Genomic DNA, 55,671 nt, shown 5'->3' with positions numbered 1-55,671 from the left:
TATTCCGTAGGGGCCAAGGCCCGCTTCGGTGTGCCGGAGGAACTCCTCGCCAAGACGGTCTCCGCCGAGACGGCCAAGGCCATGGCGGAGGCTGCCCGGGCGCTTTTCGGGTCCACCTATGCCCTTTCCACCACCGGGGTGGCGGGGCCGGACCCCTTGGAGGAAGAGCCCGTGGGCACGGTCTACGTGGCCCTGGCGGGCCCTAAGGGAACAGAAGCGCGCCGGTACCGCTTCCCCGGGGACCGGGAGGCCATCAGGCTCCGGAGCGTGTACGCCGCCTTGGCCCTCCTTCTGACATGAGGCTCTTCTACGCCGTTTTTCTTCCGGAGCCGGTGCGGCAGGCCTTGGTGGAGGCCCAGGGCCAGGTGGCCCGGTACAAGGGCTGGAAGGAGGTAGCCCCCCACCAGCTCCACCTCACCCTCCTTTTCCTGGGGGAGAGGCCTGCGGAGGACTTGGAGGGCCTTTTGGCCCTGGGGCACCGCCTGGGGCGGCGTTTTCCTCCCTTTGTCGCCCGCATCCGGGGCACCGGCTACTTCCCCAACGAGGGTACCCCTCGGGTCTGGTTTGCCAAGGCGGAGGGGGAGGGCTTCCTTCCCTTGGCGGAGGGGCTGAGGCAGGGGGTGGTGGAGCTCTTGGGGGAGGAGGCCTTGCGGCCGGCGGGGGACAGGCCCTTCAAACCCCACATCACCCTGGCGCGGCGCAAGGCCCCCGCGCCCCGGGTACCCCCCGTGGTCTTCGGCCTGGAGTGGCCCGTCACCGAGTTTGCCCTGGTGCGCTCGGAGCTCAGGCCCAAGGGGCCTGTGTACACCATTTTGGAGAAGTTCCCGCTGAGAGGTGAGCATGGACGAGAACAAGAGGAAAGCGCTGGAGAACACGCTGAAGACCATTGAGAAGGAGTTTGGCAAGGGCGCGGTGATGCGCCTGGGGGAGATGCCCAAGCTCCAGGTGGACGTGATTCCCACGGGCTCCTTGGGCCTGGACCTGGCCCTGGGCATCGGGGGCATTCCCCGGGGGCGGGTGGTGGAGATCTACGGCCCCGAGTCCGGGGGCAAGACCACCCTGGCCCTGACCATCATCGCCCAGGCCCAGAAGCAGGGGGGGGTGGCCGCCTTCGTGGACGCGGAGCACGCCCTGGACCCCCTCTACGCCCAGAAGCTCGGGGTGCAGGTGGAGGACCTCCTGGTCTCCCAGCCGGATACCGGGGAACAGGCCCTGGAGATCGTGGAGCTCCTGGCCCGCTCGGGGGCGGTGGACGTGATCGTGGTGGACTCCGTGGCCGCCCTGGTGCCCAAGGCGGAAATTGAGGGGGAGATGGGGGACCAGCACGTGGGCCTCCAGGCCCGCCTCATGAGCCAGGCCCTGCGCAAGCTCACCGCGGTCCTCTCCAAGAGCAACACCGCCGCCATCTTCATCAACCAGGTGCGGGAAAAGGTGGGGGTGATGTACGGGAACCCCGAGACCACTCCCGGCGGCCGGGCCCTGAAGTTCTACTCCAGCGTGCGCCTGGACGTGCGCAAAAGCGGCCAGCCCATCAAGGTGGGCAACGAGGCGGTGGGCATCAAGGTCAAGGTGAAGGTGGTGAAGAACAAGCTGGCCCCGCCCTTCCGCGAGGCGGAGCTGGAGATCTACTTCGGCCGGGGCCTGGACCCGGTGATGGACCTGGTGAACGTGGCCGTGGCCGCAGGGGTCATAGACAAGGCGGGGAGCTGGTTCTCCTACGGGGAGGAGCGCCTCGGCCAGGGCAAGGAGAAGGCGGCGGAGTACCTCCGGGAAAGGCCCGAGCTTTTGCAAGAGATCCGGGCCAAGGTGCTGGAGCGGGCCGGGGAAGTGGTGTTGGCCGCCAGCGAGGAAGAGGGGGAGTAGATGACGCTTTTGGACCTGGTGCTTTTGCTCCTGGTCCTCCTCTTGGCTTCGGCCCTCTTCCTGAGGCGCAAAGGGGATGGGCAGGAGGCCAGGGGCATCCTGGAGGCCGCCAAGGTGGAGGCCCGGGAGGCCCTCGAGGCCGCCCGGAAGGAAGCCCGGGAGATCCTGGAGGCGGCCCGCCAGGAGGCCAAGGCCCTGCGGGAAGAGGCGGAGGCGAGGGCCAGCGCCCTCCGCCAGGAGCTGGAAGCGGAGCACAAGAGGCGGGCGGAGGCCCTGGAGGCCGAGGCCAAGAAGCGGCTTTTGGCGGCGGAAGAGCGCCTAAAGGCCGAGCGGGAGGAGTTAAAGGGGGAAAGGGAGCGCTTGAAGGCGCTTCAGGAGGAGCTTAAAGGGGAAAGGGAGCGCCTGAAGGAGGAGCGCGAGGAGCTTCGCCGGGAGGCGGAGCGGCTTTCCAAGCGGGGCGAGGCCCTGGACGCCCGGGCCCTAAAGCTGGACGCCCTGGAGGAGGCCCTGAGCCGGCGGGAAGAGGCCCTGAGGGAGCGGGAAGGCCAGCTTTTGGAGCGGGAGAAGGAGGTGGAGCGGCGGCTCTACCAGGTGGCGGGCCTCTCCCCGGAGGAGGCCAGGCGGCTCATCTTGGAGAAGCTGGACCAGGAGCTGGAGGAGGAAAAGGCCCAGAGGGTGCGGGCGGCCTTGGAGCGGGCCCGCCTCGAGGCCAGGCGGGAGGCCCAGAAGATCCTGGCCCAGGCCATGCAGCGCCAGGCCTCGGAGACCGCGGCCCAGCTCGCCGTCACCGTGGTGCCCATCCCCTCCGACGCCATGAAGGGGCGCATCATTGGCCGGGAAGGCCGCAACATCCGCACCTTTGAGGCCCTCACGGGGGTGGACCTCATCATTGACGACACCCCGGACGCCGTCCTCCTCTCCTCCTTCAACCCCATCCGCCGCGAGATCGCCCGCATGGCCCTGGAGGAGCTTTTGAAGGACGGCCGCATCCACCCAAGCCGCATTGAGGAGGTGGTGGAGAAGGCCAAGCAGGAGATGAAGACCTTCATCTACGAAAGGGGGGAGGAGGCGGCCCTGGAGGCCGGGGTGGTGGGCCTGAAGCCCGGACTCATCCAGCTTTTGGGCCGGCTCCACTTCCGCTCCAGCTACGGGCAGAACGTCCTCAAGCACTCCATCCAGGTGGCCCACCTTGCCGGGATCATGGCAGCGGAGCTTGGCCTGGACGCCGCCCTCGCCCGGAGGGCCGGGCTCCTCCACGACATCGGCAAGAGCGTGGACCGGGAGGTGGAGGGAAGCCACGTGGAGATCGGCATCGCCCTGGCGCGGCGCTTCGGGGAGCCAGAGGAGGTGGTGGACGCCATCGCCCACCACCACGACCCCGACAACGCCGAGACCCTCTACGCCGTTTTGGTGGCCGCGGCCGACGCCCTCTCGGCGGCGCGGCCCGGGGCGAGGCGGGAGAGCCTCGAGGAGTACCTCCAGCGCCTGGAGGCCCTGGAGCGCATCGCTCTCTCCTTCCCCGGGGTGGAGACGGCCTTCGCCGTGCAGGCGGGCCGGGAGGTGCGGGTCATCGTCAAGCCGGAGAAGATCAGCGACGCCAAGGCCACCCTCCTGGCCCGGGAGATCGCGAGCCGCATTGAGAAGGAGATGAACTACCCGGGCCAGGTCCAGGTGACCGTGGTGCGGGAGACCCGGGCGGTGGAGTACGCTAGGTGAAGTGAGGCGCTATGCTTAAAGGCGAAGACATCGGCATTGACCTGGGGACGGCCAGCGTCCTCATCTACGTGCGGGGGAAGGGGATCGTCCTTAAGGAGCCCTCCGTCATCGCCGTGGTCCAGGGGAAGCGGGAGGTGAAGGCCGTGGGGGCGGAGGCCTACCGGATGCTCGGGCGCACCCCCGGGAACATCGTGGCCGTGCGCCCCCTTAAGGACGGGGTCATCGCCGACTACGCCCTCACGGAGAAGATGCTCCTCCTCTTCCTGCAGAAGGTCCTCTCCCCCATGAGCCGCCTCTTCAAGGGGCGGGTGCGGATCATGGTGGGGGTTCCCTCCGGGGTGACGGACGTGGAGCGGCGGGCCGTGGTCCAGGCCGTCTCCACCCTGGCCCACAAGGTCTACCTCATTGAGGAACCCTTGGCGGCCGCCATCGGGGCGGGGATCAACGTGGCCGAGCCCACGGGGAGCATGGTGGTGGACATCGGGGGCGGCTCCACGGACATCGCCGTCATCTCCTTGGGCGGGATCGTGCGCTCGGAAAGCCTCCGCATCGCCGGGAACGAGATGGACCAGGCCATCATCCGCTTCGTCCGGCAGAGGTACAACCTGCTCATCGGGGAGCGCACCGCGGAGGAGCTCAAGATCCAGCTGGGCCGGGCCAAGGTCCTGCCGGGGGAGGAAAGGGAGGTGGCCGAGGTCCGGGGCCGGGACCTCATCTCCGGCCTTCCCCGCACCGCGGAAATCCCCGCGGAGGACATCGTGGAGGCCCTGAGGGAGCCCCTGGAGAAGATCTTCCAGGGGGTGAAGGGGGTCTTGGAAACCACCCCTCCCGAGCTGGCCTCGGACATCTACGAGCGGGGCATCCTCCTCACCGGGGGTGGGGCCCTCCTCAGGAACCTGGACGTGGCCCTGCAGGAGGCCACGGGGGTGCCGGTGGTGGTGGCGGAAAACCCCATTGAGGCGGTGGCCTTGGGCACGGGGAAGGCCCTGGAGATGCTCCACGTGCTGGAGGACACCATCCTTTCCTCCGACGACGTGCTGAAGAGGTGAGGCCGTGGAGATCGGGGAGATCCTGAGGCTCCTTCCCCACCGCTACCCCTTCCTCCTCATAGACCGGGTCCTGGAGGCGGACGAGAGGCGCTTCAAGGCCCTCAAGAACGTCACCTTCAACGAACCCCACTTCCAGGGCCACTTCCCCGGTTACCCCATCATGCCCGGGGTCCTGATCCTGGAGGCCATGGCCCAGGCGGCGGTGGGCACCATCGCCCGGCAACCCGGCTTCAAGCCCGGGGGGCTGGTCTTTCTGGTGGGGGTGGAGGAGGCCCGTTTCAAGAAGCCCGTGGGTCCGGGGGACACCCTGATCCTGGAGGGGGAGCTCCTCCTCTTCCGCCGGGGCCTGGGCAAGGTGGCGGTGCGGGCCCTGGTGGAGGGGGAGGAGCGGGCGCACGCCACCTTGAGCTTCGCGGTGCGGGAGGGGTAGGTGGCCGACCTCTCGGCTTACCTCAAGCGGGCCCGGGGCGGGCGGGTGGTGCAAACGGGGTTCTTGGACCTCGAGGCCCAGGCCCTGCTCCTGGAAGAGGCCCGGAGGGAAGGGCTCAGGGTGGCCTTCTTCGGGGGGTTCCCCCTGGCGGAGCGCAAGGTGGCGGTGCTCTACCCGCCGGAGATCCCTTCCGTGCACGACCCCGTGGAGGTCTACTTCCTGGAGAAGGAGCCCCCGGACCTGGGCGAGGCCATGGGGGACCTGGAGGCGTGGGAGGGGGGCTTCCTGGTGGCCCTGCTGCCTGGGGGAAAGCGGGCCCTGGAGGAGGCGGGCTACCGGCCCTTGCCCCCGCCCGAGGGGGCCTTGCGGGCGGCGAGCGAGCGGGTGCGCACCCTGGTGGTGCCCTCCTTGCGGGTGGACGCCGTGGGGGCCAAGGGCTTCGGGGTGTCCCGCACCTACTTCGCCCAGGGGGTCAAGGCGGGGAAGGTGCGCCTCAAGGGGCGTGTGGCCTCTCCCAAGGACGAGATGGCCCCCGGGGACACCCTCTTTGCGGAGGGGCTGGGGAGCCTCAAGCTCCTGGAGGTACTTGGCGAAACCCGGCGGGGGAACTATAAAATCAAGGTGGAGGTGGAGCGCTAGGAAGACCATCGGGTTCGGGTTTGGGCTTGACGGGACTTGGGGGGGTCCTTTAGGCTAAGGTTTGTGCTCTTTGGTCGGGCCAAGGGAGCACGGTAAGAGCCAGCCGCCGCAAGGGCAGGTGCCCTTGCGGAAGAACCCTGTTAGCTTACCTCGGGCGGCCCGCTTCCCCGTTTGAGGTGACGCATGGAGATTAAGCGGTTCGGTCGCATCCGAGAGGTCATTCCCCTTCCGCCCCTCACGGAAATCCAGGTGGAGTCCTACAGAAGGGCCCTGCAGGCGGACGTTCCCCCGCACCAGCGGGAGAACGTGGGCATCCAGGCGGCCTTCAAGGAAACCTTCCCCGTGGAGGAGGGCGACAAGGGCAAGGGCGGCCTGGTGCTGGACTTTTTGGAGTACCGTTTGGGGGAGCCCCCCTTCTCCCAGGACGAGTGCCGGGAGAAGGACCTCACCTACCAAGCCCCCCTCTACGCCCGGCTTCAGCTCATCCACAAGGACACGGGCCTCATCAAGGAGGACGAGGTCTTCCTGGGGCACCTGCCCCTCATGACCGAGGACGGCTCCTTCATCGTGAACGGGGCCGACCGGGTGATCGTCTCCCAGATCCACCGCTCCCCCGGGGTCTACTTCACCCCGGACCCCGCCCGCCCCGGGCGCTACGTGGCCAGCATCATCCCCCTGCCCAAGCGGGGGCCTTGGATTGACCTGGAGGTGGAGCAGAGCGGCGCCGTTTCCATGAAGGTCAACAAGCGCAAGTTCCCCCTGATCCTCCTCCTCCGGGTCCTGGGGTACGAGGCCGAGACCCTGAACCGGGAGCTTGGCGCCTACGGGGACCTGGTGCAGGGGCTTTTGGACGAGGGGGTGCTCGCCATGCGCCCCGAGGAGGCCCTGGTGCGCCTCTTCACCCTCCTCCGCCCCGGGGATCCCCCCAAGCGGGACAAGGCCCTGGCCTACCTCTTTGGCCTCCTGGCCGACCCCAAGCGCTACGACCTGGGGGAGGCGGGCCGGTACAAGGCGGAGGAGAAGCTGGGGATCGCCCTCTCCGGGCGCACCCTGGTGCGCTTTGAGGACGGAGAGTTTAAGGACGAGGTCTTCCTCCCCACCCTGCGCTACCTCTTCGCCCTCACCGCCGGGGTGCCGGGCCACGAGGTGGACGACATCGACCACCTGGGCAACCGCCGCATCCGCACCGTGGGCGAGCTCATGGCTGACCAGTTCCGGGTGGGGCTCTCGCGCCTGGCCCGGGGGGTGCGGGAGCGGATGCTCATGGGGGCCTCCGACACCCTGACCCCGGCCAAGCTGGTGAACAACCGGCCCCTGGAGGCGGCCATCCGGGAGTTCTTCGGCCGCAGCCAGCTCTCCCAGTTCAAGGACGAGACCAACCCCCTCTCCTCCCTCAGGCACAAGCGCCGGATCTCCGCCCTGGGCCCCGGGGGCCTCACCCGGGAGCGGGCGGGCTTCGACGTGCGGGACGTGCACCGCACCCACTACGGCCGCATCTGCCCGGTGGAGACCCCGGAAGGGGCCAACATCGGCCTCATCACCTCCCTGGCCGCCTACGCCCGGGTGGACGACCTGGGCTTCATCCGCACCCCCTACCGCCGGGTGAAGCACGGGGTGGTCACGGACGAGGTGGTCTACATGACCGCCACCGAGGAGGACCGCTACACCATCGCCCAGGCCAACACCCCCTTGGAAGGCGACCGCATCGCCACCGACCGGGTGGTGGCCCGGAGGAAGGGGGAGCCCGTGATCGTGAGCCCGGAAGAGGTGGAGTTCATGGACGTCTCCCCCAAGCAGGTCTTCTCCGTGAACACCAACCTCATCCCCTTCCTGGAGCACGACGACGCCAACCGGGCCCTCATGGGTTCCAACATGCAGACCCAGGCGGTGCCCCTCATCCGGGCCCAGGCGCCGGTGGTGATGACGGGCCTCGAGGAGCGGGTGGTGCGGGACTCCCTGGCCGCGGTCTACGCGGAGGAGGACGGGGAGGTGGTGGCGGTGGACGGTCGCCGCATCGCCGTGCGCTACGCGGACGGCCGCCTGGTGGAGTACACCCTGCGCCGCTTCGTGCGCTCCAACCAGGGCACCGCCTTAGACCAGCGGCCCCGGGTGGTGGTGGGACAGCGGGTGAGGAAGGGGGACCTGCTCGCGGACGGCCCCGCCTCCGAGGAGGGCTTCTTGGCCCTGGGGCAGAACGTCCTGGTGGCCATCATGCCCTTTGACGGCTACAACTTTGAGGACGCCATCGTCATCAGCGAGGAGCTTCTCAAGCGGGACTTCTACACCTCCATCCACATCGAGCGCTACGAGATAGAGGCCCGGGACACCAAGCTGGGCCCGGAGCGCATCACCCGGGACATCCCCCACCTCTCCGAGGCCGCCCTTCGCGACCTGGACGAGGAAGGGGTGGTGCGGATCGGGGCGGAGGTGAAGCCCGGCGACATCCTGGTGGGGCGCACCAGCTTTAAGGGGGAGCAGGAGCCCTCCCCCGAGGAACGCCTCTTGCGCTCCATCTTCGGCGAGAAGGCCCGGGACGTGAAGGACACCTCCCTGCGGGTGCCCCCGGGGGAAGGGGGGATCGTGGTGGGTACCCTGCGCCTGCGCCGGGGGGACCCCGGGGTGGAGCTGAAGCCCGGGGTGCGGGAGGTGGTGCGGGTCTACGTGGCCCAGAAGCGCAAGCTCCAGGTGGGGGACAAGCTGGCCAACCGCCACGGGAACAAGGGGGTGGTGGCCAAGATCCTCCCCGTGGAGGACATGCCCCACCTGCCGGACGGCACCCCGGTGGACATCATCCTGAACCCCCTGGGCGTGCCCAGCCGCATGAACCTGGGCCAGATCCTGGAGACCCACCTGGGCCTGGCGGGGTTCTTCCTGGGCCAGCGCTACATCTCCCCGGTCTTCGACGGGGCCACGGAGCCGGAGGTCAAGGCCCTTCTGGCCGAAGCCTTTGACCTCTACTTTGGCCGGCGCAAGGAGGAGGGCTTCGGGGTGGACAAGCGGGAGCTGGAGGTCCTGGCCCGGGCGGAGAAGCTGGGCCTGGTGAGCCCGGGCAAGAGCCCCGAGGAGCAACTTCGGGAGCTTTTCGTCCAGGGGAAGGTGGTCCTCTACGATGGCCGTTCCGGGGAGCCCCTGGAAGGCCCCATCGTGGTGGGGCAGATGTTCATCATGAAGCTCTACCACATGGTGGAGGACAAGATGCACGCCCGCTCCACCGGCCCCTACTCCCTCATCACCCAACAGCCCCTGGGGGGCAAGGCCCAGTTCGGCGGCCAGCGCTTCGGGGAGATGGAGGTCTGGGCCCTCGAGGCCTACGGGGCCGCCCACACCCTGCAGGAGATGCTCACCCTGAAGTCCGACGACATTGAGGGCAGGAACGCCGCCTACGAGGCCATCATCAAGGGGGAGGACGTGCCCGAGCCCAGCGTGCCCGAGTCCTTCCGGGTTTTGGTGAAGGAGCTCCAGGCCCTGGCCCTGGACGTGCAGACCCTGGACGAAAGGGACAACCCCGTGGACATCTTTGAGGGGCTGGCGTCCAAGCGGTAGCCATTGGCGAAGAGCGGGATGCTTTGCCCGGAAGGCAAACACACGGAGGAAGAATGAGAAAGGAAGTCCGCAAGGTCCGCATCGCCCTGGCCTCCCCGGAGAAGATCCGCTCCTGGAGCTACGGGGAGGTGGAGAAGCCCGAGACCATCAACTACCGCACCCTCAAGCCCGAGCGGGACGGGCTTTTTGACGAGCGTATCTTCGGCCCCACCAAGGACTACGAGTGCGCCTGTGGCAAGTACAAGCGCCAGCGCTTTGAGGGCAAGGTGTGCGAGCGCTGCGGGGTGGAGGTGACCAAGAGCATCGTGCGCCGCTACCGCATGGGGCACATCGAGCTCGCCACCCCCGCGGCCCACATCTGGTTCGTCAAGGACGTGCCCTCCAAGATCGGCACCCTCCTGGACCTCTCCGCCACCGAGCTGGAGCAGGTCCTCTACTTCAGCAAGTACATCGTCCTGGACCCCAAGGGGGCGGTGCTGAACGGGGTGCCGGTGGAGAAGCGCCAGCTCCTCACCGACGAGGAGTACCGGGAGCTCCGCTTCGGCAAGCAGGAGACCTATCCCCTCCAGGGGGTGGACGCCCTGGTGAAGGACGGGGAGGAGGTGGTGAAGGGCCAGGAGCTCGCCCCCGGGGTGGTGAGCCGCATGGACGGGGTGGCCCTCTACCGCTTCCCCCGCCGGGTGCGGGTGGACTACCTGAAGAAGGAGCGGGCCGCCCTCATCCTGCCCCTTTCCGCCTGGGTGGAGAAGGAAAGCTACAAGCCGGGGGAGGTCCTGGCCGAGCTCGCCGAGCCCTACCTCCTCCGGGCCGAGGAGGCGGGGGTGGTGGAGCTTCGGGAGCTGGAGGAGGGCGCCTTCCTCACCCTCCTTCAGGAGGACGAACCTGTGGCCACCTACTTCCTCCCCGTGGGCATGACCCCCCAGGTGGTCCCGGGGGAGATCGTGGAGAAGGGCCAGCCCCTGGCCGAGGGCCGGGGCCTCCTGCGCCTGCCCCGCCACATGGCTGCCAAGGAGGTGGAGGCCGAGGAGGAGGGGGACCGGGTCTACCTCACCCTCTTCCTGGAGTGGACCGAGCCCAAGGACTACCGGGTGGCCCCCCACATGAACGTGGTGGTGCCGGAGGGGGCGAGGGTGGAGGCCGGCGACAAGATCGTGGCCGCCATTGACCCGGAGGAGGAGGTCATCGCCGAGGCCGAGGGGGTGGTCCACCTCCACGAGCCCGCCAGCATCGTGGTGATGAAGGCCTGCCTCTACCCCTTCGTGGAGGACGTGGAGGTGACCACTGGGGACCGGGTGGCCCCGGGGGATGTCCTGGCGGATGGGGGGAGGGTGAAGAGCGAGATCTACGGCCGGGTGGAGGTGGACCTGGTCCGCAACGTGGTGCGGGTGGTGGAGTCTTACGACATCGACGCCCGCATGGGGGCCGAGGCCATCCAGGTCCTGCTGAAGGAGCTGGACCTGGAGAAGCTGGAGGCGGAGCTTCTGGAGGAGATGAAGCACCCCTCCCGGGCCCGCCGGGCCAAGGCCAGGAAGCGCCTCGAGGTGGTGCGGGCCTTCCTGGACTCCGGCAACCGCCCCGAGTGGATGGTGTTGGAGGCGGTGCCCGTCCTGCCCCCCGACCTCCGCCCCATGGTCCAGGTGGACGGGGGCCGCTTCGCCACCAGCGACCTCAACGACCTCTACCGCCGCCTCATCAACCGCAACAACCGCCTCAAGAAGCTCCTGGCCCAGGGGGCCCCGGAGATCATCATCCGCAACGAGAAGCGCATGCTCCAGGAGGCGGTGGATGCGGTGATTGACAACGGCCGCCGGGGGGCCCCCGTCACCAACCCCGGTTCGGAGCGCCCCCTAAGGAGCCTCACCGACATCCTCTCCGGCAAGCAGGGCCGCTTCCGCCAGAACCTCCTGGGCAAGCGGGTGGACTACTCGGGCCGAAGCGTGATCGTGGTGGGGCCCCAGCTCAAGCTCCACCAGTGCGGCCTGCCCAAGCGCATGGCCCTGGAGCTCTTCAAGCCCTTCCTCCTCAAGAAGATGGAGGAGAAGGGCATCGCCCCCAACGTCAAGGCGGCGCGGCGCATGCTGGAGAGGCAGCGGGACATCAAGGACGAGGTGTGGGACGCCCTGGAGGAGGTCATCCACGGCAAGGTGGTCCTCCTGAACCGGGCCCCCACCCTGCACCGGCTGGGGATCCAGGCCTTCCAGCCCGTCCTGGTGGAGGGGCAGTCCATCCAACTCCACCCCCTGGTGTGCGAGGCCTTCAACGCCGACTTCGACGGGGACCAGATGGCGGTGCACGTGCCCCTCTCCTCCTTCGCCCAGGCGGAGGCCCGCGTCCAGATGCTCTCCGCCCACAACCTCCTCTCCCCGGCCTCCGGGGAGCCCCTGGCCAAGCCCAGCCGGGACATCATCCTGGGCCTCTACTACATCACCCAGGTGCGGCGGGAGAAGAAGGGGGCGGGCCTGGAGTTCGCCACCCCGGAGGAGGCCCTGGCCGCCTACGAGCGGGGCGAGGTGGCCCTGAACGCCCCCATCCGGGTGGCGGGCAAGGAGACCAGCGTGGGCCGCCTCAAGTTCGTCTTCGCCAGCCCCGACGAGGCCCTTCTGGCCGTGGCCCACGGGTACCTGGACCTGCAGGACGTGGTCACGGTGCGGTACCTGGGCAAGCGTCTGGAGACGAGCCCGGGCCGGGTGCTCTTCGCCCGCATCGTGGGGGAGGCCGTGGGGGACGAGAAGGTGGCCCAGGAGCTCATCCAGATGGACGTCCCCCAGGAGAAGAACTCCCTCAAGGACCTGGTCTACCAGTCCTTCCTGCGCCTGGGGATCGAGAAGACCGCCCGCCTCCTGGACGCCCTCAAGTACTACGGCTTTACCCTTTCCACCACCAGCGGCATCACCATCGGTATTGACGACGCGGTCATCCCGCCGGAGAAGCAGAGGTTCCTGGAGGAGGCCGACAGGAAGCTCCTGCAGATTGAGCAGGCCTACGAGATGGGCTTCCTCACGGACCGGGAGCGCTACGACCAGGTGATCCAGCTCTGGACGGAGACCACGGAGAAGATCACCCAGGCGGTCTTCAAGAACTTTGAGGAGAACTACCCCTTCAACCCCCTCTACGTGATGGCCCAGTCCGGGGCCCGGGGTAACCCGCAGCAGATCCGCCAGCTCTGTGGCATGCGCGGCCTCATGCAGAAGCCCTCGGGGGAGACCTTCGAGGTGCCCGTGCGCTCCTCCTTCCGCGAGGGTCTCACCGTCTTGGAGTACTTCATCAGTAGCCACGGGGCCCGTAAGGGCGGGGCGGACACCGCCCTCCGCACCGCCGACTCCGGCTACCTCACGCGGAAGCTGGTGGACGTGGCCCACGAGATCGTGGTGCGGGAGGCGGACTGCGGCACCACCAACTTCATCTCCGTGCCCCTCTTCCAGCCCGATGAGGTGACCCGCTCCTTGCGCCTCAGGAAGCGCTCGGACATAGAGTCCGGGCTCTACGGCCGCGTCCTGGCCCGGGAGGTGGAGGTGCTGGGGCAGCGGCTGGAGGAGGGCCGCTACCTCACCCTGGAGGACGTGGCCTTCCTCATCAAGGCGGCGGAGGCGGGGGAGATCCGGGAGGTCCCCGTCCGGAGCCCCCTCACCTGCCAAACCCGGTACGGGGTCTGCCAGAAGTGCTACGGCTACGACCTCTCCATGGCCCGCCCCGTGTCCATCGGGGAGGCGGTGGGGGTGGTGGCGGCGGAGTCCATCGGGGAGCCCGGCACCCAGCTCACCATGCGCACCTTCCACACGGGCGGGGTGGCCACGGGCACCGACATCACCCAGGGTCTGCCCCGCGTGATTGAGCTCTTTGAGGCCCGGCGTCCCAAGGCCAAGGCGGTCATCTCCGAGATCGACGGGGTGGTGCGCATTGAGGAGTCGGAGGACAAGCTCTCCGTCTTTGTGGAGTCCGAGGGCTTCTCCAAGGAGTACAGGCTCCCCAAGGAGGCCCGTTTGGTGGTGAAGGACGGGGATTACGTGGAGGCGGGCCAGCCCTTGACCCGTGGGGCCGTGGACCCCCACCAGCTCCTCGAGGCCCGGGGGCCGGAGGCGGTGGAGCGCTACCTGGTGGACGAGATCCAAAAGGTCTACCGGGCCCAGGGGGTGAAGCTCCACGACAAGCACATTGAGATCGTGGTGCGGCAGATGCTGAAGTACGTGGAGGTCACCGACCCCGGGGAAAGCCGCCTCCTGGAGGGCCAGGTCCTGGAGAAGTGGGACGTGGAAGCCCTGAACGAAAGGCTCATCGCCGAGGGCAAGACCCCCGTGGCCTGGAGGCCCCTCCTCATGGGGGTTACCAAGAGCGCCCTCTCCACCAAGAGCTGGCTCTCCGCGGCCAGCTTCCAGAACACCACCCACGTGCTCACCGAGGCGGCCATCGCCGGGAAGAAGGACGAGCTCATCGGCCTCAAGGAGAACGTCATCCTGGGCCGCCTCATCCCCGCCGGCACGGGCTCGGACTTCGTGCGCTTCACCCAGGTGGTGGACAAGAAGACCTTGAAGGCCATAGAGGAGGCCAGAAAGGAGGCGGTGGAGGCCAAGGAGCCCACCCTGCGCCGGCCCCTGCGCCGGGAGCAGCCGGGGAAGCAGGCGTAAGGCCACCCCGGGCTGGCCTGGGCCCGCATGGGGGCCCAGGCAAAAGGGCCCGGTGGCGCGGCCGCGGCTAAGGGGGTGGGGAGGCCTCCCCGCCCCCTTCCATGGGCCATAATGGACCCATGCAGGCCAGGCTCTACACCGCCTTCCGCCAGGTGGGGGAGGACCTCTTCCAGCAAAGGCTCATCTCCGCCACCGCGGGGAACTTCTCCGTGCGCACCAAGGAGGGCTTTCTCATCACCAAAAGCGGCGTGCAGAAGGCCCGCCTCACCCCGGAGGACCTGGTGGAGGTGCCCCTTTCGGGGCCCGTCCCCCCAGAGGCCAGCGTGGAGAGCGTCATCCACCGGGAGGTCTACCGCAGCACGGGGGCCAGGGCCCTGGTCCACGCCCACCCCCGGGTGGCCGTGGCCCTTTCCCTCTCCCTGAACCGGCTCGTGCCCTTGGACCTCGAGGGCCAGTACTACCTCAAGGAGGTGCCGGTGCTGGCCCCAAAGACCGTCTCCGCCACGGAGGAGGCGGCCTTGGCCGTGGCCGAGGCCCTAAAGGAGCACCGGGCCTGCCTCCTGAGGGGCCACGGGGCCTTCGCCCTGGGGCTCAAGGAACGCCCTGAGGAGGCGCTCTTGGAGGCCTACAGCCTCCTCACCACCTTGGAGGAGAGCGCGGAGATCCTCCTGTACCACCGCCTCTGGGGGGCAGGATGAGGGTGCTCTTCGTGGAGGGGAAGGATAAGGAGGCCCTCCTGGCCCTGGGGAGGAGGCTCCCCCACCCCTGGTGGCTCCTGGAGGGGGAGGGGGTGTGGCTCTTGCAGGTCTTCGGGGCCTCGGAGGAGGCGGAGGCGCAGGCGCGGGGTCTGGGGGGCGTGCGGGTCTGGACCTTCACGCTCCAGGATGGGGTAGTCTATAGGGGATGCGGGAAGAAATCGGCTACATCCCCGTAGGGGAGGCGGAGCTTTACGTGGAGGACGTGGGGGACGAGCGCGCTCCCGCCCTTTTCGTCCTCCACGGGGGGCCCGGGGGCAACGCCTACGCCCTCCGGGAGGGCCTGCAAGACTACCTGGAGGACTTCCGGGTGGTCTACTTTGACCAGCGGGGCTCGGGGCGGAGCCTGGAGCTGCCGGAGGACCCCAGGCTCTTCACCGTGGACGCCTTGGTGGAGGACACCCTGGGCCTGGCCGAGGCCTTGGGGGTGGAGCGGTTCGGCCTCCTGGCCCACGGCTTCGGGGCGGTGGTGGCCCTGGAGCTTCTCCGCCGCGCCCCGGAGGCCGAGGGGGCCATCCTCCTCTCCCCCTGGGTGAGCTTTCCCTGGCTGGCCGCCCGCCTGGCGGAGGCCGCGGGCCTGGTGCCCCTTCCCGACCCCGAGGAAAACCTGAGGGCCGCCCTGGAGCGCGCCGAGCCCAAGGCCCTCTTTGACCGCCTCATGTTCCCCACCCCCCACGGGCGCCTGGAGTACGAGTGGGTGGCGGAGGGTTCGGGCATCCTGGGCTCTGATACCCCCGCCCTGGCCTTCCTGAAAAACGGCCTTTGGCACCTGGACTACACCCCCTACCTTTCCCCTGGCCGCAGGCCGGTGGCGGTGGTGGTGGGCGAGAAGGACGGCACCAGCTACCCCTACGCCGAGGAGGTGGCCGAGCGCCTCAAGGCCCCCATCCACGTGGTCCCAGGGGCCGGGCACTTCCCCTGGATTGACGAGCCGGAGGCCTTTGGCAGGGCCCTGGAGACCGCTCTTGCGACCCTCCTGCCCTCTTGGAAGGGCAAGGCCTAATGCCGGCACGGGGACCCCGGTGGGAGGGCCCGGCGGGTGAGGGGGGTGTAAGCGTTTGTGCTAGGATAGGGGGGTCACCGGGGGTGCCCCACAAGGGGCTGAGAGATACCCTTGGAACCTGATCCGGGTAGTGCCGGCGTAGGGAAGGTGACGGAGGCCCCTCCCGGTGACAAGGAGGGGTTTTATGGTGCGCGCGCTTGCCTTCTCGGTCCTCTTGGCCCTGGCCTTGGCCCAGGAGATCACGGTCCTCACCCATTCCAGCTTTTCCCTGGACAAGAACCTCATCGCCCAGTTTGAGCGGGAGACGGGCCTGAAGCTCCGCTTTCTCAAGGGAGGGGATGCGGGGGAGACCCTAAACCGGGCCATCCTCACCAAGGGGGCTCCCATCGCCGACGTGATCTACGGCTTTGACAACACCTTCCTCTCCCGGGCCCTGGAGGCCGACATCCTCCTCCCCTACCGGAGCCCGGAGATCCCGAACCTCAAGGCCACCCTGCTCCTGGACCCCACCTTCCGGGCCCTCCCCGTGGACTACGGCTGGGTGAGCCTGAACTACGATCGGGCCTTCTTCAAGGAGAGGCCCTTGCCCAAGGCCCCCCAGGACCTGGCCCGGCCCGAGTACGCCAGGCTTCTGGTGGTGCAGAACCCCGCCACCAGCTCGCCCGGGCTCGCCTTCCTGATGGCCACCGTGGCCCGCTTCGGGGAGGACGGCTACCTGGACTTCTGGGCGGCCCTCAGGGACGGGGGGGTACGGGTGGCCAAGGGGTGGAGCGAGGCCTACTACACCCACTTCACCCTCTACAAGGGGGACAGGCCCTTGGTGGTCTCCTACACCACCTCCCCGGCCGCCGAGGTCTACTACTCCGAGGGCAAGTACAAGGAGCCGCCCACGGGCAACCTCTTTCCGGAGCTGGCCTTCTTCCAGGTGGAGTTCGTGGGCGTTCTGAAGGGGACCAAGAACCTGGCGGGGGCCAAGAAGGTGGTGGACTGGTTCCTTTCCCGGCCCGTACAGGAGAACCTGCCCACGGAGATGTGGATGTACCCGGCGAGGAGGGACGCCAGGCTGCCCGAGGTCTTCCGCTTCGCCCCCGAGCCCTTGGGGAGCGTCCGCCTGGACCCCAAGGCCATGGCGCAAAACCGGGAGCGCTGGATTGAGGAGTGGACCAGGGTGGTCCTCCAGGGGCAAAGCCCCGAGGCGGTGCGCCGGGGCCGTCGGTGAGTGGGGCCGCGTGATGCCCTTTTGTCCGGCTTCATCTGCCCTGTGGCCTCCGGAAGTCCCACGGGGCCCTTTCTCCGGGGCCCCCATGCCGGCTTAGGCCGGCATGGGGTGGTATGGTCCGGCTCGCGGGGTTTCCCGTCCTCCTCTTCCTGGCCTTCGCCCTCTTCTACCCCCTCGGGCGCATCCTGGCCCTGGGGGTGGGGGAGGGGTTGGCCAGGGCCCTGACCAACCCCTACTACTGGGGGCGCTACCTGTGGAGCCTGGAGTACGGCCTTCTTTCCGCCCTCCTCACCCTCCTCTTGGCCCTCCCCCTGGCCTTCCTCTTCCGGAGGCGGTTTCCCATGAGGGAGGCCCTGCTCGCCCTTTCCCTCCTGCCCTTCGTCCTCCCCACCCCGGTGGTGGCCCTGGGGTTTTTGGCCCTCCTCGGCCCCAGGGGGGCTTTGGGGGTGGACCTCTACGGCACCAAGACCCTCCTCCTCCTGGCCGCCGTCTTTTACAACCTGGGGCTTGCCCTGAGGATCCTGCTTCCCGTGGCGGTGCGCCTGGAGGGCCCCGTGCGGGCGGCCAGGGTCCTGGGGGCTACCCCCTGGCGGGCCCTCCTGCGGGTGGGGCTTCCCCTCCTCCTCCCCGCCCTGGCCTCCGCGGGGCTTCTCGTCTTCCTCTACGCCTTCTCCGCCTTCGGGGTGCCCCTCCTCCTGGGGGGGCCCCGGTACGCCACCCTCGAGGTGGAGGTCTACACCCTCCTGGCCTACCGCCTGGCCTTCCCCGAGGCCAGCGCCCTCATGCTCCTGCAGATGGCCACCTTGGGCCTGGCGGTCCTCCTGTACCTGCGCTTCCGGCCCTACCCCCTCCCCCCTGGGGAGCTTCTCCCCGCCCCCTCCTGGGCCTGGAGCGCGGGGCTTGCCGCCTTTTTCCTCCTCCTGTTCGCCCCCCTTTGGGCCCTCTTCCTCCGCGCCGACCCCTCGGCCCTGGCCTCCGCCTGGGCCACGGAGGACTTCACCCCCCTTTCCCTGGCCCTCTGGAATAGCCTCCGCTTTACCGCCCTGGCCCTCCTCCTGGCCCTTCCCCTGGGCGTGGCCTACGCCACGGCCGCCCGGGGAAGCCGCCTCCTGGACCTTTTGGGGCTTTTCCCCCTCATGGTGAGCCCGGTGGCCGTGGGCCTGGGCTACCTCCTGGCCTACCCCGCCTGGCGGGGTTCCTTGCCCCTCCTCCTCACCGCCTACGCCCTCCTGGCCTACCCCCTTTTGGCTCGGGCCCTCCTCCCCGCCCTGAAAAGCCTCTCCCCGAGCCTAATCCAAGCGGCCCGGGTCCTGGGGGCCACGCCCCTTAGGGCCTTTTTCCGCGTGGAGCTCCCCTTGGTGTGGCCTGCCCTGCGGTCGGGGCTGGCCCTAGCCCTGGCCGCCATCCTGGGGGAGTTCGGGGCGAGCCTCGTCCTCTGGCGCCCCGAGTGGACCACCCTGACCCTGGGCATCTACGAGCGCCTGGGGAGGCCGGGGGAGGTCCCCTTCCGGGAAGCCCTGGCCATGGCCGCCTCCCTCGCCCTCCTCTCCGGGCTCCTCTTCTACCTCCTGGACCGGGGCAGGGGGCGGTGGGGTTGAATACCACCCCATGCTGGCTTGCGCCAGGACCCCGGAAAAGGGCTCAGGTTTGGCACCGGGGGCAAAAGTGGGTGCCCCTTCCCGCCACCACCCCCCGCGCCACCGGGTGGCCGCACCGGGGGCAGGGCAGGCCCGCCCGGCCGTAGACCGCATGGCGCTCTTTGTACCCCCCGGGGAGGCCGTCGGGCTGCTGGTAGGTGCGGTCGGAGAGGGTGCTTCCCCCCAGGGCCAAGGCCTCGAGGAGCACCTCCCGGATGGCGCTATAGAGCCGCTTGGCCGCCGCCTCCTCCACCTCCAGGCCCCGGCGGAAGGGGCTTAGCCCAGCGCGGAAGAGGGCCTCGTCCGCGTAGATGTTGCCCACCCCGGCGGCCAAGGTCTGGTCCAGGAGGAGGGCCTTGAGGGGTTTTTTGCTTCCCCTAAGCCCCTCCCAGAACGCGGGGAAGCAAAAGGCCTCGGAGAGGGGCTCGGGGCCCAGGCGCCGGAGGAGGGGGATCTCCCGGTAGTCCCCCTCCTCCACCACCCAGATCCGGCCGAAGCGCCGGGGGTCGTGGAGGAAGAGGGCCCCCCCGTCCCAGAGGAAGGCCACCCGGGTGTGGGGGGTTTCCCGGAGGCGGAACCCCCCGGTCATGCCCAGGTGGACCACCATCTCCAGGCCGCCGGAAAGGGCAAGGAGGAGAAACTTGCCCCGCCGGGCGATGCCCTCCACCGCCTTTCCCCGGGCCCTCTCCGTGTGGCGGTAGCGGGCGGGGTCCTGGTGGCGCACCTCCTGGAGGCGCTTCCCCAGGAGGAGGGGGAGGAGCTTCCTCCGGGTGGTCTCCACCTCGGGAAGCTCAGGCACGTCGCCTCCTTTGGGCCAGGGCCGCGTAGAGCCTTTCCCCCAGGCCCCCCACCCGCCCCAGCAGGAGGAAGGGGTAAAGCGGCCAGAGGAGGGGGAGCCTCCGGCCCAGGGCCAGAAGGGCGGCGTAGCCCCGGTGCACCCGGTCCCCCTCCAGGACGTGGAGGGCCTGCAGGAGTTCCACCTGGGGGAGGTCCCGGGCTTCCTGAAGGGCTTCCACCCGGAGGGTGCCCCTAAGGTCCAGGGCCTTCAGGCCCCGCCCCAAGGCCTGGCAGAGGGGGCAATCCGCGTCAATCAGCACCCGCATGGGCCTCCACCGGCACCGGTTCCCCCTTCTCGTTCACCGCCACGTAGGTGAGCTGTCCCTTGGTGGCGAGCACGCGGCCGTTTTCCTGGCCGAAGCGCTCCTTGTAGACCTCCACCTCCACGGTGAGGGAGGTGCGCCCCACCCGCACCACCCGGGCCACCACCTCCAGGAGGTCCCCGGTGCGGATGGGCACCTTGAACTCCACGCTGCTCACCGCCACGGTGACCACGGGCTTTTTGGCCCTGCGGGCGGCGGCGTACGAGCCCACCTTGTCCATGAGGCCCAGCACGAAGCCGCCAAAGGCGGCCCCCAAGGGGTTGGTGTGCTCGGGGAAGACCAGCTCGAGGGTGCGCGCCTCCATACCCCTTCAGGCTACTAAAGAAGGGCGTCGGTGAGGCAGGCCATCTGCCGGTCCTTCTCCGTGATCCCGCCCGCCGTGTGGGTCCACCACTCCACCGTCACCCGGCCCCACTCCACCGTGAGGCGGGGGTGGTGGTTCTCCCTCTCCGCGAGCTCCCCCACGCGGTGGGCGAAGGCCAAGGCCTCCCGGAAGTCCCGGAAGCGGAAGGCCTTGGCCAGGCGCTCGGGGTCTTGGCGCACCTCCCAGTCCATGGGCCCAGGATAAGGAAAACCCCCCGGGCCCAACGTGCCCGGGGTTTCCTTCTGGTTGCGGGGGCGGGATTTGAACCCGCGACCTTCGGGTTATGAGCCCGACGAGCTACCAGGCTGCTCCACCCCGCGCCGCCACCCTTAACTATAGCGGGGGGGAAGGGGGTATGTCAAGCACCTTGCCCGGGTTCAGGAGCCCCTCGGGGTCCAGGAGAGCCTTAATCTTTCGCATCCACTCCAAAGACCCCCCGTGCTCCCGGGGGAGGAACTTCTTTTTCCTGAGGCCCACCCCGTGCTCCGCGGTGCAGGTGCCCCCCAGGGCCAGGGCCCTTTCCACCAGCTTTTCCGCGTAGGCCTCCGCCTTGGGGTAGTCCTGGGGGAGGACGGGAACCAAGGTGTGGAAGTTTCCGTCCCCCACGTGGCCCAGGATGTTCCCGGTGAGGTCCATCTCCTGGAGGAGCCCCTGGGCGTAGCGCACCATCTGGGGAAGCCGGGAGAGGGGGACGGCCACGTCCGTGATCACGAAAAGGTGGCCGGGGAAGAGGTGGACCAGGGCCCAGTAGGCCTGGTGCCGCGCCTCCCACTGGCGGCGCCTTTCCTCCTCCGTCTTGGCCGCCTCCACCGCCAAGGCCCCGGCCTCCCGCACGAGCTCCAGGGCCAAGGCGCTTTCCGCCTCCAGGGCCTCCTTCGTGGAGGCGTGGAACTCCAGGAAGAGGGCGGGCCGCTCGGGAAAGCCCGCCCCCAGGTACCGGTTCAGGGCCCGCATGGCGAGCTCGTCCAAAAGTTCCAGCCTCGCCACGGGAAGCCCCGAGGCCATCACCCGGTAGCTGGCCTCCGCCGCCTCCTCCACCCCGGGGAAGAAGACCCTTAGGGTGTGGACGTGCTCGGGGAGGGGGTGGAGCCTCAGGGTGAGCCGGGTGATGATGCCTAAGGTGCCCTCGCTTCCGATGAAGAGGTCCTTGAGGTCGTAGCCCGAGGAGGTCTTGCGCACGCCCCGCCCGAGCTCCAGGACCTCCCCGTTCGCCAGGACCACCTGCAGCGCCAGGACGTTCTGCCGCATCCCCCCGTAGCGCACCGTGGTGGTGCCGCTGGCGTTGGTGGCCGCCATGCCCCCCAAGGAGGCGTCCGCCCCCGGGTCCACGGGGAAGAAGAGGCCCGTGCCCTTCAGGGCCTCGTTGAGGCTTTTGCGGGTGAGGCCGGGCTCCACCACGCAAGAAAAGTCCTGGGGCCGCACCTCCAGGATCCGGTTCATGCGGCTTAGGTCCAGGCTGATGGCCTCCTTGAGGGGGAGGAGGTGGCCCTCGAGGCTCGTCCCCGCCCCGAAGGGGATCACCGCCACGCCCCACGCCCGGGCCCATTGGAGGGCCTTTTGCACGTCCTCCACGCTTTCCGGGTAGACCACGGCCAATACCGGCCTCGCCTCGGGGTAGCCCTCGTCCTTTCCGTGGCGCAGGCGCTCGCTTTCCGAGAGGTCCACCTTTCCCGGAAAGAGGCGCCTTAGGGCCTCCAGCTTTTCCATGTACCTGAGTTTACGCCGCTTGCCCAGTGAGGGAGGGAAGGCCCAGAGCTCCTTAGGCCTCGTAAAGCTGGGCCTGGAGTCGCCAAAGCTCGGCGTAGGCGCCATTCTTCTGCAACAACTCCTCATGGGTCCCTTCTTCCACCAACCGGCCCTCCTGCAGGACGAGGATCCGATCCGCCATGCGCACCGAGCCCAGGCGGTGGGTGATGAGGATAGCCGTCTTACCCCCGGCCATCTCGGCGAATCGCCTGTAGAGATGGGCCTCCTCTTTGGGATCCAGCGAGGCCGTGGGCTCGTCCAACACCAAAATCTCTGCCTTACGGAAGAAGGCACGTGAGAGGGCAACCCGCTGCCACTCCCCCAGGGAAAGCTCTACGCCGCCAAAGGCTCTGGACAGGAGGGCCTGGGGGCCAAGCCGTTGGAGGAGCTCCCAAGCTCCGCCAAGACGGAAAGCCTCTGCGACCCGCTTGGGATCGGGCTTGGTGTCTGGGTGGGAAAGGGTGACATTTTCCTCAAGGGTTAAGGCGTAGCGGCCAAAGTCCTGGAAGACTGCGGCGATAAGAGCGCGCCAGGCCTTCAGGTCTATTTCCCGGAGGTCAATCCCGTCCACCAGGATGCGGCCCTCCGTGGGGTCGTAGAAGCGGAGGAGCTTCACTAAGGTGGTCTTGCCCGCCCCGTTTTCCCCCACCAGGGCCAGGCATTCCCCCCGTCGGAGGGTAAAGGAGACCCCCGCAAGCGCCCGCTTCCCGCCAGGGTAGCAGAACCCCACCCCTTCAAAACGGATCTCCTCAAAACCCTTAACCTTCCTGCCCCGTCCGGTGTCCGCCAGGGAAGCAGGCCTAGCCAGAAAGCCCTCCAGCCTTTCAAAGTACAGCAGGCTTTCGTACAGCATGCCCCCGTCCTGGACTAGGGCGTACAGGTTTTGCTGAAGGCTTCCCACCGACTGCAAGAGGAGCACTAGGCTGCCCAGGCTCCCTCCCAAGAGGGTCTGGCGCAGTCCCACTAGGAGGGCAAGAGCCGTGAAAAGTGCGCTCAGCAGCACCAGCAGACTGGTCCCTAGGGCCTGGCGGCCTCGTGCGTGGCGTAGGCTTTGGTAGAAACTATGGAAGGCCTCGAGGTAACGTCTGCGGAAGAAGGGCAAAAGACCGAATAACCGCACTTCTTTAGCGGCCTCAGGACTCAGGAGCACCTCGGCAAAGTAGCGCATCCGCCGGGCCTCGGGGGCTCCAAAGAGTAGGGCCTCCCACACCCCCTTCTGGAGCCGAAAGGTGAGCCAGGCCTGGGGCAGGGTGGCCAAAAGTAGGAGCAGGGGGAAGAACGGGGCTAGCCCAAATAGCAAAAAAAGAACCCCGAGGACGGTGAGGACCTCACGGAAAGCGTTGCCCAGGAAAACCAGCAGGTTAAGGGGCTGATAAGGGGCCTGGTCGCGCAGTACCTGAAGCTCATCGTGAAAGCGGGGATCCTCAAAGGGGGTCAGGTCCGGCGTACCGGCCGCCTTCTCCATAAGGAGCAGGTGAACCCGAGCGGTGAGCTTTTCGTTCACCGAACCTTGCAGGTAGGCCACCCAGGGGGTGAAGAGGAAGTCCAGGCCTAAAGCCAGCGCTAACCCCACCAGCGGCCAAAGGAGGGCCGGGGTGAGGGAACTACCCCCCAGCGTGGCCGCCAGCTGGTCCACCAAGGCCCGGGTGAGGCCCAGCACCGCCACCGGCACCAGCCCTCCCAGGGCCAGGAGCGTAAGCAAAAGAGTGCTTTCCCTAGGGCTTGCGTGGAAGATGTGCCGGAGCGCAGGGAACAGCAGGCGCCAGAGAGGTTTTTTACCCAGCCCCAACCACCTCCTGCGGACGAGAAATCCAACGCATAGGATTCATGTAGTTAGAAGCTATGTATTCCCACTCCTTTTCCGAAACTGGCACCATGTCCTCCACAGCATAGCGGTTCCGCATAGGCTGGGTAGGGTCGTGGCGGAGCACCGCTTTGTATCCCTCGGGGATACTTACGATGTCAAAGGGTTGACCGCTTTCATCCCACTCCCAGATGAGGACTTCCCCCAATAGCGCGTAAAAAGCATCCCTATGGGTGTCCAGGTTGCGGGCGTACACATTTGCCGGGCAGTACCAGCACGAGGTGCGGTATTTCCCGCAAGCCACCACTTCCAGTGGCCGCACATAGTGCCGAAACTTAAAGACCTCGCCGAAGAAGACCAGAGCGGGTCCCTCAGCGGGCCGAGCAAGGACGCCTCCTTGGGGATGGTATAAGGTACGCAAGCTCCGAGGACGGCCCCAAGCGGAGGAACAGGCCGTAGCTATCCCTGACCTCCAGGAGGCCGTCCCGCGTTTCAAGGGTATCGCCGACCTCCAGCGTCATGCCCTCTACGACGGGAAAGTCCCTTCCACCGCGTAAAAGCGTTGTTCACTTCCTTTCCCAGCTCGCCGAAGGAGCTGAGTAACGGTGTAAACTATCATTAGCTTCACCCCTTTCCATATTAGCCCCAGGGTATCAGGGGGGAGGTTACGCGGGGGTTACGTGGAAAGGATTCCATAGCTAGCCTCCCGCGTAACCCCCGTAACCAGGATCCCAGGCCCTCCCCGAGGATGCTCAGGGCCTCGTTCCTCACCGCCACCCCTTTCCAGCCAAGGGAGCGAGGACGAGGAGTAGCCCCCCGGCCAGGAGGAAGGGGAGGGGGAGGGCCACCCCCGCCAGGGCCCCGCCCAGGAGGGGGCCTAAGGGGGCCAGGGCCCCGCTCAGGAAGAGAAAGCCTCCCGCCACCCGGCCCCGAAGCTCCGGGGGGGCCTGGCTCAGGCGCACCGCCCCGGCCACCGCGCCGAAGAGGGCGCCCCCAGCCCCCAGGAGAAAGGTCAAACCCGCGAGGAGGGGCCAGGGGGGAAGCAGGGCGGTCCCCAGGAGGCCTAGCCCCGCGAGGCCCAGGGCGAGCCTCAGGGTACCTCCTTCTCCTAACCGCCCCAGGACCGCCCCTACCAGGAGCCCTCCCAAAGCCCCCCCGAGGCTCTGGACTGCGCCCAGGAGGCCCAGGACCCAGGAGGCCTCCCCCAAGCCCCGCAAAACCACAAAGGGCAGGAGGCCGGCGAAGAAGGCGTAGGCCAGGCCCAGGAGGGCCTCCTGGAGCAGGAGAGGACGGAGGGAGGGGCTTTCCCAAAGGAAGCGCAAGCCCAAGAGGCTTCCCCCCTCTGGTCTTACCGAGGATCTTGGGGGCAGGGGAAGGGCGCGGTAGAGCCCGGCCGCGAGGAAGAGGAGCCCGCTTCCCAGGCCAACGGTCCAGGGGCGGCTTCGGGTGAAGAGGAGACCCGCGGCCAGGTCAGAAAGGGCGTCGGCGGCGGTGTAGAGGGCTCCGAGCTGCCCCCGGGCCTGGGCCAGGGTCTCCTTGGGGAGGAGATCGGCGAGGAGGGCCCCGGCGGCCACCATCCGCAGGGCCTCCAGGAAGGCGAAGAGGAAGCCCAAGAGGTAGAGGGGGAAGAGGACGGGGGTGGCGAGGAGAGGAAGGAGGGCCAGGGTGAGCCCTCCTTGGCCCAAGGCGGCCAGGAAGAGGAGCCTTCCCCTGGGCAACCGGTCGGCCAGATGCCCCCCGTAGAGGGCGAAGAGGGGCTCGGCCAGGAGGCGGAAGGTCAGGGCTAAGCTGGCCGCTAGGGGGCTCAAGGCCCCAAGAGCGGTTAGGGCGGCGTGGGCGAAGTAGAAGAACCCCGCTCCGAAGAGGCGGAAGGCTTCCAGCCAGAGGAGGAGGGCTAGCGTCATACGCCTACAGGCTAGCCGGAAACGGGCCAAAAACGAGAGGGGGTAGACTCTCCTTGTCCCAGTTTCCTACCCTACTTCTTGCCTTAAGGCCTCCAGTCGCCTAGGGTGCAGGGGTCCTAGGGCGAAGGGGAGAAGGACCAGGAATCCCAGGGCTCCTAGGAGGAGGGGCAGGGCTGGATTCCCCTTGCCCAGGACCCCCGCCCCCAGGCCCCCCAGGGCCCCGGCCCCGTAGAGGAGGGCCCGGATGGCGGCGAGGCTTGGGGCCAGGCCCTCCTTGGGCAGGAGCCAGCCCCGCACCGCCCGCAGGTGGGTGCTGAGGAGGGCCACCGCCAGGCCTAGCAGGGGAGGGGCGGCGAGGAGGAGGGGAAAGGGCAGGAGAAAGCCCATCCCCCCGAGGGCTGCCCCTAGCGGGCCCAGCCTAAAGGCCGGGGCCGGTGGGACCCGCCCGGCAAAGTAGCTTCCCAGGGTGTACCCCAGGCTTTGCAGCACGAAGACCAGGCCGAAGAGGGCTTCCGGGGTGCCCGCCCGAAGGGCCAGAAGGCCCAGAAGGGCGGTGGTGAGGGCGTGGGCCAGGGTAAAGAGGAGGGAAAGAAGGAGATAGGGCCTGAGGGGGGCATGGGCCAGGAGGCGACGGAGGGACCGCCCCAGGGCCTCGGGCCTCGCCGCCTCCTCCCTCTCCTCCTTCTCCCCGGTGAGGGCGGGGCGGAGGAGGGCCCAGGCCAGGAGGAGGATCCCGGCGGCAAGGAGGTAAGGGAGGGCGGGATGGAGGGCGAAGAGGGCGGGGCCGAGGCCTACCCCCACCAGCCCCCCCGCCTCCCAGGCGGCGTAGAGCTTGCCGCTCCTTTCCGCCAGCCTGTCCCGGCCTCTCCGCACCAGGAGGCCTTCCCAGGCCACGATGGCCAGGTCGGTGAGGACCATAAGGGGGTAAGCGTAGAGGACCAGGAGGGCGGCTTCCCGCGGCAGGAAGGGAAGGGGGAGGAAGATGAGGCCCCGGGCCAGGCGCAACTCCAGGAGAGCCCGGGCCAGGCCTCGCCGCTCCACCCAGGGGCTGAGGAGGAGAAGGGGCCCTAGGGTAAGGTAGCCCAAGGCGGCGAAGAAGCCCACCCAGAAGGCTTCCCCCGTGCGGGCCACTTCCAGAGCGAGGGCGCTAAAGCCTAAGGAGGCCCCGAGGTCGCTCAGGGCCTCGGCCAAGAGGGCCCCGTTATGGAAGGGAAACCTCACGGGGACCTCCCCTCCCTCAGGGAGAGGAGCCGCCCGCACCCCATGGGCCCCAGGGCCAAGGGCAGGAGGAGAAGGAGGCCCAAGAGGGCGGTAAGGAGGGGCACCCGGGGGCCAAGGGCCCCCAAGCCCCCCGCCAGGAGGGTGCCGAGGAGGCTCCCCAGGGAGAGGAGGGCCACCGCCCCCGCCTGCGCCCGGCCCAGGAGGGCCTCCGGTGCGAGGCGCTGCCGGTAGGCCCGTAGGTGGACCCCACTTAAGGCACCTCCCCCGCCCACAAGGAAAGCGCCCAGAGGCCCGAAAGGAAAGGGCAGGAGGAGGAGGGCAAGCCCCAAGACCCTCAGCCCGTGCCCGCCCCAAATCCCCAGGCAAGGCCCTACCCTTCCCGCCGCGAGGCTTCCCAGGAAGCCCCCCAGGGAGAGGCCCAAGGGGTAGAGGCCGTAGAGGACAGGGGGCGTCCCCTGGGCCAGGGCCAGGAGGGGGAGGAGAGCCAGGGCCAGCCCGGAGAGGAAGCTCAGGGCCAGGGCGTAGAGGGTGAGGGGAACGAGCCGCCTGTCCCCGAGGAGGAAGGCGAGCCCCGCGAGGAGGGCCCTCAAAGTAAAACCCTCCCCCTTCGCCGCCCGTGGGGGCGGGTAGGGGGGGAGGTTCCGGAGGAGAAGGCCCTCCCCCGCGAGGAGGAGGCCTCCCAGGGCGAAGGGCAGGGGCTTGGCCAGGAGAAGGAGGGGAGGGGCCAGGAGGTCCCCCAGGCCGTCCCCGAGGAGCTGGGCCGCCTGAAGCCTTCCCCCTTCCCGCTCTAGCCTGCCCCGGGCCAGGCGGACCAGGAGGGCGTGCCAGGCGGGGAGGTCCAGGGCCAAGACGGCCTGGAAGAGGAAGGCCAGGGGGAGGAGGAAGAGGGGTTCCTTGGGGAGGAGGGCGAGGAGGCCCAGGATCCCGGCCCTAAGCCAGACCCCTGCGAGGAGGAGGGTCCTGCGGTCCAGCCGGTCCAGAAGGAGACCGGCGAGGAGGTCCAGGGGCAGGGTGAGGTAGGGGAGGGCCGCCAGAAGGGCCAGGACCCAGGGCTCTCCCCCGAGGCCTAGGAGGAGCCCGAGGCCCGTGAAGGCCAGGCTCCCCCCGAAGACGCCTACCGACTCGGCGAAAAGGTACCTCCCCCGCAAGCTGGAAGGCTCCCAGCGAAGGACCTCATGTGGCCCTCCCGCGTCCGGCCGCCGGCCTTGACCTCCTGCACCTCCTTGAGCATCTTCTTCACCCCCTTCCGGGTTAGCCCCAGGGTAGCAGGGGGGAGGTTACGCGGGGGTTACGTGGAAGGGGTTCCATAGCTGGCCTCCCGCGTAACGCCCGTGACCAGGGTTCCGTGCCCTCCCCGAGGATGCCCGGGGCCTCGTTCTTCACCGCCACCCCTTTCCCGCCAAGGGGGCGAGGGTGAGGAGGAGCCCCCCGGCCAGGAGGAAGGGAAGGGGGAGGGCCACCCCCGCCAGGGCCCCGCCCAGGAGGGGGCCTAAGGGGGCCAGGGCCCCGCTCAGGAAGAGAAAGCCTCCCGCCACCCGGCCCCGAAGCTCCGGGGGGGCTTCTCCCAGTCGGATGGCCCCGGCCACCACGAAGAAGGCCAGGCTGCCGAGGCCGAGAAGAAACGCCCCTAGCCCTACCCAGACCCAGTGGGAAGCCCCACCTAGGATCAGGCAGGCCCCGGTTCCCGAAAGGAGGGCGAGCATAAGGACCCTCCCCCTCCCAACCCGCTGCGAAAGCTCCCCACCGAGGAGGCTTCCCAGGAAACTCCCTATGCCCAAGAGGGACGAGACGATGCCGTAGACGAGGGGGCTTTCCTCCAGGACTCTTAGAAGCAAAAAGGGCAATAAGCTGACTACCAGAGCGAAAACAAAGGCATAGGTGGTTTCGGCGACCACGACAGGCCGCAGTATAGGGACCTGCCAGAGGAAGCGTACACCTTCCCAGACTTCTGTAAAGCGGAAGTGTTTCTTCGGCGTGGGTGCCTTTTCCGAAGGAAGGGAGCGATAGAGAAGGGCGGCGCTGAAGAGGGCCATAAGTGCCAGGAAGGGGGGCAACCAGAATGTCCGGGTTACGAGGATGCCGGCGAAGGGATCTTTCAAGGTGTCCACCGCGATGTGGACCGCCGCCGTCCTGCCCCGCGCTTTCTCCAAGCCCTCCCTGCCTGCCAAGTCCGCCAGGTAGGCCGAGGCCGTGAGCCCCGCTAGGGTTGAAAGGGCAAAGAAAAGCGCTCCACAGAGGACAAGCAGGATCGGGGTTTTCAGGAGCAGGCCCAGGGCTGTCAGAGCCTGAAGCGTTAGCGCAACGGCCAAAAGCTCCCTTCTTGGAATCCTGTCCGCCAAGGCGCCTAGGGGAAGGGCGAGGAGCCCGGCGATCCGCTGTAGGGTGAAAGGAAGGGTGGCTTGCCAGGCGGGACCCCCTGAGAGGGCGAAAAGGACGAAGAGGGGAAGGGTGAAGAGGCCTTCCCCTAAAGTTCTCAGGCCCTCGGCAAGAAAGAATCGCCTCAAGCGCAAAAGTTACGCACCAGGTAGATTACACCTGAGGAGAAGGAACAAACGAACATTTCCTTGCCGTCAGGACTGAACCTTACGCAACTCGGTCAGTTGAGACCTTGGACCACAGGCGGTACGTGTCGGTAGTCACCGGGTTTTTCAGGGTCCAATGCAAATACAGTACCTGCAGGTGGATCAACGGCGTAGATTAGCCCATTTACCGGATGCTGCGTCATTCCTCCCGTAAAACGCAGGCCCCTAGCAATCACATTCTTATCGTCCGACAGGATATCAGCGAACCGTCCGCCTCCTTTGGGCACTTTGAAGATCACAAAATTGGCCTCTAAGATTAGAGATCCGTCCGCAAGGCGCTTAGTCCAAGGTGCACTTTCGCACCCCATCATCACTTGGGGCCTAAACTGGTACCCGTGGGCCCCCGGTTCTTGGTAATAAACGGGGCTCGCATAGGGTATTTCCTTGACGTAAGGGAGATGCTTTTCCCTCCCCCCACCCTCTGTGATGTCGGTCAGTTGGCCGAAAAGAGGAGCGACCAACTCACTTACAAAAATCCTTTCCTCGCCGTCTAGTTGCGCCGTAGTAAGGGAATAGGGCCACCTCAGATCAAGGGCATGAACCTTGCTGGAGCCATCCGTGAGGTCAAGGAAGGTAACCCTTCCCCCCCAGGTTTCAGCAACGAAAAGGCCTTCCTCCGTGGGCAGAATGCTGGCTGGTCCTTCTAGATTTTCGGCAATAGTGGTTGCTTTTTCCGCCCTGCCTCCTTCTGTGATGTCAAGAATGCGACCGCGGTTTCGTTCGGAGATCAGCAAACGCCCTTGGGGAGTCCACTCCATGTGGGTCGGATACGCCAGACCTTCCGCAAAGATGTGCACTTGCGGCCAGAATCCATTCTGGCTATGCCCCAATGACCTCTTGGCTTGCACCTCCTTGAGCATCGCCTTCACCCCCTTCCGGGTTAGCCTCAGGGTAGCAGGGGGGAGGTTACGCGGAGGTTACGTGGAAAAGGTTCCACGGCCAGCATCCCGCGTGGCCCCCCGTAACCAGGGCCCCAGGCCCTCGCCAAATCCGGCCCCTCTGGCGGCGGGGCTCCTGACGGGCTAGCCGGGCCGTGGGGCCGAGGAGGAGAAGGGAGGCGAAGCACAAAAGCGCCCCCAGGAGGTCACCGGGCCCCCCTCCCAATTTGGCCGAGGAGGCCCCAGGCGGCCAAAGCCAGGAGGAGAAACCCAAGCCCCGCTCCCAGATAGACTTCCTCCAAGCCCACCTTTCCCCCCACTACCCCCGCCAAAAGTGCCCCCAAAAGCCCGGCCGAGCCGCTAAGGAACCTCATTCCACCCCCTACCCGGCCCAGCAGGGCATCCGGGGCCAAGGCCTGCCTTAGCACCACCTCCTGAACTCCCAAAAGGATAGCGCTCATCCCCAGGAGGGCCACGAGGAGCAGGCCCAGGGGCAGGGGGGGCTTGAGGAGCAACCCCAGGATGGCCCCGGCATCTAGGAGGAAAAGGAGGCCGAGCACCCTCTGCGGCCTCCTTCCCTTAAGCCTTCCTGCCAGAAGCCCCCCTAAGGCCCCGCCTAAGGAGAAGGCGGTGCTGAGGAGCCCATACCCCACGGGCCCGTACCCGACCTCGAGGGCCCAAAGGGGAAGGAGGGCGAAGGGCATGACCCGGAGGAAGCTGGCTCCAAGGACCATTCCGGCTAGCCGACGAAAGAAGGCTTCCTGGTACAGCCACCTCAGGCCGGCCAGCACCCCCGGGGAGGCTTTGCCAAGGGGCGGTATAGGAGGGAGCCTGGCGGCGAAGTGAAGGGCCATAAAGCTTAGCGCGCCCCCGAGGAAAAAGGGCCAGGAGGGGTTCTGGACGAAGAGGAAGGCGCCCAAGGGGGCGCCGAGAAGGTCGGCAAGGAGGCTTGCCGTGTAAAGACGCCCATGGGCCTTCTCCCGTTCCTGCGGCACGAGTCTAGGCACCAGGACCCGGACCTCCAGGAAGAGCTCGAAGATGTTGCCTGCTAGGTAAAGGCCAAGGAAGGCCCAAGGACCGATAAGCCCCAGGCTTGCCCCTAAAAGGAAGCGCAGGAAACTGCCCGAGAGAAGCCCGAAGAGAAGGGCTTTTCTGCGGTCTATCCGATCGAGGAGGTAGCCTGTGAGGAGAGCTAAGACGGAGACTCCCCAGCCAATGGCGTGCTGCAGGCCCAAGTAGAGGGGGTTGTCTAGGTGAGCAAGATAAAGGGCGGCCGCGGTGCCCACGGCCCCCCCGGCACAGCTGGCCAAAAACAAGATTGTGGTAAGTAAGAGCACGCTCAGCTAGTTCAAGAAGCCCCCCACTCCATGTGGGAGGGGTTCTCCAAACCCCCGGCGAGGGGCCTCACATGCACCCGCCGCGCCCGGCCGCCGACCTTGACCTCCTGCACCTCCTTGAGCATCTACATTCTTCACCCTTCTCAGCGTCAATCCTATGACGGTAGGGAAAGTTGGGCCTAAATCTCTACAAAATCCTGGGTATACTGCTGATGCTCGAAGGTTGAGAGCTAAAGGAAACCTTCTTACCCAGCAAGCCCTACACCCTTTCATCTGGGAGGCCGTACCAATCTTCTGCCGTTATCCCGTAGATCTCCATGTCTTCCCATTGCCGAGATTTCCAAATAGAAGCTCTTCGCCTCCCTTCCCAAAGAAAGCCGACCCGCTTTAAGAGGCGGATAGAAGCCTCGTTAGAACTAAGTACATTGGCCTCTACACGGTGCAGGTTTAGCCCTTCGAAGGCATACCGCAGTGCCAGGCGAGCTGCCTCGGTACCTACACCCTCGCCCCGCCTGGACTCTTCCCCTAAGATTATGGCAAAAAACGCAGAACGGTTCCGCCAGTCTATCGGCTGAAGGGCAACCTCACCCACGATTTCTTCCGTTTCACGGTGGATAACGGCGAGGACTCTGGCGTTTGGATTGGTCCGAAGTTGCTGGAGCCAGGCTTCCATCTCTTCTAGCGACCTGGGCAGAGGATCCCCGAAGAATGCACGTGCGATAATGTCCTCCTTGTACATCCACGAAATGATTTTTGGTAAATGGGCACGCTGTATAGGATCCAAACGGATCTTTTCCCCCACGAACATTTCTACCCCCCCGGAGCTACGTAGCGCCGCAGGCCCATCCCAAAGGTTACGCTTCCCAAGGCGGCAAATCCGCAGCCTAAGGCCCAGAGTGTGGCGAGCCCGGAACCCTCATAAACGGCCTTTGCGGGAAGTGGACCTAGCCAGAAAGCTGGAAGAATACTAAGCAAAAGTGCCTTGATGGTGGGTTTGTATACGTTAGGAGGCCAGGTGGCAAACTGGACGAGGCCAGCATAGGCCACCGGAAGAAGGCTTTGCGTCCTGAGGCCCCAAAGGGAGGCCGCGGCCAGGGTGAGGAAGAAGCCCAGGGCCACCAAGGAAGCACCCAGCAGGGCGGCTAGGGCGTAGAGCCAGTTAACATCGAGGATAGCCAGAACGCCCACGGACCATAGAAGGTCACCTAAGCCTGTGGGCTGCAGGCGAAGGGAAAGGAGATAGGGCAGGGGAGGTAGAGGGAGCGGGAGGTGGGCTTCTAGCTCCCCTGTTTCCGCCAGGTGGGCCAGGCTCAGTACCCCGCCCCAAACCGCCTGCAAAATGCCCAGGGCACCGAAGACCATCGCCCAGGTGAGCACTAGATCCTCAAAGCGGAATCCCCGGACTTCCGGAAAGTGTAAGAAGAAGAGGTGAAAGACCAAAAGCCAGAGGCTGTTATTGAGTAGCCTGGCCAGGATGCTTGCCCAGAAGCCTGTAGGGTCCTGTCGTGCCTCCAAGAAGCGGCCTCGTAACAGAGAGGGCCAGGCTCTAAAGAACCGCAGCCAGGCTTCCATGTTATACCTCCCCCCTTCGCGACAAAGCGGCCAAGGCCCGAGGGAAGAGGCGGACCAGAACAGCTATGAAGACTAGGATCCAACCCAGGCTCACAAGGAGCCAAGCCGGTTCACCTCCTGCAGCCACCCGGGCCGGAAGGTAGAAGGTTGCGGCCAAGGGCTGTAGCAGAAGGAGATCCCTTTCTGCGGGCCAGAACTCCAGGGGCAGCACCACAGCTCCCCCTAGGAGCCGCAACATCTCTAGGAGGACCCCGAGGGCCATAGGCGAGGTAGCTCGGAAGGTGAGTAGGGCAAAGGTAAGCTCCAGCAAAAAGTTCAGGATTAGACTTAAAGCCAGCGCCGGAAGGCTCCAAAGAGTCAGGGTGAAGGGGGTGCCCAGAGCCCAGATCACCATCCCGCCTATAGCGGCGACCAAAGGCACTTGGAAGAGGGCAGTAGCTAGGTAGCGCTGGAAACGAAGAACAGCGAAGGGGTATGGAAGAGCCAAGCGAAGGGCCAGGTCTCCCATACGGGCCTCTTGGTGAAGTTGGCCCCAAAACCTGGGCACCCCCATGTAGAGGGCCTCCGCCGTTAACAGGTATCCTATGACCCAGGGCGGCGCTTCCAGGCTTCCCCAAAGGGAGAAAAGCACCACGTAGACAATTAGGGTATACACAAGGTATAGCCCTGTTCCCGGCCAACCTCTCCAAGCCTCTCTTAGATGGAATCCCAGAATAGTTAGGTGCGGAGCCACGCCTCCATCACCTCCTCCAGAGTGGGCTCCTGGACGGTGATTTCACGGACGCTTCCTAAAGTGAGCATCCGGGACAAAAGAACCGGGATTTCCTCCGGGGGAACCTTAGCCTCCAAAACATGTCCCCCCTGGGCAACGGAGGTTCCCGGAGGAGGACTTCCCCGAAAGGGTTCGTGGAAGAACACCTTGACCCGGCGGAAGTTTAAGCTGGTCCGGAGGGTGGTCAGGTTTCCCAAGAAGGCTATCTCTCCGCGCCGCAAGACCAGGGCCCGGCCTAGGACTCTCTCCACGCCCGAGAGCTCGTGGGAGGCTAGGATCAGGGTGGTACCCCGGCTGGCCCTAAGCCCTTCTAGGATCTCTAAAAGATGCTTACGCCCTAACGCGTCTAACCCGATAAAAGGCTCGTCCAGGAGAAGAAGCTCCGGTTCGTGCAGAAGGGCCAAGGCCAGTTCCGCACGGTTGCGTTGCCCTAGGGAAAGGCGAGAAGCGGCTACCTTGAGGAAGGGGTTGAGGCCTAAAGCCTCTGCCAATTCCTGAATTCTATGCTTGGTGCGTGTCCTTGGGAGCCCGTAAAGCGCTCCCCAGAGCTCAAGATTCTCCTGCACAGAAAGGAGGGGTGAGAGACGGGACCGCCCACCCAGGACAAGGCCATAACGGCGGGCCAGGCGGGTGCGGAAGCGCCAAGGATTCAGCCCCCAAAGCCGGGCCTCCCCCTCCCTGGGCAGAATGAGGCCAGCCAGGACCCGGATCAGGGTGGACTTGCCAGCCCCGTTCCCTCCGAGAAGGGCCAGGCCCTCTCCAGGGTTAAGGCTAAACGTGACCCCTCGGAGAGCCTGTACCTCTTCCGCAGCCCTCCGGAAGGTCACCCCTAAGCTGCGGGCTTCTACGACGGGCTTGGCTTCCTCAGGGATCACCGAACTGGGACCTTGGCGCCTACACGGGCGAAGGCCTCCTCACGGGCAATGCATGGGCCGCATACTCCGCACGGGGCTTCGCCCGAGGCGACGCAACTCCACGTCTCTTCAAGGGGCACTCCAAGCTCGTAGCCCAAAGTCACCACTTCTTGCTTGGAAAGTCCTCGGAGGGGCATCCTGAGCTGGACCCGGTTGAACTCCAAGAATGCCTTCACGAGGGCGAGGTACTCTTCCAGCTTGGGGTGGGAAGCGAAATCATCCTTGATGATGCCCAGATGGACTTCCTCCACCCCCATCCTGGCTGCTAGGGACCCCACAATGGGGGTCATCGTGCAAGGGTCCGTCCAGCCTGCCTGTATCGGTTCCCCGCCGGGGAAGGCCAGCTCCGGTGGGCTAAAGAAGCGATCTCCCAGCTCAAAGTGAGGCACGCGATTCCGGTAGACGGCGACGCCAAGGCGAGAAGCCACCTTTTCCACCGCCCTCCACTCCCTATCGGCGGGAGGGGTACCCAGGTCCAGGTAAACTGCCCCGAGACCTTCCAGCCTGTCCTGCTTCTTGAGCTTGTACAGGAGGACGCTGGAATCTACTCCGCCGCTGAGCATCACCAGCCTTTTCATGCCTCATCCCTCCTCTAACCTCTGACCCGGAGGGAGCTTCCCTTCCGGGTTAGCCCCAGGGTAGCAGGGGGGAGGTTACGCGGGGGTTACGTGGAAGGGGTTCCATAGCTGGCCTCCCGCGTAACCTGGCGTAACCCTAGGCCCCCCGCGTAACCCCCCTTGGGGCACATTGGGGGCATGAGGGGCAAGAGGCTTTGGCTTCTCCTCTTGGGCTGGCTCCTCGCCCTGGCCCTAGCCCCTAGGCCCAGCCTGGCCTGCTGGGGCCCCTACTGCGTTCCCCCGGGCTCACACTCTTTTTCCTGCTTTGTGCGCTCACCTACTGCCGAAAATTTCCGCTGCAACCTTTTGCCGGGGCCCCCATGCTGGCGCAAGCCAGCATGGGGTGGTATCACACCCCGTACTCCCGGCGGAGCCGCGTAATCCGGGCCTGGGCGATGGAGCGGCGGGGGTCCTGGGGGGGTAGCCTCTCCAGGAGGGCTTCCCACACCTCCAGGTCCTCCCCCAGGCGCTCGGCCAGGAGGAAGAGGTTTTCCGTGTCGCCCTGGGCCAGCACCGCCTGCCTCAGGGTTTCCTCCAGCTCCAGGCGGAGTTCTTCCACCCCCGGGGCCTGGCTCCAGGGGAGGAGGGGGCCTTGGTAGCGGGCCAAGGCCTCCTTCAGGTCCCCCCGGGAGAGGGCCTTAAGGAAGGCCCCGAGGTCCGAGGGGGGAGGGTTTTCCAGGCGGTAAGGGGCACAGGAGATGCGGAAGCCCCTTTGCCGCAGGCGGTGGAGGAGGACCTTCAGGGCCCCCAGGTTGGGCTCCCCGTAGAGGGCCAAAGCCAGGGCCTCCCCCGGAAGGCCCTCCCCGTGGGCGAGGAGGAGGGCCAGGGCCTCCGTGCCCCGGGGGCCCAGGGAGGGGAGGGGGCCTCCCCCGAGGAAACGGAGGAGGGGGGCTTCCGCCTGGCCCAGGAGGAAGGCCCGGGCCTCCGGGCGGAGGGCGGGGGCGAGCCTGGGGGCCAGGGGGTCCTCCACCCCCACCCCGAGGGCCTCCAGGCGGGACTCGGAGAGGAGGGCGTAGAGGGCCCCGTCCTCCCGCAAATGGCCGTGGGCGGCGAGGAGGTGGGCCGCGTCCCCCGCCACGAGCCCCCGGGCGAGGAGGTAGAAGCCCCAGGGCCACCCCTCCCGGGGCAGGAAGGCCCAGGCCCCCTCCAGGAGGAGCCGGGCCTCGGGGGGGTCCAGGGCCAGGGCCCCGAGGACGAGGAAGCTCGCGAGGTTTTGCGGCTCCAAGCGGGGGAGGAGGCCCCGGAGGAGGTTTTTTGCCCGCTTCGGGCTTCCCCGGAGGAGGTGGGCCAGGGCCAGGGTGTGCCCCGCCAGCATCCGCACCCCCGGGAAGGGGTGGGGCAGGAAGGGCTCCGCCTCCTCCAGGACCTCCAGGGGGGGCAGGGTGCCGAAGAAGAGCTCCAGGCGGAGGTGGTGGAGGACGTTCCAGGGGGAAGGGTCCCTGAGGCGGGCGAGGGCGGCGTGGCCCAGGGCCTCGGGCCGGCCCAGGCGCTCCAGGGCCACGGCCAAGGCCAGGTGGATCCGGGCTTCTGCCTTGGGGTCTCCCCGGAAGCGGCGCAGGGCCTCCTCCAGGGCCAGGGCCCCCGCCCTTGGGGGCAGGGCCAGGCCCAGGTGGTAGAGGGTGAGGGGGGTCTGGGCCCTTTGGGCGGCCTCCAGGGCCAGGGCCCGGTAGGCGGCGAGGTTCCCCTTGCGGCCCTCAAGAAAGCCCAGGATAGCCAGGCGCTCGGCTTCCAGGAGGCCTTCTTGGGGGCTTTGGAGGAGGGCTTCCGCCTCCTGGTCCTGGCCCCTTTCCAGGAGGCGGAGGGGAAGGGGCTCCATGGGAGCAGCCTACTAGCTTACTCCTTCCCCGTTTGTGCGGGGCGCCCTGTGCCGCCCTAGTCCGCCTTGGCGTCGGGGAGGAGGTTTTCCGCCTCCCGCACCCTTGGGAGGAGGTAGCCGGAAAGCCCCCAGAGGACCCCCAGGCTCCCGAAGAGGAGGAGCATGAGGGCGATGCCCTCCCCTTGCCCGTACCGGGGGGCGAAGACCCGGTCCGCCAGGGGGCCTGCCAGGACCATCCCCATGGGGTTGGCGAACCAGGCGATCATGCGCCGGGCGGCGAAGACCTTGCCCTGGACGGAAAGCGGCACCTTGGCCTGCCAGATGGCCTGGTTGGACCCGTTGAGCACCGGGATAAATAGGCTTTCCAGAAAAGCCAGGGTTGCCCAAGCGCCAGGACCCTCCACCACCCCCATGAGGGCCAGGGCCAGGCTGGAGAAGGCCATGCCCAGGAACACCCCGTGGACCCGCTTCTTGGGGCCGCCCCACACCGAGAGGAGAAGCCCCCCCGCCACCCCGCCAAGCCCCGCGGCGGAGCGCACCAGGGCCAAGGCCGCCTCCGACATCCCCGTCTTGGCCAGGACCATGGCGGGCAGGACGGTGACGGCCAGGGTGCTGAGGAAGTTGATGCCGAAGAACATGAGCTGGAGGCCGAGGAGAGGGGGCCTTTCCAGGATGAAGCGGAAGCCGTAGAGGGCTTCTTCCCTTAGGGAGGTCCTGGCCCCGGTCCGGGGCGGGGGGCTGGGGATGGGCACCAGGAGGAGGGTGAGGACCGCGGCGCCCGCTCCCAGGAGGTCCAGGGCGAAGATGCCCCCAAGGCCCAAGGGCTTGAGGAGGGCAGCTGCCAGGACGGGGGCGCCCACCCCGGCCAGGGACTCCGCCAGGCTCATCATGCCGCTGGCCCGGGCGTAGTCCCTCTTCTCCAGCATGGCGGAAAGGGCGGCGGAGAGGGCGGGCCAGTGCAGGCTGGAGAGGGCCCCCGTGAGGGCGGAGACCAGGTAGAGGGGCCAGACCTCGAGGCGCCCCAGGAGGAACAGGAGGAGGAGAAACCCCGTGGCCACCCCCCCGCCGAGGTCCGCGGCCAGCATGGCCCACTTCCGGGGGTAGCGGTCCACCAGGACCCCCGCCAGGGGGGAGAGGAGGATGAGGGGCAAGAAGTGGAAGAAGCCGAGGAGGGAGAGGGTGGTGGCCTGGCCCGTCTTCCCGTAGGCGTAAAGGGTAAGGGCGAACCAGGTCATCTCCCGGCCCAGAAGGGCCAGGGCCTGGCCCAGCCAGAGGAGGCGGAAGGCGGCGAAACCCTGCATGGGCTCACTTTTCCTACCCCTCTACTCCAGTCGCAAGGGGAGATTTAGAGTAGAAACATGCCTTTCCAGGTGGAAAACCCCTTAGCCGCACGCCTCCTGGCCGATCCCGAGATGGCGGTTTGCCTCAAGCCCTTTATGAAGGGCCCGGCTGCGGTGAAGGACCTGGCCCAGGCCCGGGGAATCAGCCTGCAAAGGGCCCACTACCGGGTGGGGCTTTTTCTGAGGGCGGGGCTTTTGCGGGAGGTGGGGCGCCTGCCCCGCCGGGGGAGGCCCGTCCGGCTTTACCGGGCGGTGGACACGGACTTTCGCATTCCCCGGGAGCTGGTGCCGGAGAGGGTGATGCAAGCCCTCGAGGGCGCCCAGAGCTGGCAGGAGGAGTGGCAGAAGGCCCTGGAAGCCCACGATCCCGGCTACGGGGTGGTCTTGCGGGTCTTCCTCAACCCGGAGGGGCTGCTGGTGTTCGGGGCCGAGGAGGAGCCCGACATCCTGGCCGAGGACTTCCCTCCCCTAGTGAACCTCTGGAGCGCCGGGCTTTACCTGAGGCGGGAGGAGGCCAAGGCCCTGCAGCGGGAACTGCTGGCGCTTTACCACCGGTACGCCGCCCTGGCGGAGGCCCGCAAGGAAGAGGGCCAGGCCCGCTACCTCCTCCACCTGGGCCTGGCCCCGGCGCCTTAGGCCTCGCCCTTCAGGATGGCCTCTATCTTCTCCAAGGCCTCCTGGGGCAGGTCCACCCCGGCGGCCCCCAGGCTCTCCCGGATCTGCTCCGGGCGGGTGGCCCCGGTGATGGCGCTAGAGACCCCGGGAAGCCTCAGCACCCAGGCCAGGGCCAGCTGGGTGCGGGTGAGGCCCAGCGCGTCCGCCACCTCCTTGAGCCTCAGCACCTTCCTCCGGTTTTCCTCGGTGAGGTAGCGCTCGCCGAACTGGGGGTAGCGGGCGAAGCGGCTTTCCTCGGGGATGCCCTGGTCGTACCGCCCCGTGAGCATGCCCATGGCGAGCGGGCTCCAGACCACGAGGCCCATCCCGAAGCGCTCCGCCTCGGGGAGGATCTCCCCTTCCACCCTTTCCCGGTAGAGCATGGAGTACTGGGGCTGCTCCACCACGGGGGGGTGGAGGCCATTCGCCCTTGCGAAGGTCACCGCCTCGGCGATCCTGGCCGCGGGCCACTCCGAGGTGCCCCAGTAGAGGGCGTAGCCCTTCTCCACGATGGTGTGCATGGCGTGGACGATCTCCTCCATGGGCACCTCGGGGTCAAAGCGGTGGGCGAAGAAGAGGTCCACGTAGTCGGTCTTGAGCCGCTTGAGGCTTTTCGTGATGCTCTCCAGGAGGTGCTTGCGGCTCAGGCCCCGGTCGTTCACGTCCTCGGACATGGGCCAGTAGGCCTTGGTGGAGAGGACCAGGGTGTGCCGGGGGAACTCCTTGAGGACCTCCCCCATGACCTCCTCCGCCAGGCCCTTGGCGTAGACGTCGGCGTTGTCAAAGAAGTTTACCCCGCCCTCGTAGGCGATCTTGACGATCTCCCGGACCGTCTCCTTGTCCTTCACCGCGTCCCCGAAGGTGACCCAGGCCCCCAGGGAGATCTCCGAGACCTTGAGGCCCCACTGGCCGAGCTTCCGGTAGCGCATGGCGCCCATAGCCCCTGAAGTCTACCCCCTCGGGCCGGGATTGACCAGCGGGTCAGTCCCCCTCCACCTCCAGGACCCCCGCCGGGGCCTGGAAGCCGATCCGTTTGTGGGTGCCGTCGCAGAAGGGCTTGTTCCCCGAGCCCCCGCAGCGGCAGAGGAAGACCCGGGGGCGCTCCAGGACCTCCTCCCTTTCCCCCACGCGCACCACGAAGCGTTTTCCCTCCACCCGGATGGGGCCGTTTTCCAGAAACTCCAGCCGCATGCCCTCACTTTACCGGAAAAGCCCAGGGTTCCTCCGGTTCATGGTATGCTCTCCGGCAAGCATGAAGCGCCTGCTTTGGGTCTTCGCGTGGTTGCTCGGCCTAGGGTTCCTGCTTGGGGTCTTGGGCGGTCTGGGCGGCTACCTCTACCTGCGCTCCTCCCTGGCCCAAGGGGAAGGCCGCATCGCCCTAAAGGGGCTTTCCGCTCCCGTGGAGGTGGTGCGGGACGGCAAGGGGGTGGTCCGCATCCGGGCGGGGAGCCTCGAGGACCTCTTCTTCGCCCAGGGGTTCGTCCACGCCCAGGAGAGGCTCTGGCAGATGGAGTTCCAGAGGCGGGTGGGCCAGGGGCGCCTGAGCGAGGTCCTGGGGGAGGCCACGCTTCCCCAGGACCGGTTCCTGCGCACCTGGGGGTTTTACCGGGCGGCAAGGAGCGCCTACGAAAGGCTCTACCCCGAGGAGAGGGGGGTGGTGGACGCCTACGTGGCCGGGGTGAACGCCTTCTTGGCAAGCGGCGCCCCCCTGCCCCCGGAGTTCGCCCTCCTGGGCTTCCGCCCCGAGCCCTGGACGGGCCCCGACGTCCTGGTCTGGGCCAAGATGATGAGCTATGACCTCTCGGGAAACTGGGAGGAGGAGCTTTTGCGCCACCGCCTCCTCGCCCGGGGGGTCTCCCCGGAGAGGCTCCTTGAGCTCATGCCCCCCTACCCGGAAGACGCCCCCACCATCCTCAGGGCAGGGGACCTGGGGCTTTCCCTCAAGCGGGAGGAGGCCCCTTCCGCCCTCCTCCGGATGGCCCCGCCCCGCCTCGTGGAGGCCAGCAACAACTGGGTGGTTTCGGGTAGCCGCACCGCCACGGGAAAGCCTTTCCTCGCCAACGACCCCCACCTGGGCCTCCGGGCCCCAAGCCTCTGGTTCCTCATGGCCCTCGAGGGCCCGGGGCTCAGGGTGATCGGTGCCTCCTTACCGGGCGTTCCCGGCATCGTCATCGGCCGGAACGACCGCATCGCCTGGGGGGTGACCAACGTGGGGGCGGACGTGCAGGACCTCTACCTCCTGGAGGACGTGGAGGGGCGGGGCTACCGCTACCGGGGCCGGGTCGTCCCCTACGGGGTGCGGGAGGAGGTCATCCGGGTCAAGGGGGGGAAGGAGGAGGTCCTCAAGGTGCGGGAGACGGTCTACGGCCCCGTGATCACCGACGCCCTGCCAGACCCCCCAAAGACCCCCATGGCCCTCCGCTGGGTGAGCCTGGACCCGGAGGACCACATCCTCATGGCCTACCTGGGGGTGAACCGGGCGGGGAACTGGGAGGAGTTCAGGAAGGCCCTGGAGGTCTACTCCGCCCCGAGCCAGAACTTCGTCTACGCGGACGTGGAGGGGAACATCGGCTACATCGCCCCCGGGAAGTTTCCCATCCGCAAGGAGGGGCACACGGGCATGGTGCCGGTGCCGGGGAACGGGGAGTGGGACTGGCAGGGCTACCGGAGGCCCGAGGAGTGGCCCCAGGCCTTCAACCCCGCCAGGGGCTACCTCGTCACCGCCAACCACAAGGTGACCCCTAAGGGCTTCCCCTACGCCCTCACCTATGACTGGGCCGAGCCCTACCGGGCGGAGCGGATCCTGGAGCTCCTCCGGGCCAAGGAGAGGCTTTCCCTCGAGGACATGAAGGCCATCCAGCAGGACCAGAAGAGCCTCCTCTACCGGGACTTCCGCCCCGCTTTGGAGCTCCTTACCCCCCTTTCCGAAAGAGCCCGCACCTGGCGGGAGCGGCTTCTCGCCTGGGATGGCACCATGGCCCCTTCCTCCCAGGAGGCCTTGGTCTTCGCCCTCTGGTACACCGAGCTCACCCGGCTTCCCCAAAGGGAGGTGGGGGAGGCCTACTGGGACGAGCCCCGCTACCTCCTGAAGGCCATGCGCCAGGGGGACAAAAACTGCGACCAGCCGGAGACCGAGTACCGGGAATCCTGCCTGGACTTCGCCGCCCTGGCCCTAGAGCGGGCTTTGGACCGGAAGGAGGCCCTGGGGGCCAGGACCTGGGGCGAGGCGCACCGGGCCACCTTCCCCCACGCGGTCCTCACCCACACCCCCCTCAAGCGCCTCTCCGACCGGAGCGTCCCCTTCGGCGGGGACCGGTACACGGTGAACGTGGGCCCCTTTGACCCCGCCACCTTGCGCATGGACCACGGGCCCAGCTACCGCCAGATCGTGGACCTTTCGGACATGGAAAACTCCCTCTTCGTCCACCCCATGGGCCAGTCGGGCCACTTCCTCTCCGGCCACTACGCCGACCTCCTGCCCCTTTGGGCCCGGGGCAGCTACCTGTCCATGCGCTTAGCGGGGGAGGGCAGAACCCTCCTCTTGGAGCCTGGGCGTTAGCCTTTCTCCCCCTCGCCGTTTTCCAGGCTCTGGAAGCGCTCCAGCACCTCCCGCACCTTCTCGTGCACCCAGTAGGCCTTGCGGCCGAAGAGGAGTTCTATGGCCTCGTCCACCTCCTCCACCGCATAGAGGTGGAAGCGCCCGGCCTCCACCGCCTCCACCACCTCTTGCCGCAGGGTGAGGTGGGGCAGGTTGGCCTTGGGGAGGACCACCCCCTGGGTACCGGTGGGCTTGAGGGCCTGGCAGACCCGGAAAAACCCCTCCACCTTCTCCGCCACCCGGCCCACGGCGAGGACCCTCCCCGTCTGGTCTATGGCCCCGGTGACCGCCAGGTCCTGCCGCAAGGGGAGCCCGGAGATGGCGGAGAGCACCGCCAGAAGCTCCGCCAGGCCCGCGGAGTCCCCCTCTATCCCCCCGTAGCTTTGCTCGAAGACCAGGCTCACCGTGGCGGAAAGCGCCCCCACGCTGGCGTAGGTGCCGCGGAGGTACCCCGCCAGGGTGAGGACGGCCTTGTGGAAGACCTGCCCCCCTAGGCCCACCTCCCGGTCAATGGAGAGGATCCCCTCCCGGCCGGGGCCCGCCTGGGCGGTGATGCGCACGGGGCGGCCCGTGGGGAAGGGGCCCTCCACCACCACCAGGCCGTTCACCTCCCCCACCCGTTCCCCCCGGACCTCCAGGGCCACCACCCCCTCCTTCAGGTCCTGGAGGTAGAGCTCCTCCTCGAGGCCGAACCGCCCTTCCCGGGCCCGGATGGCCCCCTCCACCACCGCCCGGTCCAGGGGGCGGCCCAGGGCCGAGGCCTCCCGCGCCAGGTCCAGGAGGCGGTAGAGGCGGGCATCCAGCCTCTCCCTATGCCCTGTCCAGCGCCGGGCCTCGTCCGCCAGGGCGGCCAGGCCCTCCGGGGTGAGGGCCACCCCTTCCTCCTCCAGAAAGCCCCCCAGGTAGGCCACGTTCTCCTCCGTGTAGGGGATCTCCGGGCTGAACTCCACCCGGAAGGGGAAGAGCTCCAAAAACTCCTCGTCCTCCTCCAGAAAGGCGATGACCTCCGGCGGCCCCACCAGGAAGACCTGGGCCCTGAGGGGGGCCGGCTTGAGCCTCGGGCCCTTCACCTCCGGCCTGGGCGCCAGGGGCTCCACCTCCCCCGTGGCCAGGGCCCGCTTCAAGAGGACATAGCTTCCTAGCTCCCACACCCGGTGGGCCTCCAGGACCAGCACCCCGCCCAGGGCGCGGTGCAGGGCCCCGGGGCGCAGGAGGCCCAGGTGGGTGAAAAGCGCCCCCTCGCGCACCTCGTACTCCAGGTGGCCGAAGAGCCTTTCCGGGCTGGGGTTGGCCTCGTAGACCACCCGCGTCCCCCCCTCCACCAAGAGGCGGGGCAGGAGCCTTTCCAGCGCCAACTCCTCCTCCAGGGCCGCGGCCCGGAGCAGGGTTTCCAGAAGCCAGTCCAGGTAGCGTCCCGCCTCGGGGAAGCGCCCCTTGAGCTCCTGGGCCTTGGGCAGGAGAAAGCGCTCGGCGAAACCGCGCCGGAGGGCGGCCACCTCCGCCTGGGCCTTCTGCTTCGCGTCCACATAGGCCAGGACCGTCTCCTCCAGCTTGGCGGACAGTTCCGGGGGCAGGGGGCCTTTGCCGGAAAGGCGGAGGCCCTCCGCCTCCTCCAAGAGGGCGAAGCCGTAGCCCTCCGCCTCCTGGGCCAGGGCCTTCAGCAGGGCTTCCGCCTCCTTCTCGTAGCGGGCCTCCACCAGGTTCTTGGCGTAGAGGAAGCCCCGTTCCCGGAAAAGCCCGGGGGTGAACTCGGCGAAGAGGGCCTCCACCCCCTCCACCAGGGCCCTGCCCTGTCCCTCGGGCAAAACCAGGGGGAAGGCCTCCTCCCCCAAGGGGAGGTAGACCAGCTCGCTTTTGGGGAAGGGACGGCCTTCCAGGTAGGCGAGAAGCCGCCTGCGCTTGCCAAGCCCGCTCGGACCCACCAGGTAGCCGTGGCCCCCCTGGCGGAAGGCGGCCTCGAGGGCCCCCAGGGCCCGCTCCTGGCCGAAGAAGGGGGGAGCGGGCTTGGGGGCGATGGGTGGGGTGGACCAGCGTAGGGCCAAAACCCGCATCGGGTTCACTATACCCGGACCTTTGCCCCGGGGGCTTGGGGTAAACTACCCGACAAAGGGGGATTCCATGGTCAAGGTGGAGGTGCTGGGGATGATTCTCGCGGGAGGGCAGGGGAGCCGCCTTTACCCCCTCACCGCCAAACGGGCCAAGCCCGCGGTCCCCTTTGGGGCCAAGTACCGCATCATTGACTTCGTCCTCAACAACTTCGTGAACTCGGGCATCTACTCCATCTACGTCCTCACCCAGTTCAAGGCCCAGTCCCTCACGGAGCACATCCAGCGCTACTGGCGCTTCGGGGCCTTTTTGGAGGACCACTTCATCCTCCTGGTCCCGGCCCAGATGTACCGCTACGAGGAGCTGGGGCCCGTGTGGTACCGGGGGACGGCGGACGCCATCTACCAGAACCTCCACCTGGTGCAAAACCACGCCCCCGAGGCGGTGGCCGTCTTCGGGGGGGACCACATCTTCAAGATGAACGTCCGCCACATGGTGGAGTACCACTACGAGAAGCGGGCGGACATCACCCTGGCCGCCTATCCCGTGCCCTTGGCCGAGGCTTCCCGCTTCGGCGTCCTCCAGGTGGACCCGGAGTGGCGCATCACCGAGTTCCAGGAGAAGCCCAAGAGCCCCAGGCCCATCCCCAACAAGCCCCACCTGGCCTTGGCCTCCATGGGCAACTACATCTTCCGCACCGAGGCCCTCTTTGAGCTTCTGGAGGCGGACGCCAAGGACGAGGCCTCCAGCCACGATTTCGGCAAGGACGTGATTCCCCGGGCCCTAAGGGAAGGGTACCGGGTCTATGCCTACGATTTCCACCGCAACCCCATCCCGGGGCAGGAGGGCCCAAACCTCTACTGGCGGGACGTGGGCACCCTGGACGCCTACTTTGAGGCCAGCATGGACCTGGTCAAGGTCATCCCCGAGTTTGACCTTTACAACCCCGAGTGGCCTCTCCGCACCGCCAACCTCTTCAGCCCTCCCGCCAAGTTCGTCCACGAGACCGGGGAGCGGGTGGGCCGGGCCCTCAACAGCCTCCTGGCGGGGGGGGTGATCGTGAGCGGGGGGACGGTGCGGGAGTCCGTCCTCTTCCGCCGGGTGCGGGTGAACTCCTACAGCCTGGTGGAGCGCTCCGTCCTCTTTGACGACGTGGAGGTGGGCCGTTACTGCCGCATCAGGAACGCCATCGTGGACAAGAACGTGAGGATCCCGCCCCACACCGAGATCGGCTATGACCTGGAGCAGGACCGCGCCCGGGGCTTCACCGTGACCCCGGAGGGCGTGGTGGTGGTGCCCAAGGGCTACCGCTTCTAGCCATGGAAAAGCACCCCGGCAAGCTCTTCTACCGGCTTTCCCGCCTCCTCCCGGAGGAGGAGCTTCCCCTGAAGCGGAAGCCCAAGGCCAAGGTGTACGCCAATCCCCTGGAGACCCAGGCCCTGCCCCCCTTCCGGGAGGAGGGGGGGCCGCCCCTCTTCCGGGCCCTGGCCCACCTCCGGCCCACCCTGCCCGAGGTGGGGGCGGCTTTGACCCTGAAGGACCTCTCCCAGGTGTTCCATCCCCTGGCGGAGCGGGGCGGGAAGCGAGGCTTCCCCTCCGCGGGGGAGTGCTACCCCCTGGAGGCCTACCTGGTGGTGCGGCGGGTGGAGGGGGTTTTCCCGGGCATCTACCACTATTTCCCCAAGGAGCACCAGCTCTTCCAGATCGCCAGCAAGGTGGAGGATGGGCCTTGGTCTGAGGCCCTGTTGGGCCTGTCCTTGGAGCGGGCCGCCGCCCTTTTGGTCCTCACCCTGGTCCCGGAGCGGAGCGAGGCTTTGTTTGGACTTCGGGGGTACCGCTATGCGCTTTTGGAAGCTGGCTACGCCACGGGCCTGGTCCTGCTTGCCGCCATCGGCCAGGGGCTTGTCGCCTACCCGGCGGAAACCTTTTATGATGAGGACGTGGCCCGGCTTCTGCGCTTGCCCGAGGGGGAATACCCGGGAGTGGTGGTGATTTTGGGGCGTTAGGCTAAGGTATTTGGGAAGGATTTATGGCGCGGATTCTCTTGGTGGAGGACGATCCCCAGGTGGGGGAGCTGGTGAAGCGGTTCTTGGAGAAGGAAGGGGTGCGGGTGGACTGGGTGCGCACGGGGAAGGAGGCCTTGGCCGGGGTGGAGGAGGGCAAGCCGGACCTGGTGGTCCTGGACCGGGGCCTGCCGGACCTCGAGGGCCTGGAGGTCCTGAAAGGCCTCCGGGACCGGGATCCCCTTATCCCGGTGCTCCTCCTCACGGGGCGCACCGACGAGGACAGCCGGGTGGAGGGCCTTCTGGAAGGGGCCGACGATTACCTGGGCAAGCCCTTTTCCCTGAAAGAGCTCCTGGCCCGCATCAAGGCCCTTCTGCGCCGCTCGGGGAAGGAGGGGAGGAGGCGGTTCGGGCCTTTGGAGCTGGACCTGGAGGCCAGGCGGGCCTATCTGGAGGGAGCGCCCCTCAGGCTTTCCGCCACGGAGATGAACCTCCTCTTGGCCCTGGCCCAGACCCCGGGCCGGGTCTACACCCGGGAGGAGCTTTTGGAGAGGGTCTGGGGCCCGGAGTTTGAGGGCTCGGAGCGGGTGGTGGACGCCTACATCCGCCTCCTCCGCAAGAAGCTAAAGGACGATCCCCGGATGCCCCGCTTCATAGAGACGGTGGTGGGGCTTGGGTACCGCTTCCTCGGGGAGTGAGGTGGAGGCGGTCTTCGTCTACGGGACCCTCAAACGGGGGGAGCGGAACCACCCCCTGGTGCGTCCTTACCTGCACCGGGTGCTTCCCGGACGGGTGGAGGGGTTTAGGCTCTACCATTTCCCCCCGGGCGGGGAGCGTCCCTACGCCTACCCCGCCATGGTCCCAGGGGAGGGAAGGGTGAGGGGGGAGGTCCTCTTCCTGGACCCAGAGGCCCTTCCCCTTTTGGACGCCCTGGAGGGGGAGGAGTACGGGAGGGAGCGGGTCCGGGTGGAGACCCCGGAAGGGGTGGTGGTGGCCTGGGCCTACCTTTACCGGGCCGACCTGGGGGAGGCCCTGCCCTTTCCCGGGGAGACCTGGGAAGAGCCCTTCCCTTGATGGGGTATCCTGGCCTCATGCGCGTGCTCCACGTGGCGCCCGAGGCCTACCCCCTGGTGAAGGTGGGGGGCCTGGCGGACGTGGTGGGGGCCCTGCCCAAGGCCCTAGGGCCCCTGGGGGTGGAACCCTGGGTCCTCCTCCCCTGGCACCGGGGTCTGGAAGCCCGGAGGGTGGGAGGGGTGGCCTACCGCTTCGCGGGAGAAGAGGGGTGGGCTTCCCTGGGGGAACGGGTGGAGAGAGGGGTGCGGTTTCTCCTCCTCCAGGTGCCCGGGCTTGACCGGGAGCGGGTCTACGGCTACCCAGACGACGCCGAGCGCTACCTGCGCTTCGCCCTGGCGGCGGCGGAGGTGGCCCGGGGCTTTGACCTCCTGCACGCCCACGACTGGACCGCCGCCCTCCTGCCCCTCCTCGCCCCCGTCCCAAGCGTCTACACCATCCACAACCTCGCCCACCAGGGCCTTCTGGACCCTGCTCCCTTCTTCCACTGGACCGGGCTTCCCTGGAGCCTTTTCCATATGGAGGCCCTGGAGTTCTACGGGAAGGTCAACCTCATGAAGGCGGGCATCGTGTTCGCCCGCTTCGTGACCACGGTGAGCCCCTCCTACGCGGAGGAGATAAAGACCCCGGAGTTCGGCATGGGCCTGGACGGGGTCTTGCGCAAGCATGCGGGCAAGCTCTTCGGGATCCTGAACGGCCTGGACACCGAGGTCTTTGACCCGGCCAAAGACCCCTACCTCCCCGCCCCCTATTCCCGGGAGGACCCCTCGGGCAAGGCCCGGGCCAAGGAGGCCCTGCGGGAGCGGACGGGGCTCTCCTCCCCCCTGCTCGCCTACGTGGGCCGCCTGGATGCCCAGAAGGGGCTGGACCTCCTCCTCCAGGCCTTGCCCCGACTCCTGGAGCTCGGCTTCAGCCTCCTGGTCCTGGGGGTGGGGGAGGAGGGGCTGGCCCGATCCCTTAGGGAAGCGGAGGCGGCCCACGCGGGGCGGGTGCGCTTCGTGGAGGCTTACGAGGAGGCCCTGGCCCGCCTGGCCTACGCCGGGGCGGATGCCCTTTTGGTCCCCAGCCGCTTTGAGCCCTGCGGCCTGGTGCAGATGATCGCGAGCCGCTATGGTACCCCGCCCGTGGCCCGGGCGGTGGGTGGCCTGAAGGACACCGTGGAGGACGGCAGGACGGGGGTACTTTTTGAGAGCTACCACCCGGAGGGCCTCCTCTACGGCGTCTTGCGGCTTTTTCGCCTGGGGCCGGAGGACCTGGGCCTGAGGGCCATGGCCAAGGACTTCTCCTGGTCCCGCTCCGCCCTCCGGTACCTGGAGGTTTACCGCCAGGCGCTGGGCTAGGATAGGGGGATGATGCAGGACCTCAAGGCCAAGGCCCTGGCGGGGGACGAGGAGGCCCGGGCCCTCCTGCACTTCCTCCGCCTCCTCCGGGCCAAGGAGTACCAGGCGGCCAGGGCCTATGCGGAGGGGTTCCCCGAGGGGCTAAGGGAACGGCTTCTCGCGGGCCTGGCCCAACTGGAGGAGGCCCCGGAGCGCTTGGAAGACCCCCTCTTCGCCGCGGAGAAGGAGGTGGTCCTGGGGGTGAAGGCGGTGGGGGAGGGAAGGCGGGGGGAGGCCGAGGCCCGCTTCCGCCAGGCCCTGGCCCTGGACCCGGAGCACCACCGGGCCCTCAGCAACCTGGCCAACCTCCACCAGGAGCGTGGGGAGCTGGAGGCGGCCCTGGACCTCTACCAAGAGGCCCTGAGGCTGGCCCCGGAAGACCCCGTGGTCCACGAGAACCTGGCCGCCCTCTACAAGAAGAAGGGGGACCTGGACAAGATGGTGGCCCACATGAAGCGGGCCACCCGGCTGAAGATGCGCCCCCCTTCTTCCCTAGACCCCCTCACGGGCCAGGCCCGGCGCCCCTTCCGGGTGCCCCTCTGGGTCTGGGTTTTCCTCCTCACCCTCATCGCCTACCTTCTCCTCAAGAGACCTTAGGGCCCGGTCCAAGGCGGCCACGGACCTCCCCTCGGAGAGAAGCCGGCGCCAGAGGCGCCCCCCGGGCTGCCCCCGGAAGAGGGAGAGCATATGCCTTAGGACCGCCCAAGGGGGCGTGCCCCTCAGGGCCTCCTCCTCCAGGTAGGCCCGCATGCGCCGGGCCACCTGCAGGCGGGTCCTCCGCCCCTCCAGGCCGAACACCTGGGGGTCGGCCTCCGCCAGCACGAAGGGGTCCTCGTACACCGCCCGGCCCATCATGACCCCGTCCACCCGCCTCAGGTGGGGCACCGCCTCCGCCAGGGTGCGGATGCCCCCGTTCAGGACGAAGGTGAGGTGGGGGAAATCCGCCTTCAGGCGGTGGACCCACCCGTGGCGCAGGGGGGGCACCTGCCGGTTGGCCCGGGGAGAGAAGGTGAGAAGGGCGGTGCGGGCGTGCACGATGAACACCCTCACCCCCGCTTCTGCGAAGCGCGCCACCGTCCCCGCGAGGGCGGGATAGGTCTCGCGCCCCTCGAGGCCCAGGCGCATCTTCACCGAAACCGGAACCCGCACCGCTTGGGCCATGGCCGCGAGGGCCTCGGCCACCCGCACGGGGTCCAAGAGGAGGCAGGCCCCGAAGCCCCCCGCCTGGGCCCTTTCCGAGGGGCACCCCAGGTTGAGGTTGATCTCGTCGTAGCCAAAGGCCTCCCCAATCCGGGCGGCCTCGGCCAGGCTCCCGGGCTCGGAACCCGCGAGCTGCAAGGCGATGGGGTGCTCCTCGGGCCGGAAGAAGAGGAGGCGCTCCCGGTCTCCCCGGAGGACCCCCTGGTCCACGGTCATCTCCGTGTAGAGCCGGACCCCCCGGCTCACCTGGCGGACCAAGAAGCGAAAGTGCCGGTCCGTCCGGTCCACCATGGGGGCCACGGCGAGGCGGAAGTCAGGCACCCCTTAGGACCTCCTCCGGGGCCAGGGGTTTGGGTTCGCGGAAGGCGATCTCCTCCCACGCCCCCTCCTCCACCACCTCGAGGCCGGGGTTTTGGGCCCGCAAGCGCGCCACCAACTCCTGCACCAGGTCCTCGGGGGTGCTGGCGGCGGAGGTGATGCCCACGCTCCGGGCGCCTTGGAGCCACTCCTCCTTTAGGTCCTGGGCCCTCTCCAGGTGGTAGGCCCGGCCGGTGAGGCTCTGCGCCAGTTCCAGAAGGCGCATGCCGTTGGAGGAGTGGGGGCTCGTGAGGACCAAAAAGAGGTCCACCTTGGGGGCGATGCGCTTCACCGCCTCCTGGCGGTTCTGGGTGGCGTAGCAGAGGTCCTTGCGCGGGGGCACCACCAGCTTGGGGAAGCGCTTTTTAAGGATGTCTAGGGTGGCCAGGGTGTCGTCCACGCTTAGGGTGGTCTGGGTGAGGACCACCACCCGCTCGGGGTCGGGCACCTCCACGGTGCGGGGGTCCGCCAGGCGGGGGTCCTTGCCCGCATGGGTGTGCACCGCCACCAGGATGGTCCTTTCCGGGGCCTCCCCGTAGGTGCCCTTCACCTCCTGGTGGTCGGCGGAGTCCCCCACCAGGAGGATCCAGTACCCTTCCCTGGCGTAGCGCCGGGCCTCGGTGTGGACCTTGGTCACCAGGGGACAGGTGGCGTCCAGGATGGTTAAGCCCATCTCCGCCGCCTGGCGGCGCACCGCCGGGGGGTGGCCGTGGGCGGAGAAGACCAGGGTGTTGGCGAGCGGCCTTCTGCGGCGGAGCTCCTCCACCTCGGAAAGGTCCTCCACGAAGTGGACCCCCTTGGCCTTGAGGCGCTCCACCACGGTGCGGTTGTGGACGATCTCGTGGTAGACCACGAGCTCCCCCTTCGCCTTCAGGGCCTCCGCCCAGCGCTCCACCGCCTCAATGGCCATGACCACCCCGGCGCAGAAGCCCCTGGGCCGGGCCAGATAGAGGCGCTCAAGCCCCCCCATGCCCCCCATTCTAGGCCCCGGCCTCGTTCCCCTCCGTGGCCTGGGCCAGGAGCCGCTCGGCCACTTGGCGGGCGAAGGGGGTCTGGGCCCTCGCCAAGGCCTTCCGGGCCGTTTCCCGCCCCTTGCCTCCCGGCCGGAAGCCCTCCTGGGCCAGGGCCAGGAGGGCCAGGGCGGTGGCGGGGAAGGGAAGGCCTGCCTTTTCCAGGAGGCCCAGGCCCTCCCCGTAGCGGTGCAGCGCCTCCCGGTGGGCCCCCTTAAGGAGGGCCTGGCTTCCCTCCTGGAAGGCCCGGGCCGCCCGCAAGAGCCCGTCTTCCGGCCCCAGGGGCTCGCCCGCCTCTGCGGAGCGGTAGGCGGCCTCCAGGAGCTTTTCTAGGGCCAGGCTCCGCTCGGGCTCCGGGAGGAGGGGGGAGTACCCCTCCAGGAAGAGGGGGGCGAACCAGGAGAGGCGGAGGGGCTTTGCGAGCCGGAAGGTTTCCCCCTGGGCCTCCACAGCCTCCCCCAGGGCCCGGAGCAAGGGGACGAGCCGGGGAAAGCGGGCCCGCACCTCCTCCCGCTTGGCCTCTTCCCGGAGGGCCAGGAAGAACAGGAAGGCCCTTACTCCTTCCACGCCTCCACTTCCTTGTACTGCACCAAGGCGGCGAAGAGGGGAGAAGGCCCCTCGGCCACGGCGAATTTCACGTCCACCAGGACCACGTCCTCCGGGAGTCCTTCCACAAAGCGGTTGAGCCTTTCTTGAAAGATGTCGGGGTCGTTCCCGGTGATCAGTTTGAACCGCATCCCCTGCATGGCCCCATTATGCCTGGCGCTCCACCAAGGCGGTGAGGAGGTCCTGCAGGCGGCGGGCGGCTTCCCCGTGGGGGAGGCCCGCCAGGGCCGGGGCCAAGGCGGCCTTCCCCTCCGCCAGGAGGCGGTGCGCCACCTCCTTGGCCCAGGCCACGGCCCCGGAGGCGAGGAGGCTTTGCCAGAGCCAGCGCACCTCCTCCTCGGGCTTGGCCTCCCGGGGAAGCCCGAGGAGGGCCCTGGCCCTTTCCCGCGCCTCCCCATCCGCCCCCTGGAGGAAGCGGATGAGGATGAGGGTGCGCTTGCCCTCGTAGAGATCCCCCGCCTGCTCCTTGCCGTAGGCCCTTCCCCCTTCCAGGTTGAGCACGTCGTCCACGATCTGGAAGGCCACGCCCAGCTTGAGCCCGGCCTCCTCGTAGAGGGGAGGGGGTTCCCGTCCTGTAAGGAGCGCCCCCAGGCGCAGGGGGGCCACGGCGGTGTAGTAGGCGGCCTTGTGCGCCACCATGTGGAAGTAGTCCTCTGGGGTGAGGTCCAGGCGGCCCGAGAGGGTCCAGAGTAGGTCCAGGTGTTGTCCGTAGGCGGTGCGGCGCACCACCTCGTAGAACTCCCCCAGAACCCTTGGGCTGAGGGCGCCAGCCCGCAGGCCTTCCCAAAGGAGCCCCCACATCTCCCCGTGCAGGGCATCCCCTGCGTTTAGGGCCAGGGGCATGGGGTAGAGGCGGTGCAGGGCGGGCCGTCCCCGGCGCTCCTCCGAGCCGTCCTCAATGTCGTCGTGGACCAAGACCCAGTTCTGGAAGAGCTCCAGGGCCGTTCCCGCAAGGAGGGCGGCTTCCCACGAAGCCCCGTGGGCCAAGGCCGAGTAGACCGTAAGGAGCCCCCGGAGCATCTTGCCGCCGCGGCTGGGGTAGTCCTGAAGGAGGGCCTGGTACTGGGGATCGGGGTGGGCGAGGTGGGCGAGAAGGCGGGCCTGGAGGGCTTTTCTCACTTCCTCGGGCGGGGGCGTCATGCTATACACTTTAGGCCATGCGCGGCTACGCCCTGGGCCTTCTCGCCCTCAACGTGCTCACCCTCCTTTGGGGCACCACCTTCGTGGTGGTGAAGGGGGCGGTGGGGGAGATGGCCCCAAGCCTCCTGGTCTTTCTCCGCTTCCTCTTGGCCAGCCTCTTCTTCCTCCCCTGGGCCTTGCGCTTGCCCCGGGGGGTGTGGGGCCCGGGGATGGAGCTGGCCTTCTGGCTCCTCCTGGGCTACGCCTCCCAGGCCATCGGCCTGGTGTACACCTCCGCCAGCCGGAGCGCTTTCATCACCGCGCTCAACGTGGTCCTCGTGCCCCTCCTCTTGGGCTTGGCCGGGCGGCGGGTGGGTCCGGTGTGGCTGGCCGCGTTCCTGGCCTTTTTGGGCGTGGGGCTCCTCTCCTACGACCCCCGCCAACCCCCCCTCAACCTGGGGGACCTCTGGACCCTCCTCACCGCCCTCACCTATGCCCTCTACATCGTGCGCCTCGAGGTCCACGCCAAGAGCTTCCCCTCCTTGCCCCTCACCGCGGTGCAGGTCTTCGGCACCGCCCTTCTGGCCCTGCCCTGGTCCCTTTGGGAGGGGGCTTCCTGGGAGGGGGTGCCTTGGGGGGCGGTCCTCTACCTGGGCGTGGCGGCCACCGCCCTCACCACCTGGCTCCAGACCTGGGGACAGCGGTACGTGCCCGCGCCCCAGGCGGCCATCCTCTACACCATGGAACCGGTCTGGGCCACCCTCTTCGCCTTCCTCCTCCTAGGGGAGAGGCTTGGGCCTGTGGGCCTCCTGGGGGCGTTCCTGGTGATCCTCGCCACCTGGCAGGCTATCCGCCGATCCCCAGCATGACCCGCTTCCTCATGGTGGGCAGGGTGTTGCCGAAGGCGGGCTTGCGGTTCGTGGCGATGAGGATGGCGTCCACCAAGGCTTCCACGGGCTCTTCGGCGGCGAAGGCCCAGGCGATGTCCATCTCCAGGTCGGTGAGGAGGCAGGGCCTAAGCTTCTTGTCGGAGGTGAGGCGAAGCCTAGAGCAGTTGGAGCAGAAGGGCTCGGTGACCGGGTTGATGAAGCCCAGGGTACCCTGGGCCCCGGGGATCTTGAAGACCCGGGCGGGGGAGGTGGGGTCGTGGGGGACGGGCTCCAAGGGGCCGTAGACCGCTTCAATCCGCTCCCGGGTCTCTTTGCCGGGGACGAAGCGGCGGCGGTACTCCTCGGGGTCGGAGTTGTCCAGGTGCATGTACTCTATGTAGCGCACGTGCAGGGGGCGGTCTAGGGAAAGCCGGGCCAGGGGCACCACCTCCTCCTCGTTCATGCCCCGAATCACCACCGCGTTCAGCTTCACCGGGTGGAGCTCGAGCTCCAGGGCCTTTTCTATGGCCTCGAGGACCCGCTCCACCTTCCCGCCCCGGGTGATGCGGGTGAAGACCTCCGGGGTTATGGCGTCCAGGGAGATGTTTACCCGGTTGAGGCCAGCCTGGACCAGCTCCTCGGCCCGCTTGGCAAAGAGGAGCCCGTTGGTGGTGATGGCCACATCCTCGATGCCCTCCTTGCTCCGTGCCCGCTCGATCATCTGGGGGAGCTCTTTGCGCACCAAGGGTTCCCCGCCCGTGAAGCGGACGGCGGAAAGGCCAAGAAGGGAGGCGGCCTCTAGGAAGTGGTCTACCTCGGCGACGGTGAGGGTGCCGGGGGGCTCGGCCATCTCCAGGCCCAGGGGATGGCAATAGAGGCAGTGCAGGTTGCACCGGGGGGTCACGGAGATCCGCAGGTCCTTGATGATGCGGCCATAGTTATCCAGAAGCTTCATGCTGGCCCCCTTGGGGGCACTATACTACCCTGGCCCATACCCCCACAAGGTGCCTTAAAAGACAAACCCCCCCAGGGGTTGGCCTGGGGGGGCGAGGGTTGGAGCGGGAGACGGGACTTGAACCCGCGACCCCGACCTTGGCAAGGTCGTGCTCTACCGACTGAGCTACTCCCGCATGGAAAAATCCCCCGCACCGACCTACTCTCCCAGGACCCTGCGGTCCCAGTACCATCGGCGCTGGCGCGTTTCACTTCCGTGTTCGGAATGGGAACGGGTGGTTCCACGCCGCTATGGGCACGGG

At 67.8% G+C, this 55,671-nt stretch carries 51 protein-coding genes, 2 tRNA genes, 1 rRNA gene and 1 riboswitch (1 of these 55 only partly in view); of the genes, 23 read left to right on the top strand and 31 right to left on the bottom strand.

From position 1 onward, the window contains the following. The 14 genes from ACYQ0J_RS09640 to ACYQ0J_RS09575 all read left to right on the top strand — a co-directional run. Positions 1-300, top strand: the final stretch of a protein-coding gene (locus ACYQ0J_RS09640; RefSeq protein WP_460171936.1) for a CinA family nicotinamide mononucleotide deamidase-related protein. Its footprint begins 885 nt before the window's first position; only the last 300 of its 1,185 coding nucleotides appear in the window; its start codon lies beyond the left edge, outside the window; it ends in the stop codon at positions 298-300. Then, entirely contained in the window at positions 297-890 is a 594-nt protein-coding gene (thpR, locus tag ACYQ0J_RS09635) for an RNA 2',3'-cyclic phosphodiesterase (protein WP_460171935.1), read from the top strand. The genes ACYQ0J_RS09640 and thpR overlap by 4 nt, the downstream gene beginning before the upstream one ends. Then, positions 841-1,863 (top strand): recombinase RecA, encoded by a 1,023-nt coding sequence (recA, locus tag ACYQ0J_RS09630; RefSeq protein WP_460171934.1) that lies wholly within the window; start codon positions 841-843, stop codon positions 1,861-1,863. The genes thpR and recA overlap by 50 nt, the downstream gene beginning before the upstream one ends. Beyond that, positions 1,864-3,579, top strand: a complete 1,716-nt coding sequence (rny, locus tag ACYQ0J_RS09625) for a ribonuclease Y (protein WP_460171933.1) — start codon at positions 1,864-1,866, stop codon at positions 3,577-3,579. Between the two features lie 11 nt (positions 3,580-3,590). Further along, a complete protein-coding gene (gene mreB / locus ACYQ0J_RS09620) occupies positions 3,591-4,628 on the top strand; it encodes a rod shape-determining protein MreB (protein ID WP_460171932.1) in 1,038 nt (345 codons plus the stop codon). A gap of 4 nt (positions 4,629-4,632) precedes the next feature. Continuing rightward, the gene (fabZ, locus tag ACYQ0J_RS09615) at positions 4,633-5,058 is read left to right on the top strand and encodes a 3-hydroxyacyl-ACP dehydratase FabZ (protein WP_460171931.1); all 426 of its coding nucleotides are present in this window, start codon (positions 4,633-4,635) and stop codon (positions 5,056-5,058) included. After that, positions 5,059-5,697, top strand: a complete 639-nt coding sequence (locus tag ACYQ0J_RS09610) for an RNA-binding protein (RefSeq protein ID WP_460171930.1) — start codon at positions 5,059-5,061, stop codon at positions 5,695-5,697. It begins immediately after the preceding gene. A gap of 183 nt (positions 5,698-5,880) precedes the next feature. Further along, positions 5,881-9,240, top strand: a complete 3,360-nt coding sequence (gene rpoB / locus ACYQ0J_RS09605) for a DNA-directed RNA polymerase subunit beta (RefSeq protein WP_460171929.1) — start codon at positions 5,881-5,883, stop codon at positions 9,238-9,240. Between the two features lie 53 nt (positions 9,241-9,293). Beyond that, positions 9,294-13,862: a DNA-directed RNA polymerase subunit beta' gene (rpoC, locus tag ACYQ0J_RS09600; protein WP_460171928.1), complete on the top strand. Its 4,569-nt coding sequence runs from the start codon at positions 9,294-9,296 to the stop codon at positions 13,860-13,862. A gap of 119 nt (positions 13,863-13,981) precedes the next feature. Then, positions 13,982-14,560 carry a fuculose-1-phosphate aldolase gene (locus tag ACYQ0J_RS09595; RefSeq protein ID WP_460171927.1) on the top strand — a complete coding sequence of 193 codons (579 nt, stop codon included), beginning with the start codon at positions 13,982-13,984 and terminating at the stop codon, positions 14,558-14,560. Beyond that, positions 14,557-14,796 (top strand): hypothetical protein, encoded by a 240-nt coding sequence (locus ACYQ0J_RS09590; RefSeq protein WP_460171926.1) that lies wholly within the window; start codon positions 14,557-14,559, stop codon positions 14,794-14,796. Before ACYQ0J_RS09595 ends, ACYQ0J_RS09590 begins: the two co-directional genes overlap by 4 nt. Then, positions 14,766-15,620: an alpha/beta fold hydrolase gene (locus ACYQ0J_RS09585; RefSeq protein WP_460171925.1), complete on the top strand. Its 855-nt coding sequence runs from the start codon at positions 14,766-14,768 to the stop codon at positions 15,618-15,620. Before ACYQ0J_RS09590 ends, ACYQ0J_RS09585 begins: the two co-directional genes overlap by 31 nt. Positions 15,621-15,689: 69 nt before the next feature. Continuing rightward, positions 15,690-15,783, top strand: a riboswitch (TPP riboswitch). Between the two features lie 21 nt (positions 15,784-15,804). Further along, entirely contained in the window at positions 15,805-16,839 is a 1,035-nt protein-coding gene (locus tag ACYQ0J_RS09580; protein WP_460171924.1) for a thiamine ABC transporter substrate-binding protein, read from the top strand. Between the two features lie 113 nt (positions 16,840-16,952). Then, the gene (locus ACYQ0J_RS09575; protein WP_460171923.1) at positions 16,953-18,437 is read left to right on the top strand and encodes an ABC transporter permease; all 1,485 of its coding nucleotides are present in this window, start codon (positions 16,953-16,955) and stop codon (positions 18,435-18,437) included. A gap of 43 nt (positions 18,438-18,480) precedes the next feature. Here the strand turns inward: ACYQ0J_RS09575 and mutM are convergent, their stop codons facing one another. The 20 genes from mutM to ACYQ0J_RS09475 all read right to left on the bottom strand — a co-directional run bounded on the left by mutM (position 18,481) and on the right by ACYQ0J_RS09475 (position 38,464). Further along, positions 18,481-19,275: a DNA-formamidopyrimidine glycosylase gene (gene mutM, locus ACYQ0J_RS09570; RefSeq protein ID WP_460171922.1), complete on the bottom strand. Its 795-nt coding sequence runs from the start codon at positions 19,273-19,275 to the stop codon at positions 18,481-18,483. Then, on the bottom strand, positions 19,268-19,579 hold the full coding sequence (locus ACYQ0J_RS09565) for a DCC1-like thiol-disulfide oxidoreductase family protein (protein WP_460171921.1): 312 nt from the start codon (positions 19,577-19,579) through the stop codon (positions 19,268-19,270). The genes mutM and ACYQ0J_RS09565 overlap by 8 nt, the downstream gene beginning before the upstream one ends. Next, positions 19,563-19,940, bottom strand: a complete 378-nt coding sequence (locus tag ACYQ0J_RS09560; RefSeq protein ID WP_460171920.1) for an acyl-CoA thioesterase — start codon at positions 19,938-19,940, stop codon at positions 19,563-19,565. The genes ACYQ0J_RS09565 and ACYQ0J_RS09560 overlap by 17 nt, the downstream gene beginning before the upstream one ends. Positions 19,941-19,954: 14 nt before the next feature. Further along, positions 19,955-20,191, bottom strand: coding sequence for a 4a-hydroxytetrahydrobiopterin dehydratase (locus tag ACYQ0J_RS09555; protein WP_460171919.1), 237 nt, complete (start codon positions 20,189-20,191; stop codon positions 19,955-19,957). Positions 20,192-20,243: 52 nt separating this feature from the next. Beyond that, a tRNA-Met gene (locus tag ACYQ0J_RS09550) sits at positions 20,244-20,320 on the bottom strand. Between the two features lie 13 nt (positions 20,321-20,333). After that, a complete protein-coding gene (locus tag ACYQ0J_RS09545; protein WP_460171918.1) occupies positions 20,334-21,707 on the bottom strand; it encodes an FAD-binding oxidoreductase in 1,374 nt (457 codons plus the stop codon). A gap of 52 nt (positions 21,708-21,759) precedes the next feature. Next, on the bottom strand, positions 21,760-23,448 hold the full coding sequence (locus ACYQ0J_RS09540; RefSeq protein WP_460171917.1) for an ABC transporter ATP-binding protein: 1,689 nt from the start codon (positions 23,446-23,448) through the stop codon (positions 21,760-21,762). A gap of 869 nt (positions 23,449-24,317) precedes the next feature. Further along, entirely contained in the window at positions 24,318-25,454 is a 1,137-nt protein-coding gene (locus ACYQ0J_RS09535; RefSeq protein WP_460171916.1) for an MFS transporter, read from the bottom strand. Positions 25,455-25,520: 66 nt separating this feature from the next. Next, positions 25,521-26,675, bottom strand: a complete 1,155-nt coding sequence (locus ACYQ0J_RS09530; RefSeq protein WP_460171915.1) for a hypothetical protein — start codon at positions 26,673-26,675, stop codon at positions 25,521-25,523. Continuing rightward, positions 26,672-27,823 carry an MFS transporter gene (locus tag ACYQ0J_RS09525; RefSeq protein WP_460171914.1) on the bottom strand — a complete coding sequence of 384 codons (1,152 nt, stop codon included), beginning with the start codon at positions 27,821-27,823 and terminating at the stop codon, positions 26,672-26,674. The genes ACYQ0J_RS09530 and ACYQ0J_RS09525 overlap by 4 nt, the downstream gene beginning before the upstream one ends. Positions 27,824-28,054: 231 nt before the next feature. Continuing rightward, the gene (locus tag ACYQ0J_RS09520) at positions 28,055-29,179 is read right to left on the bottom strand and encodes an MFS transporter (RefSeq protein ID WP_460171913.1); all 1,125 of its coding nucleotides are present in this window, start codon (positions 29,177-29,179) and stop codon (positions 28,055-28,057) included. Positions 29,180-29,271: 92 nt separating this feature from the next. Further along, complete coding sequence (locus tag ACYQ0J_RS09515) at positions 29,272-30,117, bottom strand: hypothetical protein (protein WP_460171912.1); 846 nt, start codon at positions 30,115-30,117, stop codon at positions 29,272-29,274. 224 nt (positions 30,118-30,341) lie between these two features. Beyond that, positions 30,342-31,472 carry an MFS transporter gene (locus ACYQ0J_RS09510; protein ID WP_460171911.1) on the bottom strand — a complete coding sequence of 377 codons (1,131 nt, stop codon included), beginning with the start codon at positions 31,470-31,472 and terminating at the stop codon, positions 30,342-30,344. A 259-nt stretch (positions 31,473-31,731) separates the two neighbouring features. After that, positions 31,732-32,280, bottom strand: a complete 549-nt coding sequence (locus ACYQ0J_RS09505) for a GNAT family N-acetyltransferase (RefSeq protein ID WP_460171910.1) — start codon at positions 32,278-32,280, stop codon at positions 31,732-31,734. A 2-nt stretch (positions 32,281-32,282) separates the two neighbouring features. Continuing rightward, the gene (locus ACYQ0J_RS09500; protein ID WP_460171909.1) at positions 32,283-33,044 is read right to left on the bottom strand and encodes an ABC-2 family transporter protein; all 762 of its coding nucleotides are present in this window, start codon (positions 33,042-33,044) and stop codon (positions 32,283-32,285) included. 1 nt (position 33,045) lies between these two features. Next, positions 33,046-33,552 carry an ABC transporter permease gene (locus ACYQ0J_RS09495; protein ID WP_460171908.1) on the bottom strand — a complete coding sequence of 169 codons (507 nt, stop codon included), beginning with the start codon at positions 33,550-33,552 and terminating at the stop codon, positions 33,046-33,048. Between the two features lie 209 nt (positions 33,553-33,761). Next, positions 33,762-34,643: an ATP-binding cassette domain-containing protein gene (locus tag ACYQ0J_RS09490; RefSeq protein WP_460171907.1), complete on the bottom strand. Its 882-nt coding sequence runs from the start codon at positions 34,641-34,643 to the stop codon at positions 33,762-33,764. Between the two features lie 44 nt (positions 34,644-34,687). Beyond that, a complete protein-coding gene (locus ACYQ0J_RS09485; RefSeq protein WP_460171906.1) occupies positions 34,688-35,308 on the bottom strand; it encodes a 7-cyano-7-deazaguanine synthase in 621 nt (206 codons plus the stop codon). 388 nt (positions 35,309-35,696) lie between these two features. Beyond that, on the bottom strand, positions 35,697-37,163 hold the full coding sequence (locus tag ACYQ0J_RS09480) for a hypothetical protein (RefSeq protein WP_460171905.1): 1,467 nt from the start codon (positions 37,161-37,163) through the stop codon (positions 35,697-35,699). 56 nt (positions 37,164-37,219) lie between these two features. Next, on the bottom strand, positions 37,220-38,464 hold the full coding sequence (locus ACYQ0J_RS09475) for an MFS transporter (protein ID WP_460171904.1): 1,245 nt from the start codon (positions 38,462-38,464) through the stop codon (positions 37,220-37,222). A 57-nt stretch (positions 38,465-38,521) separates the two neighbouring features. On the opposite strand from ACYQ0J_RS09475, the gene ACYQ0J_RS09470 reads away from it, so the two are divergent. Next, complete coding sequence (locus ACYQ0J_RS09470) at positions 38,522-39,139, top strand: hypothetical protein (RefSeq protein WP_460171903.1); 618 nt, start codon at positions 38,522-38,524, stop codon at positions 39,137-39,139. Here ACYQ0J_RS09470 and ACYQ0J_RS09465 read toward each other — a convergent pair. Beyond that, the gene (locus ACYQ0J_RS09465; protein WP_460171902.1) at positions 39,136-40,095 is read right to left on the bottom strand and encodes an aldo/keto reductase family protein; all 960 of its coding nucleotides are present in this window, start codon (positions 40,093-40,095) and stop codon (positions 39,136-39,138) included. The two genes, ACYQ0J_RS09470 and ACYQ0J_RS09465, sit on opposite strands and share 4 nt — an antisense overlap. A 43-nt stretch (positions 40,096-40,138) precedes the next feature. After that, positions 40,139-40,348, bottom strand: a complete 210-nt coding sequence (locus ACYQ0J_RS09460; protein WP_460171901.1) for a CDGSH iron-sulfur domain-containing protein — start codon at positions 40,346-40,348, stop codon at positions 40,139-40,141. A gap of 61 nt (positions 40,349-40,409) precedes the next feature. Between ACYQ0J_RS09460 and ACYQ0J_RS09455 the strand changes: the two genes are divergently transcribed. Beyond that, a complete protein-coding gene (locus tag ACYQ0J_RS09455) occupies positions 40,410-42,716 on the top strand; it encodes a penicillin acylase family protein (RefSeq protein ID WP_460171900.1) in 2,307 nt (768 codons plus the stop codon). Here ACYQ0J_RS09455 and ACYQ0J_RS09450 read toward each other — a convergent pair. Beyond that, positions 42,713-44,806, bottom strand: coding sequence for an AAA family ATPase (locus ACYQ0J_RS09450; protein ID WP_460171899.1), 2,094 nt, complete (start codon positions 44,804-44,806; stop codon positions 42,713-42,715). The genes ACYQ0J_RS09455 and ACYQ0J_RS09450 overlap by 4 nt on opposite strands. A gap of 67 nt (positions 44,807-44,873) precedes the next feature. Here ACYQ0J_RS09450 and glgC point away from each other — a divergent pair, with 67 nt between their 5' ends. From glgC to ACYQ0J_RS09420, 6 genes are read left to right on the top strand one after another with little or no spacing between them, the layout of a single operon-like run. Beyond that, positions 44,874-46,118, top strand: coding sequence for a glucose-1-phosphate adenylyltransferase (gene glgC, locus ACYQ0J_RS09445; RefSeq protein WP_460171898.1), 1,245 nt, complete (start codon positions 44,874-44,876; stop codon positions 46,116-46,118). Positions 46,119-46,120: 2 nt separating this feature from the next. Then, positions 46,121-46,807: a SagB/ThcOx family dehydrogenase gene (locus tag ACYQ0J_RS09440; protein ID WP_460171897.1), complete on the top strand. Its 687-nt coding sequence runs from the start codon at positions 46,121-46,123 to the stop codon at positions 46,805-46,807. 23 nt (positions 46,808-46,830) lie between these two features. Then, positions 46,831-47,502, top strand: coding sequence for a response regulator transcription factor (locus ACYQ0J_RS09435; protein ID WP_460171896.1), 672 nt, complete (start codon positions 46,831-46,833; stop codon positions 47,500-47,502). Between the two features lies 1 nt (position 47,503). After that, entirely contained in the window at positions 47,504-47,878 is a 375-nt protein-coding gene (locus ACYQ0J_RS09430) for a gamma-glutamylcyclotransferase family protein (RefSeq protein WP_460171895.1), read from the top strand. Between the two features lie 17 nt (positions 47,879-47,895). After that, positions 47,896-49,215 (top strand): glycogen synthase, encoded by a 1,320-nt coding sequence (locus tag ACYQ0J_RS09425; RefSeq protein WP_460171894.1) that lies wholly within the window; start codon positions 47,896-47,898, stop codon positions 49,213-49,215. 9 nt (positions 49,216-49,224) lie between these two features. Further along, on the top strand, positions 49,225-49,851 hold the full coding sequence (locus tag ACYQ0J_RS09420; protein ID WP_460171893.1) for a tetratricopeptide repeat protein: 627 nt from the start codon (positions 49,225-49,227) through the stop codon (positions 49,849-49,851). Here the strand turns inward: ACYQ0J_RS09420 and dusA are convergent. The 5 genes from dusA to ACYQ0J_RS09395 are packed head-to-tail and all read right to left on the bottom strand — an operon-like array spanning position 49,747 to position 53,567. Beyond that, the gene (gene dusA, locus ACYQ0J_RS09415; protein WP_460171892.1) at positions 49,747-50,775 is read right to left on the bottom strand and encodes a tRNA dihydrouridine(20/20a) synthase DusA; all 1,029 of its coding nucleotides are present in this window, start codon (positions 50,773-50,775) and stop codon (positions 49,747-49,749) included. The two genes, ACYQ0J_RS09420 and dusA, sit on opposite strands and share 105 nt — an antisense overlap. Then, positions 50,768-51,790, bottom strand: coding sequence for a 4-hydroxy-3-methylbut-2-enyl diphosphate reductase (gene ispH / locus ACYQ0J_RS09410; RefSeq protein WP_460171891.1), 1,023 nt, complete (start codon positions 51,788-51,790; stop codon positions 50,768-50,770). Before ispH ends, dusA begins: the two co-directional genes overlap by 8 nt. Position 51,791: 1 nt before the next feature. After that, positions 51,792-52,388 (bottom strand): hypothetical protein, encoded by a 597-nt coding sequence (locus ACYQ0J_RS09405; protein ID WP_460171890.1) that lies wholly within the window; start codon positions 52,386-52,388, stop codon positions 51,792-51,794. Continuing rightward, complete coding sequence (locus ACYQ0J_RS09400) at positions 52,376-52,567, bottom strand: hypothetical protein (RefSeq protein ID WP_460171889.1); 192 nt, start codon at positions 52,565-52,567, stop codon at positions 52,376-52,378. Before ACYQ0J_RS09400 ends, ACYQ0J_RS09405 begins: the two co-directional genes overlap by 13 nt. Before the next feature lie 7 nt (positions 52,568-52,574). Further along, the gene (locus ACYQ0J_RS09395; protein ID WP_460171888.1) at positions 52,575-53,567 is read right to left on the bottom strand and encodes a polyprenyl synthetase family protein; all 993 of its coding nucleotides are present in this window, start codon (positions 53,565-53,567) and stop codon (positions 52,575-52,577) included. 17 nt (positions 53,568-53,584) lie between these two features. Between ACYQ0J_RS09395 and ACYQ0J_RS09390 the strand changes: the two genes are divergently transcribed. Further along, a complete protein-coding gene (locus ACYQ0J_RS09390; protein ID WP_460171887.1) occupies positions 53,585-54,415 on the top strand; it encodes a DMT family transporter in 831 nt (276 codons plus the stop codon). Here ACYQ0J_RS09390 and moaA read toward each other — a convergent pair. The 3 genes from moaA to rrf form a co-directional block, all read right to left on the bottom strand. Further along, the gene (gene moaA / locus ACYQ0J_RS09385) at positions 54,393-55,370 is read right to left on the bottom strand and encodes a GTP 3',8-cyclase MoaA (protein WP_460171886.1); all 978 of its coding nucleotides are present in this window, start codon (positions 55,368-55,370) and stop codon (positions 54,393-54,395) included. The two genes, ACYQ0J_RS09390 and moaA, sit on opposite strands and share 23 nt — an antisense overlap. A 99-nt stretch (positions 55,371-55,469) precedes the next feature. Further along, positions 55,470-55,545 (bottom strand) — tRNA-Gly (locus ACYQ0J_RS09380). 10 nt (positions 55,546-55,555) lie between these two features. Next, a 5S ribosomal RNA gene (gene rrf / locus ACYQ0J_RS09375) occupies positions 55,556-55,671 on the bottom strand.

The sequence above is a fragment of the Thermus sp. FJN-A genome (genome assembly GCF_054655095.1).
This window is presented reverse-complemented; position numbering and strand designations above follow the sequence as displayed.

Coding starts and splice junctions, on each gene's coding strand:
- rpoB (WP_460171929.1), top strand. CDS start 5,881: ATGGAGATTAAGCGGTTCGGTCGCATCCGAGAGGTCATTCCCCTTCCG.
- ACYQ0J_RS09400 (WP_460171889.1), bottom strand. CDS start 52,567: ATGCAGGGGATGCGGTTCAAACTGATCACCGGGAACGACCCCGACATC.
- ACYQ0J_RS09420 (WP_460171893.1), top strand. CDS start 49,225: ATGATGCAGGACCTCAAGGCCAAGGCCCTGGCGGGGGACGAGGAGGCC.
- mreB (WP_460171932.1), top strand. CDS start 3,591: ATGCTTAAAGGCGAAGACATCGGCATTGACCTGGGGACGGCCAGCGTC.
- ACYQ0J_RS09515 (WP_460171912.1), bottom strand. CDS start 30,117: ATGCTCAAGGAGGTGCAAGCCAAGAGGTCATTGGGGCATAGCCAGAAT.
- ACYQ0J_RS09475 (WP_460171904.1), bottom strand. CDS start 38,464: ATGCAGGGTTTCGCCGCCTTCCGCCTCCTCTGGCTGGGCCAGGCCCTG.
- rny (WP_460171933.1), top strand. CDS start 1,864: ATGACGCTTTTGGACCTGGTGCTTTTGCTCCTGGTCCTCCTCTTGGCT.
- ACYQ0J_RS09560 (WP_460171920.1), bottom strand. CDS start 19,940: ATGGAGGCGCGCACCCTCGAGCTGGTCTTCCCCGAGCACACCAACCCC.
- ACYQ0J_RS09565 (WP_460171921.1), bottom strand. CDS start 19,579: ATGCGGGTGCTGATTGACGCGGATTGCCCCCTCTGCCAGGCCTTGGGG.
- ACYQ0J_RS09590 (WP_460171926.1), top strand. CDS start 14,557: ATGAGGGTGCTCTTCGTGGAGGGGAAGGATAAGGAGGCCCTCCTGGCC.
- recA (WP_460171934.1), top strand. CDS start 841: ATGGACGAGAACAAGAGGAAAGCGCTGGAGAACACGCTGAAGACCATT.
- ACYQ0J_RS09390 (WP_460171887.1), top strand. CDS start 53,585: ATGCGCGGCTACGCCCTGGGCCTTCTCGCCCTCAACGTGCTCACCCTC.
- ACYQ0J_RS09545 (WP_460171918.1), bottom strand. CDS start 21,707: ATGGAAAAGCTGGAGGCCCTAAGGCGCCTCTTTCCGGGAAAGGTGGAC.
- ACYQ0J_RS09485 (WP_460171906.1), bottom strand. CDS start 35,308: ATGAAAAGGCTGGTGATGCTCAGCGGCGGAGTAGATTCCAGCGTCCTC.
- ACYQ0J_RS09425 (WP_460171894.1), top strand. CDS start 47,896: ATGCGCGTGCTCCACGTGGCGCCCGAGGCCTACCCCCTGGTGAAGGTG.
- ACYQ0J_RS09460 (WP_460171901.1), bottom strand. CDS start 40,348: ATGCGGCTGGAGTTTCTGGAAAACGGCCCCATCCGGGTGGAGGGAAAA.
- ACYQ0J_RS09470 (WP_460171903.1), top strand. CDS start 38,522: ATGCCTTTCCAGGTGGAAAACCCCTTAGCCGCACGCCTCCTGGCCGAT.
- ispH (WP_460171891.1), bottom strand. CDS start 51,790: ATGGGGGGCATGGGGGGGCTTGAGCGCCTCTATCTGGCCCGGCCCAGG.
- rpoC (WP_460171928.1), top strand. CDS start 9,294: ATGAGAAAGGAAGTCCGCAAGGTCCGCATCGCCCTGGCCTCCCCGGAG.
- ACYQ0J_RS09580 (WP_460171924.1), top strand. CDS start 15,805: ATGGTGCGCGCGCTTGCCTTCTCGGTCCTCTTGGCCCTGGCCTTGGCC.
- ACYQ0J_RS09595 (WP_460171927.1), top strand. CDS start 13,982: ATGCAGGCCAGGCTCTACACCGCCTTCCGCCAGGTGGGGGAGGACCTC.
- ACYQ0J_RS09585 (WP_460171925.1), top strand. CDS start 14,766: ATGCGGGAAGAAATCGGCTACATCCCCGTAGGGGAGGCGGAGCTTTAC.
- moaA (WP_460171886.1), bottom strand. CDS start 55,370: ATGAAGCTTCTGGATAACTATGGCCGCATCATCAAGGACCTGCGGATC.
- ACYQ0J_RS09505 (WP_460171910.1), bottom strand. CDS start 32,280: ATGTTCGTGGGGGAAAAGATCCGTTTGGATCCTATACAGCGTGCCCAT.
- ACYQ0J_RS09440 (WP_460171897.1), top strand. CDS start 46,121: ATGGAAAAGCACCCCGGCAAGCTCTTCTACCGGCTTTCCCGCCTCCTC.
- ACYQ0J_RS09450 (WP_460171899.1), bottom strand. CDS start 44,806: ATGCGGGTTTTGGCCCTACGCTGGTCCACCCCACCCATCGCCCCCAAG.
- ACYQ0J_RS09395 (WP_460171888.1), bottom strand. CDS start 53,567: ATGACGCCCCCGCCCGAGGAAGTGAGAAAAGCCCTCCAGGCCCGCCTT.
- ACYQ0J_RS09575 (WP_460171923.1), top strand. CDS start 16,953: ATGGTCCGGCTCGCGGGGTTTCCCGTCCTCCTCTTCCTGGCCTTCGCC.
- ACYQ0J_RS09535 (WP_460171916.1), bottom strand. CDS start 25,454: ATGACGCTAGCCCTCCTCCTCTGGCTGGAAGCCTTCCGCCTCTTCGGA.
- thpR (WP_460171935.1), top strand. CDS start 297: ATGAGGCTCTTCTACGCCGTTTTTCTTCCGGAGCCGGTGCGGCAGGCC.
- ACYQ0J_RS09500 (WP_460171909.1), bottom strand. CDS start 33,044: ATGGAAGCCTGGCTGCGGTTCTTTAGAGCCTGGCCCTCTCTGTTACGA.
- ACYQ0J_RS09480 (WP_460171905.1), bottom strand. CDS start 37,163: ATGGAGCCCCTTCCCCTCCGCCTCCTGGAAAGGGGCCAGGACCAGGAG.
- ACYQ0J_RS09435 (WP_460171896.1), top strand. CDS start 46,831: ATGGCGCGGATTCTCTTGGTGGAGGACGATCCCCAGGTGGGGGAGCTG.
- ACYQ0J_RS09495 (WP_460171908.1), bottom strand. CDS start 33,552: ATGGGAGACCTGGCCCTTCGCTTGGCTCTTCCATACCCCTTCGCTGTT.
- ACYQ0J_RS09465 (WP_460171902.1), bottom strand. CDS start 40,095: ATGGGCGCCATGCGCTACCGGAAGCTCGGCCAGTGGGGCCTCAAGGTC.
- glgC (WP_460171898.1), top strand. CDS start 44,874: ATGGTCAAGGTGGAGGTGCTGGGGATGATTCTCGCGGGAGGGCAGGGG.
- ACYQ0J_RS09455 (WP_460171900.1), top strand. CDS start 40,410: ATGAAGCGCCTGCTTTGGGTCTTCGCGTGGTTGCTCGGCCTAGGGTTC.
- ACYQ0J_RS09555 (WP_460171919.1), bottom strand. CDS start 20,191: ATGGACTGGGAGGTGCGCCAAGACCCCGAGCGCCTGGCCAAGGCCTTC.